Raw genomic sequence first — 55,113 nt, 5'->3', positions numbered from 1 at the left:
TCGTCCACCTCGCGGCACGCCTCCACCAGGGACTCCGGCGCGTACCGTCCGCCGTACTCGCCGAATCGGCCCCGCGCTCGGGGCTCGCCCATCGTCCCGTCCAGCGGGACCGGCTCACGCCAGGGCAGCACGTTTCGCATGCCATGCTCCGATCGTTCTATAACTCTTGAAAGAGTTCTATAACAGTGAGTGTGGCACGGGCGGCGTGGACGCGCCACCACCGGGGCTCGGCACGGCAGCCAGGAGGCAGGGATGTTCACTGTTTGGTGCTTGACCCGGGCCGAGATCGACACCGGCTCGTGGCGGCGCCTGGAGCCGGGGGCGGTGGACCGGAAGGCGTACACGTTCTGCATGCTGGAGCAGCTGCGCCGACGGGAGGTGTTCGCGAAGAACTCCTCCAGGTGGGGCGACGCTGCTGGACGGGGAAGGTCAGGGCAGGGTCAGAATGCGCGGGCCCTGGTCGGTGATGGCGACAGTGTGCTCGATATGGGCGGCCCGGCTGCCGTCGGTGGTGCGCAGGGTCCAGCCGTCGGTGCCGGTGCGGTAGGTGTTGTGCCCGCCGGCCATGAGCATGGGTTCGAGGGCGAGGACCAGGCCGTGGCGGAGGGGGAAACCGCGACCGGGGCGGCCGCGGTTGGGGACATGAGGGTCTTCATGCATGCGGCGGCCGATGCCGTGACCGCCGAAGTCGGCGGGCATGCCGCAGCCCGCCTCGCGGGCGACGGTGTCGATGGCGTGGGAGATGTCGCCGAGGCGGCTGCCGACCTGAGCGGCGGCGATGCCGGCGTCGAGGGCCTGTTGGGTGGCGTCGATCAGGTCGAGGTCCGTGGGGCGCGGAGTTCCGACGGTGAAGGTGATGGCCGCGTCACCGGCCCAGCCGTCGAGCTGGGCGCCACAGTCGATGCTCACCAGGTCGCCGTCCCGCAGCCGGTAGCCGGTGGGGATGCCGTGCGACACGGCGTCGTTGACAGAGGTGCAGATCACGGCGGGGAAGGGCACCGGGGCGAAGGACGGCCGGTACCCGAGGAAGGGGGAACCGGCCCCCGCCTCGGCCAGAACCGCGCGGGCCACCTCGTCGAGTTCCTGTAAGGACACCCCGACGCCGGCTGCTTCTCGCACTGCGGCCAGGGCGCGGGCCACCACGCGGCCGGCTTCCCGCATCGCGTCCATCGCGGCATCGGTCTTGATCTCCACCATGTGCTGTAATTCCCCGCCTCAATCAGACCCAATACTTATACCGGTATTAGTATCACGGTCATGGTGAGAACTCCTTTGACTCCACAGGAACGGGAACGCGGCGAGCGGTTCGGCTCGCTGCTGCGTCAGGCACGCGCCAGCCGGAGCATGGCGGAGGTCGCCGCCGCGGCAGGAGTTTCCGCCGAGACGCTGCGCAAGATCGAAACCGGCAGGGCCCCGACCCCTGCCTTTTTCACCATCGCGGCCCTGGCCTCAGCGCTGAACATGTCTCTGGACGAGTTGGCGGCCGCGTGCGCGCACAACCCGGATTGGCAGGAACCAGCACTCTCGGCCTGAAGAAAGGGTGTCAGCAGGCTGGTGAGCGCCGGGGCACGAAGCGGCGCCGAGCCCCCTCGAGGGTGGCGTCGGCGACTGTCTTAAGCCGGTCAGGCGGCTAATCGCAGAACGTGGTGGCGTCGAAGGCCGGAGCCTGGTCGAGGTCTTCTGCCGGACCGACCTCGACCAGGTAGGGCGGGTCAGTCGTCGATTGCCTGGTAGAGGGTGGTCCAGAAGTCGGTGATGGCTCGCGCCGAATCCGGGGTGGACATCCCGGTCTGGGTGAGCAGGATGCCGACGAGCTGGTTGTCCGGGTCGGCGTAGACGGTGGTGCCGGCTCCCCCGTCCCAGCCGAACTGGCCGATGGGCGCGTAGTCGCCACGGTAGGTGCGCACCGCCATCCCGAAGCCCCAGCCGCCTTGCTGCCCCTGGCCGTGAGAGAGATGGACGACGCTGCGGGCCCAGGTCTGCAGGGCGGTGGTCTGCTCGGGGGTGAGGCGGAGGGTGGTCATCAGCTCGACGGCGGGCCGGGACAGGATCTGCCGGCCTTCGTGGATCCCGCCGTTGAGCAGCATCCGGAAGTAGGCGTGGTAGTCGTCGACGGTCGAGTCGAGTCCGCCGCCGCCTGACTGGAACGCCGGAGGCCGGCTGTGGTGTCCCCCTTCGACCGCATCCTCCACGAGGAACTCACCGGTCTCCGGGTGGGGGGCGTACAGGGGCGGCAGCCGGTCGATCTTGTCGGCGGGCACGTGGAAACCGGTGTCCTTCATGCCCAGCGGATCGAAGATGCGCTCGCGCAGGAACGCCTCGAACGACTGGCCGGTGACCCTGGCCACCAGCACGCCGAGCACGTCGTCGCCGAGGTTGTACAGCCACCGCTCTCCGGGCTGGTACATCAGCGGCAGGGTGCTCAGGCGGCGCATCCACTCATCCGGGTCCGGCGCCGGCAGCAGCCATCCGTCCTCCTGGCCGTACACCCCCCGCTCGAAGAACGCGCTCAGCATCGGAGCGGTCCGCGCCGTCATATCCAGCCCGAGCCCCAACGTGTTGGTGAGCAGGTCCCGCACGAGGATCGGCCGCCGTGCTGGCACGGTGTCGTCCAGCGGGCCGTCGGGGCGCTTGAGCACCTGCCGGTCGGCGAGCTCGGGCAGCCAAGGGTCGACCGGGTCGTCCAGCCGCAGCCGGCATTCATCCAGCAGCACCATCGCCGCCGACACCGCGACCGGCTTGGTCGTCGAGGCCATCCGGAAGATGGTGTCGCGGCGCATCGGCGCGCCACCGTCATGGCGCATCGTCCCTAACGCTTCGACGTGCGTCTCCTCGCCCCGGCCGACCAGGGCGACGAGCCCGGGAATCTTCCCGGACTCGACATGCCGTGCCAGTACCTCGCGCAGCCTGCGCAGCCCTGCTTCGGAGAAGCCGCTGTTGCCTTTTCTCATCATGAATTTCCTTACACACAGTGTTTGATCTTGCGAGACCCGTCCCGGCGTGGCGCTCAGGGGCTTCGCATGGGCGAGGCACGAGGGTCGGGGGTCGGCCCAGTTCGCAGCCCGGAGGGCGCAGTCGCTGAACCGTTCATGGCATCCATCGCCGGCCGCTCTGATACTGGCGTCGCCGTCTTGATGCCGCCGCTGACACGCGGCGAGAAGTAGCCGACCGGGCGTGACCCCGTGGCCGTGCAGACAGTCAATGAAAGTGGTGCCCGCCCCCGGGCACGATGTGCTGTGTCGTTATCAGTCTGTCTTGTCTTATTTTCCGGTGTCTTCGCCGACGGCGCGCGTGATGGCGTCGGTCAGCCGCTTCCGCGCACGGGCGGGGACGTAGCCACCCTCCGTATAGTTATGGACGAACGCCTCGACGAACTCCACCGGGTCCTCCCCGACGATCTCGCGGATCGGCGTTCCGTCCGCCGCGGCCTGTTCGAACAGGTCGGCGAGGTCTTCGAACCTCGACGCATCGCTGTCGGCGTCGGTCGGCACGAAGTGCATCATGTACTGCTCGATCGCTTCGACCGCCGTGCGGTAGTTCGGCGGGAGTTGTTTCACGCGCGCCTGATACTGCCGCCACCGCAGCTTGGGGCCGATCACCTTTGCGAGGAAGCCACTCTTTTCAGCGTCGGACATGGTCATCTGCCTCCTTTGCGGAGCTGTTCGAGCCGTTCTGCGAGGAAGCTCCAGGTCCTCCAGAATTCTTCGAGATATTCCTGTCCCTGAGCGTTCAGGGAGTACACCTTGCGCGGTGGCCCCTTGTCGGACGGGACCTTCTCCACGTCGACGAGCCCGCGCTGCTCGATCCTGACGAGCAGCGCGTAGATGGTGCCCTCGGCGATGTCGGAGAAGCCCTGGTCCCGCAGCCACGCCGTGATCTCGTAGCCGTACGCGGGCCGGCCGGACAGGATCGCGAGGACGATGCCCTCCAGCGTTCCCTTGAGCATCTCCGTCACCTGCTTGCCCATGGAACACCCCCTTCCAGCTACTCAATGTTGCTGACTACCGGTACAAAGTAACACCGACTACCGGTATTTAGCAACACTGAATAGCTGAGGCGCAAGCGTGTGGGTGCGGGCGACCTGATCACTGCTCATGAGCGCGTGCTCGGCCTTGATGCGGCGATCCTTACGATCGCGATCGCCCCGGCGGCGCCGGCCGCACGGGACTGACGCGGGTTATGGGGTCTGGACGAGCGCGGTCGGCGGTACGGGGATCGCGGGGAAGGGGTTGTCGGGCAGGAGCAGGACCCGGCGCGGCCGGTCCGGCTGCCCGGCCGCGTCCAGGTGGAGCAGGGCCGCGCCGATGCCCGCCGCGCCGACCATGTAGCCGGTGTCCGCACTCACCTCGCCGGGCCGCAACCGCCGGTACGCCTGGTACCAGCGGTAGCCGCGTCCCTCGTGGTCGGTGGCGCGGGCGACCAGGTCCGCGGCGAGGGTACGGGCGAACTCCAGGCAGGAGGCCCTCCCGGTGACCGCCCACAGCCCGACGAACAGCTCCACCAGACCGGCCGTGCCGCAACACTGGCAGGCCACGTTCCAGTAGCCGTCCGTCCTGCGTGGCGGGGCGGCGCTGTCGACCACGCCGTGCGCCAGCCGTTCCAGCCAATCCAGGTCGCCGGGATCGCCTGTCACCCGGTACAGCTCGTAGAACATCCTGGCCACCCCGGCCGCGCCCGAGCAGAAGCCGGCGTAGTGCAGCTCGCGCGCCTGCGGCACGTGATGCGGGACCATCGCCGATCGGTCGCCGACCGCGCTGACCTCGCGGACGAAACCGGCCCCGCTGCGCGCGGCACGCAGGAAGCGCTCGTCGCCGGTCACTCCGTACAGGCGGGCGAGGAGGAACACCGTGCCGGCGGTGCCGGCGAGGAATCCGGGCGTGGTCGCGTCCGGCGGCGCGCCGTCGACATCGCCGAGACGGTGGCCGGGAACGGGCAATCGGGCGATGCGCAGGCCCGCCTCCACCGCCGCCGCCTCGTAGGCGGGCATCCCCAACTGGGCGGCGGCTCGCAGCAGGCCCAGGATGATGCCGCCGTCGCCGCGCTGCGTCGGGTCGTGCGTCCAGCCGAAGCCGTCCGCGCCGTTGCGCCCTCTGCCGACGATCAACTCGGCGACGGCCGCCGCCTCGGCGGTGAGCCGGTCGTCGCCGAGCACCCACCCGGCCTCCATCAGCGCGATCATCGTGCCCGTCAGCCCGTGGTAGAGCGACAGATCGTCGTCCCGCCGCCAGGTGGCCGCGAGCCACTCGGCCCCGCCCCGCGCGTCCTCCAGGTACGCCTCGTGCCCGGTGGCGACAGCCAGCTCCAGGAAGAACAGCACGATTCCGGCCGCACCCGAATACAGAGATCGAGGCTGCGATCCGACTGCCGATCTGCCGTGCGGGTCGGGGTTGGCCACCCAGTGGCGGCCGTGCTCGCCCTCGACCCCGGCGGATCTGATCCAGCGCGCCGTCGAGACGGCGGCGGTCAGCGGGGAGGCGGCACGAGCGCTCTTCGGGCGGATCTCGTCCAAGCTCATGGCCGGGACTATGGCACATCCCCTGTCCAATTTCATGCTTTTCCTATTAATTTGATAGGGATTTTGCGGAGAGTGCCGGACGCCAGCCAAGCCGCGGTGCCAGCTCCCGCGCGACGGAGGTGAGCAGGCGGAGGTGCTCGTCGAACTCGGGTACGCCGGGGACGAAGCTCACCAGCAGGTCGGTGATCTGCCGCAACGCCGGATCGGCGGCCAGCTCGGCGGCGAGCGCCTCCGGTGGCCCGAGCAGCGCGCGGTCGGCCTCCAGGTACTCCTCGACGCTGAGCCCCGCGACGTCGCGCTTGGCGGACAGCCAGCCCTGCCAACGACGGGCGCCGGGCGTGACCGAACGGATCGCCTCCGCCCGGTCGGGGTGGGGGTAGACGGCCCGTGAGACCTGTACCCGGGGCTGACGGGCCGCCGCGCGGTAGGCCGCGATCCACTCCGCCTGTTGCTGCTGGGCCTCGCGCACGGTGGTGCCGCGCCAGCCGGTGGCGCGGGAGAGCTGCAGCCCGTCGCCGGCGCGCCCCGCGGCGGCCGCCGCCGGGACCGCCAGTGATGGGTCGCCGGTGGTGGCCTGCCACAGGCGCGAACGTACACCGGCCCCGGGCGGATGGAGCACCTCGCCGAGGCTGTTGAGCGCCACGCCCGCCAGCACCTCGTGGAGGCGCGCCACTGAAGCCTCGAAGAGCTTGTGCCGGTCGGCCAGGTCCTGCCCGAACGCCTCCCATGCTCCCGGGAAGGGCCCCGACCCCACCCCCAGCTCCAGTCGGCCGCCGCTGAGCTCGTCGAGCGTCGCCGCGTCCTCGGCGACCTTGAGGGGATCCTCCAGGGGAAGCACCAGCACGCCGGTGCCCAGCCGGATCCGCGTGGTGTGCTGGGCGATCGCGGCGAGCACGACCAGCGGCGCGGAGACGTGCTCATTGCCTTGGCGGAAGTGCCGTTGGATGACCCATCCCGAGTCGTAGCCCAGCTCCTCCGCTGCCACGAACAGGTCGATCGCCTCCCGGTAGGCCCGAGCCGGGGGCAGGTCGCCGTCGAGGTGCAGCAGGAAGCCCAGGCGGAAGGGGCGGCCGTCCTCGACACCCGCCCCGATCAGGTCAGCCATCTCAGAGCCTCACTCCGGTCCCGTGCACGCCGTGCTCGTCGATCAGCGCCAGCTCCTCCTCCGTCAACGGCGGGAAGTCGAGCGCCTTGACGTTGTGGTCCAGCTGCGCCGTCGAGCTGGCTCCGATGAGTGCCGAGGTCACCTGCGGCTGCCGGAGCACCCACTGCAGGGCCAGCTGCGCCAGCGACTGGCCACGCCCCTCGGCGATCCGGTTGAGCGCGGCGGCCCGCTGCCGGTAGGTGTCGTCGATGACGTCGGGCGACAGGAACGCGCTGTTCTCCGCGCGCGCTCCCGCCGGGATGCCGTCGAGGTACTTGTTCGTGAGCAGGCCCTGTGCCAGCGGTGAGTAGACGATCAGGCCGAACCCGTCCTCGGCGGCCAGCTTGAGCAGGCCGTCGAGCTCGGGCCGGCGATCGAAGATCGAGTACCTCGGCTGGTGGACCAGGAGCGGCACCCCGGCCCGGCGCAGCAGTTCGGCCGCCTCGTGTGCCCGCTCGGGGGCGTAGTTGGAGATGCCCACGTACAGCGCCTTGCCCTGCTCGACGGCGCTGACGAGGGCGCCGACGGTCTCCTCCAGCGGCGTGGTCAGGTCGGCGCGGTGGCTGTAGAAGATGTCGACGTGGTCGGTGCCCAGGTCGCGCAGGCTGTTCTCCAGCGAGGTGAGCAGCGACTTGCGTGATCCGCCCTTGAGGTACGGGCTGGGGCCGATGGGGTTGCCGGCTTTGGTGGAGAGGATGAGCTCGTCCCGGTACGGGGCCAGGTCCCGCTTGAGCACCCGCCCGAAGACCTGCTGCGCGGCGCGGTGCGGCGGGCCGTAGCGGTCGGCGTTGTCGAAGTGGGTGATGCCCAGGTCGAAGGCGTGCAGCACGATGTCGCGCTGGGTCTCGTACGGGTGGTCGGTGCCGAACTTCTGCCACAGGCCGAAGGAGAAGGCCGGCAGGTCGAGACCCGAGTGCCCGGCGCGCCGGTACTCCATCTTCTCGTAGCGGCTCATGAGCGGTTCTCCCGGCGGAGGGCGGCCGGCTGGAGGGACGGGGTGTCCCGGCCGGTGTCGCGTTCGAGGAAGTGGGTGCCCGGGTCGACGATCTCGTCGATGCGATCGAGGACGTCCGCGCTGAGCTTGACGGTGGCCGCTTGGAGGTAGCTCTCCAGGTGGTCGAGCGTGCGCGGGCCGATGATCACGCTGCTGACCGCCGGGTGGTTGAGCGCGAACGCCAGGGCCAGGTCGACCAGTGTCAGGCCGTTGTCCTCGGCCAGCCGGGCCAGCGTGTCGGCGGCGGTCAGTTTGCGCCGGTTGCGATCCGCACCGATGTCGAACCGGCCGGGGATGAGATCGGCGCGCGCCGACTCCGGCTGTTCGCCGTCGATGCGGTACTTGCCGGACAGCCAGCCGGCGGCCAGCGGGCCGTAGCTGAGAACGCCGACGCCGTACTTCCGCGCGATGGGGAAGACCTCCCGTTCGGCGCTGCGGACGAGCAGGGAGTACGGCAGTTGCTCGGTGTGCGGGGCGATGAGCCCGTGCTCGTCGGCCAGCCACTGCGCCTCGACGAGCTGCTGCGCCGGGAAGACCGAGGTGCCGTAGTAGCTGATCTTGCCCTGGTGGATCAGGTCGTTGAGCGTCCGCAGCGTCTCCAGCGGGTCGGTGTGCGGGTCCGGCCGGTGCGCCTGGTAGAGGTCGATGTGGTCGGTGCCCAGCCGGCGCAGGCTGTCCTCCACGGCGCGGGTGACCCAGCGGCGCGAGTTGCCGGCGTGCCGGGGGTCGTCGCCGATCTGCCCATGGAACTTGGTGGCCAGGAAGACGTCGTCGCGGCGGCCCTTGATCGCCTTACCGACGATCTCCTCCGACACGCCCTGGGCGTAGACGTCGGCGGTGTCGAGGGCCGTGATGCCGGCGTCGAGTGCGGCATGGATGATCCTGATGCTCTCACCCTCCTCCTGCCACCGGCCGAAGTTCATGGTGCCGAGGGTGAGCGGGCTGACCAGGACGCCGGTGCGGCCCAGTATGCGGTCGGTCATGGAGTTCCTCTCTAGAACAGGCCGGTCGTCGGCGGGTCCTCGCCGGTCAGGTGGTACGCGCCCGCCACCGCCGCCTTCCACTGCCTGGGGTTGTGGTTGGCGACCGTGCGGGCGTTGCGCCAGTGCCGGTCGAAGCCGAGGTCACGATTGGTGATCGAGCCGCCCGCGACGTCGAAGAGCAGCTCGGCGGCCCGCAGCGCGGACTCGATGGCGATCACGCCGGTCTGCGCCACGGTGACCGCCGCCTCCGCGCCGGAGGCCCGCGCCCGCTGACCCGTCAGGCCGCGCACGCTCTCCAGCGCTTCGGCGGCGAGCAGCACCGCCGATCTGGCGGCCTGGGCCCGGGCGGCGATCTCGCCCACGGTCTCGCGTACGTACGGGTCCTCGACGCTCTTGCCCGCCGTGCTGTGCTTGATCGGCCGGGCCTTCTCACGGGCGAACCAGACCGCGTCGTCGAGCGCCGCGGCGGCGATGCCGGCCTCGACCGCCGCCAGGTAGAGCTGCGCGAACGAGCCCAGCCAGGGGTTGTCCAGCCGGGTGTTGTCGCGAGCCACGACCTCGTGCTCGTGCGCCCGCACGCTCTTCAGCCGCGTGGTGCCGCTCGCGGTCAGCCGCTGGCCGACCGCGTCGAAGTCGTCGAGCCGCTCCACGCCCGCGCGATCCACCGGCACCGTGAAGCCCAGCAGGGTCCCGTCCTCGTCCTTGGCCAGGCCCGAGAACCATGAGGCGTACAGCGCGCCGGTCGAGTAGTACTTCTCGCCGTCGATGACGTACCCGTCGCCGTCACGCCGGATGGTGGTGCTGACGGACCCGCTGGCGCCGCCGGTGCGCTCGTTGGCGGTGCCGGCGAACAGGTCGCCGTCGCGCAGCCGCCGCAGCGTCAACGCCCGATGGGGCAGGTCGCGGCGGCTCGCCACCTGATTGGCGGTGAGGAAGCTGCCGCGCAGCGCCTGGGCCACGTTGGAATCGGCTCGGGCGATGGCGATGACCAGGTCGATCACGTCCCGCTGCGAGCCGCCGGCGCCGCCGTCCTCCTCGGCGATGCCGACCAGCGTGATCCGCTGCCCGGCGAGCGCCCGGACGTCGTCGAAGGCGTACTCGCGGGCGAGCTCGCGCTGATGGGCACCGATACGGAGGCGCTCCAAGATCGGGGAGACGGCGGAGCGGATGCCGTCGACGGTGTAGTGCTCGGTGCCGATCACGCCGGCACCGCCACGAGCTCGGGCAGGCCGAACGCGGCCCGCAGGGTCGGGGGCGACGAGCCGGCCGCGTCCGCCAGCCGTGGCACCAACGCCCGCAGCAGGCTGACCACCGCCGCGGTGCCGCCCGTGGGCACCAGCTCGAATCCGTCCAGCCGGTGCGCCGCGGCCCAGGTACGAAGATCGTCAGCGGCGGCCTCGGCGATGGCGGGGCCGGCGGCCGGGTCGTCCACCACGACCTCGACCCGGCCGAGCAGCACGACGTCCGCCCGGGAACGACCGGCTCGCCGCAGCGCCTCCGTCAGCGCGGCGTCCGCACCGGCGGCCTGCTCCTGCTCCACCACGACGACGTCCGCGGACTCCGCGACCGCCGCCACGTCAAGGGCTCCCAGGTCGGCGACGACGACCGGGCGGCCCTGCACCGACGACGGCCCGTCCAGCGGACCGGCGACCCGGTAGAAGGAGCCCTCGTGGCCGATCGGCTTGATGCGCGCGTCCTCGACGACGACCCCCGCCGCCTGGTCGCCGATCAGCGCCGCGCGCGGGAACGACTCCCACAGCCGGGTCAGCACGTGGGCGTACTCCGTCCAGCGCCGGGCGGGGTCGCTCGCGCCGGGGTCTGGAGCGGTCGCCTGGCTCACCTCGTCTCCCCCGCCCGCCCGCAGGGCGACGCCGCTCCGGCCGCCGGTGGCCCGGTCGAGGGAGAGCACGCGCCGTGCGGCGTTGTACGGAGCGTTGTGGGTCGTGGGCAGCTCGGCGACGTAACCGACGTCGCCATGGAGGCCGGCGAGGTAGGCGCCCACCACGGTCGGGTCGAGCGCCCGGCCGTCGAGGAGCCGGATGGCCGCGACCCCGACCTCTTCGGCCACCGCCGCGATGACGACGGCGTCCGTGAGCGACACCGGAGCCGGGTGGCCGGTCGGCTCCCCGACCGCGAGCGCGAGCTGGATGGCTGTACTCATGAGGAGATCACTTCCGGTTGAGGAACCCGGCCCGGCACCGCGGGCAGACCGAGTCCGAGATGGTCACGAAGGGTCGTTCCGTCGTAGTCGGTGCGGAACAGGCCACGACGCCGCAGCTCGGGAATCACCTGGTCGGCGAAGTCGGCGAAACCGGACGGCAGCACGTCGGGCATCACGTTGAAGCCGTCCGCCGCGCCCGCGCGGAACCACAACTCGATGTCGTCGGCGATCTGCTCCGGCGTCCCCACGACGATCCGGTGCCCCCCGCCGCCGGAGAGCTTCTTCAGCAGTCGGCCGAGCGTCGGCTGCTCCGCGTCGATGATCGCCTTGACGACCCGGTAGAAGGTCTGAGAACCACCGGCCTCGTCGGGATCGACGAGGAGCTCGGCCGGGATCGGCTCGTCGTCGGACAGCCCGTCGAGGGAGATCCCGAGCTGACCGGCGAGCCGGCCCCGGGCGTAGGCGTCGGGCAGGATCTCGTCCAGCAGCTCACGCCGGGCCTTGGCCTCGGCCTCGGTGCTGCCCACGACGGTGGACAGGCCCGGGAGGACCACGATCTCCGCGGGACGCCGCCCGAACCCGGCCGCGCCGGCCCGGATCTCGGCGCGGAACGCGCGGGCATGGTCGAGATCCTGGTCGGCGGAGAAGATCACCTCTCCGACCCGGGAGGCGAGCCTGCGGCCGTCGCTGGAACCGCCGGCCTGGACCACGACCGGCCGGCCCTGCGGGGAGACGAGTTCGGTCCGGCCCGCCCAGCCGGCGACGACCTGCTCGGTGACCTCGGCGGCGCGGCGGTAGCGCAGCGCGTGCTCAGGTTCGCCGCCGCGGCCGAAGTTGCGCGCCGCCACCGGCCCGGCGGTGGTCACGACGTTCCAGCCGAAGCGACCACCACTGACGTAGTCGAGGTCGCCGAGCCTGCGCGCCAGCTCGACCGGGTCGTTGTAGGACGACGACAACGTCCCGATCAGACCGATCCGCTCGGTCTGGGCGGCGATCCGCGCCAGTACCGTCGTGGGCTCCAGGTTGTTGCCAGGGCGGTGCCTGATGGACGGGTCGAGCAACGGGCCGTCCGCCAGGAAGACCGCGTCCAGCTTGGCTTCCTCGGCCTTCTTCGCGATCGAGGTGTAGTGCTCGATCGTGTAGCTGGCGGTCCCGTCGGTGTCCGGGAACCGCCACGAGCCGCCGAAGACGCCCGCGTTGAGGATGTTGACATTGATATGCAGCACGATCTTCTCCTTAACGTGCGACGGCGAGCCGGGTTCCTGGGATCGCCTCCAGCAGTTCCCGGGTGTAGTCGTGCCGCGGCGCGCCGAACACCTGCTCGACCGGGCCGGTCTCGACCACGGCGCCGTCCTTCATCACCGTGACGTCGTCGCCGATCAGGCGTACGACGCCCAGGTCGTGGGTCACGAACACGTAGCTGAGCCCGAGCCCGGCCTGCAGGTCGACCAGCAGCTGCAGGATCTGGGCCTGGACCGACACGTCGAGCGCGCTCACCGCCTCGTCGAGCACCAGGATCTCGGGGTTGAGCGCGAGCGCCCGCGCGATCGCGACCCGCTGTCGCTGACCGCCGGACAGCTGGCCCGGCAGCCGGTGCAGGTAGCTCTCGTCCAGCGCCACCGCCTCCAGCAGCTCGACCACCCGCGCCTTGCCGGTGGCCACGCCGAAGGCACGCAGCGGCTCAGCGATGATCTTGCCGACGGTGAACCGCGGGTCCAGCGAGGTGAACGGGTTCTGGAACACGAACTGCAGGTCCCGCCGGATCTCCCGCAGTTGCCCGCGCCTCAGGCCGGTCAGTTCCCGATCGCCGACGTGCACCGTGCCGCTGTCGGCGGTGGTGAAGCGGACCAGGATGCCGGCCAGCGTCGATTTGCCCGCGCCGGACTCGCCGACGATGGCGTGCGTGGTGCCCTTGCGTACGATCAGGTCGGCGCCGTCGAGCGCGCGCAGCTCACGGCTCTGGCCTCGGCCACGCAGGTGGTAGGTCTTGGTGAGCGCGTGTGCCCGCAGCACCGCCGACGCGGTGGCGGGGTCCGGCCGCGCGCCTGACGTCGGCTCGAGCCGGCCGGTGTGCCGGGCGGGGGCCGCGTCGAGGAGCCGGCGGGTGTAGTCGTCGGCCGGGTTCTCCAGCGCCTGGCGGACCGGGCCTTCCTCCACGATCTCGCCGTTCCGCATGACGAGGATCCGGTCGGAGCGGTCCAGCGCGACGCCGAGGTCATGGGTGACCAGGAGAATGCCGATGCCGAGCTCCTCGCGCAGCCGTACCAGGTGGTCGAGGATGACCTTCTGGACGGTGACGTCGAGCGCGCTCGTGGGCTCGTCGGCCACGATGATCTTCGGTTTGCCCGCCAGCGCGATCGCGATGAGCGCACGCTGTTTCATGCCGCCGCTGAGCTCGTGGGGGTACTGGTGGAAGATCCGCTCGGCGTCCTTGAGCCCGGCTGTGCGCAGGCTCTCCAGCGCGGCTTGCGTGTGCTGGGCCGCGTTGCCGGCCTCGGGCTCGTTGAACCGGACCGCCTCGATCACCTGCTGACCGATCCTCTTGACCGGGTTGAGCGAGGTGTTGGGGTCCTGGGGGATGAAACCCACGTAGCTGCCCCGTACCAACGCCATCCGCCGGTCGTTCCAGCCGGTGACGTCGACGCCGGAGTAGGCGATCGTGCCGCCGCGGATCCGCGCGGCGGCCGGCAGCAGGCCGAGCGCGCCTTGGACGAGGGTGGTCTTGCCCGAGCCGGACTCCCCCACGAGCGAGACGAACTCGCCCGGCTCCACGTGGAGGCCGACGCCACGGACGGCGGGCGTCCACTCGCGGCGTCCCGTCCGATAGTCGATCGCCAGGTCGGTGATCCGCAGCAGCGGATCCTTGGACGGGTCGGTCATCGGCGGTGCTCCTTCCGGTAGGAGGTGCTGATGCGGTGGGTGGCGATGACGACGATCGCGAGCGCCACGCCGGGCAGGATCGAGGCCCAGGGGTGGACCGCGACGTAGTCCCGGCCCTCGGCCACCAGCAGGCCCCACTCCGGCTGCGGCGGCGGCGCGCCGTAGCCGAGGAAGCCGAGCGAGGCGACGGCGAGCACGGCCGTTCCGACCTCGAGTGCCGCCAGCGCGATCACCGAGCTGAGCGAGTTGGGTACGACATGCCGGACCATCACCCCCAGCCGGCCGACCCCGAGGCCGTAGGCCGCCTTGACGTAGTCCTGGGTCACGACCGCCAGCACCTGGGCTCTCATCACCCGCGCGAACGAGGCGATGGAGGAGATGCCGACGGCCAGGGCGATGTTCTGTGTGGAGTAGCCCAGGACCGAGACCACCACCATCGCGAGCAGCAGGCTCGGGATCGCCAGGAACACGTCGACCACCCGCATGACGGCGGTGTCGACGATCCCTCCGGCGAAGCCGGCGAGCAGCCCGACGACCGTGCCGATGCCGAAGGCGATGAGAACCGCCAGCAGGGTCGCGGTCAGGGTCGTGTGCGCTCCGTACACGCTGCGGGCGAACAGATCCCGGCCCAGCCGGTCGGTGCCGAACCAGTGCTCCGCGCTCGGCGGCGCGAAGCTCGCGGTGGTGTCGCCGTCGTAGGGGCTGTAGGAGGTGAACAGGCCGGGCGCGACGGCCCAGCCGATCACGACCAGCACGACGATCCACGCCACCACGAGGATCGGCTGCTCCGCGAGCTCACCGAGGCGCTTGACCAGCGGGCGCGCGAGGGCGGGGGCGGCGAATTGGACGGTCATCACGATCCTCCTCAGGCGACGGCGAGCGTGGCCCGCAGCCGCGGATCCAGCAGCGGGTAGATCAGGTCGACGATCAGGTTGATCAGCGCGAAGCTGGCCGCCACCAGCACGACGATCCCCTGCACCAGCGGGACGTCCAGCGTGTTGATCGCGGCCTGGGTCAGCCGGCCGATGCCTTTGCGGGCGAAGACGGTCTCGGTGATGACCGAGCCGGCGATCAGGTTGCCGAACGTGATGCCGGCGATGGTGAGCGCCGGCAGACTGGCGTTGCGGAAGACGTCGCGGATGATGATGCCGTTGCGCGTGGCGCCCTTCGCATAGCTCGTCGTGACGTAGCCGGAGCGGAACTCGGTGGCGAAGCTGCGGACGAGGAGCTGCGCGATCGGACCCGACACCGGGACGGCCAGCGTGACCAATGGCAGGACGATGCTGCTCGCGCCGCGGTCGCCGAAGGCCGGGAACCAGCCCAGCCTGAAGGAGAAGATCTGCAGCATCAGGATGCCGGACAGGAAGACCGGCACCGAGACCGCGCCCGACGGCAGGGCCTCGACCAGGTTGCGCACCCATGGACGGCGGGTCGAGGTCGTCACGAGCGCGATCACGAAGGCGATGAGCAGTGCCAGCACCAGAGCGCCGGACGCGAGGACGAGAGTGCTCGGCAGCGCGTCCAGGATCGTGTCGGTGACCGGCCGTCCCGACTGCACCGAGTCGCCGAAGTCGCCGGTCAGCGCGTGTCCCAGCCGGTCGAAGTACTGCAGGAGCACCGGCTTGTCGAAGCCGTAATTCGCCGCCACCTGCTCACGGACCTCCGGCGGAATGCTGTTGATCTCGGCGGGGTCGAAGAGCAGATCGGCCGGGTCGGCCGGCAGCACGAACAGCAGGACGAAGGTCAGGGTGAAGGCGGCCCAGACCACGAACGTGGCCCGGCCGACCTTCAGCGCCAGGTAACGCGTCACTTCCCGTTGCTCTTCCACGCGTCCACGAAGTGGTTGCGGGACTGGGCGTCGAAGACGATCCCGTGGACGTAGCTCGCGTGGGCGATCACCTGCGACGGGTTGTAGACCGGGTTGACCAGCGCGTACTTGTCGAGCAGGAGGTCCTGCGCCGCCTTGGCGTACTGCTTGCGCGCGGCGGGGTCGAGCGTCTGGTCGAGCTTGCCCACGGTCTGGGTGACCTCGTCCACGTCGACCCCGGTGGACTCCTTGGCGAGGTAGGTGACGTTGCCGAGCAGCGGGCTGTACTGGAGGTTGAGGACGGCGGGGTCGTTACGCGAGCGGTTGGACGCGGTGACGTTCCAGTCGGTCTTCGCCTTGGCCAGGTTGGCCGTGTAGTCCGGGATGGGGACGACGGTGAGCTGCAGGTCGATGCCGATCTTCTTCAGGTCCTGCTGGATCGACTCGTAGGCCGGCTTGTTCACCACCAGGTTGCTGATGCCGAGCAGCTTGACCACGAGCTTCTTGCCGTCCTTGACCCGGATCCCGTCGGGGCCCTCGCTCCAGCCGGCCTCCTGGAGGAGCTGCTTGGCCTTGTCGGGGTCGTACTTCAGGACCGAGCCGCTGTAGTCGGCGTACCCGGAGACCGACGGTTCGAGGATCGAGGTGGCGATGGAGTAGGAGTCGGTGAGCACCGTCTTCTTGATCGCCTCACGGTCCCAGCCGAGCTGGATCGCCTTGCGCACCGCGATGTCGTTGGTCGGGAACAGCTGGGAGTTGAAGTTGAAGAGGATGGCGGTGCCGGAGACGGCCCGGTGGATGATCGTGAAGCCCTGGTCGGCCAGCGACTTCTCGTCCGTGGTGCCCACGTCCAGCGTGGCGTCGATCGCGCCGGAGGCCAGCGAGCCGGTCCGGACGCTGGCCTCCGGGATCGTGTTGAACACGACCTTGTCCAGGTACGCCTCGCCCTGGTGCTTGAGCGCCGGCGGGGACCAGGTGTAGCCCTTGCGCCGGACCAGGACAGTCTTGACCTGCTGCTCCCACGAGTCGTACACGAAGGGACCGGTGCCGATCACCTTCTTCGGGTCGTTGCGCTCCTTCGCGCTGAGCCGCAGCGTCGACAGCGACAGGAAGCCGGGCTGCGCGTTGGCGGTGAAGGAAGAGGCTTGCAGGAAGCTCGCGAGCGGCTTCTTGAAGCGGACGACGGCGGTGTAGGCGTCCGGGGTCCGCGTCTCGATGTAGCCGGACAGCAGGGCGGCGCCGTTGGGGTTGATGCCCAGCTTCTGGTCGCCGTGCACGTACTGGTCGAAGTTGGCCTTGACCACTGCGGCGTCGAACGGGCTGCCGTCGCTGAACGTGACGTCCTTGCGCAGGTGGAAGGTGAAGTCGGTCAGGTCCTTGTTGTACTCCCACGACTGCGCCAGCCACGGCGTGATCTCACCGGTCTTCGGGTCCTGCCAGGTCAGCTTGTCGGTGATGTTGTTGCCGATGAGCGACTCGGCGTAGTTGGTGCCCCACTGCGGGTCGGGGCTGCGCTGATAGTCGATCAGCGCGAACTGCAGCGTGCCGCCGCGGACGGGCCCGCCGTCACCGGCGGCCGCGCCGACGGAGTCGCCACCGCGGGTGACGGCGAACCCGCCCCCGGCGATGAGAAGGACGGCGACGGCACCGGCGGCCCAGGGCCACGTCTTGCGCCGGGGAGCGGCGCGCTCGATGGAACTGCGAAGGTCTGACATGCGCTTTCCTCGTTGCTCGATGCGAAAGGTGTGAGAGAGCCGATCAGCGCCGACACAGCGCGCCGGCGAAGAAAGCGAAGTCGATCTCGCGCCTGGAGTACCGAAGCAACGTCGTCACAATCTACACTTTACCTACATGAACAGTAGGTTTTAAAGGGTAATCTCGATCGCAGGTCAGAAAGGACCCGTCTGATGAGCCTCCAGTTCCTCTGGTACATCCCGAACCAGGCGCAGCCCGGACACCGCGGCGACGACGCCGTCACGGACCACAACAGCCTGGAGACCCTGACCGGCCACGCCAAGGCTCTTGAGGAGCACGGGTGGGGTGGGGCGCTCATCGGCGCCGGCTGGGGACGGCCCGACACGTTCACGGTCGCCGCCGCGCTGGCCGCGCGGACGACGACGTTCCAGCCGCTGATCGCGGTCCGGCCGGGCTACTGGCACCCGGCCAAGTTCGCCTCCGCCGCCGCCACCCTGGACCATCTGACCGGCGGACGGGTGCTGATCAACATCGTGTCGGGTAAGGACAACCTGGCGGCGTACGGCGACAGCGAAGGCGACCAGGCCCACCGCTACGCCCGTACCAAGGAGTTCATCCAGATCGTGCGCAAGCTGTGGAGCGAGGAGAACGTCACCTACCACGGCGAGCACTTCAGCGTCACCGGCTCCACCGTCGTGCCGCGGCCGGTCCCCCGGGACGGACGCCCGCATCCCCGGCTCTACTTCGGCGGCGCCTCCGAAGCCGCCGAGCAGGTGGCCGCCACCGAGGCCGATGTCCAGCTCTTCTGGGGCGAGCCGCTCAACGGCGTCGGCGAGCGGATCGAGCGGCTCAGGCAGCTCGGCGAGAAGCTCGGACGCGAGCACCCTCCGCTGGAGTTCGGGCTGCGGATCACCACGCTGGTGCGGGACACCACCGAACAGGCCTGGGCCGACGCCGAGGCCAAGGTGGCGGAGATGGCGAGAGGCGACATCTCACGCGACCCGAACCGGCACGCCGCCGTCGGCCAGCAGCGGCTGCTCGACCTGGCCGCGCGGGGCGAGGTGCTCGACGACAACCTCTACACCGCGCCTGGCAGGTTCGGCGGCGGCGGCGCGGGCACCACCTGGCTGGTCGGCTCAGCCGAGGACGTGGCGAGGTCGCTGCGCAAATACCAGGCGCTCGGCGTCACCCACTTCGTGCTCTCCGACACTCCCTACCTGCCGGAGATCAAGCGTCAGGGCGATCACCTTCTCCCGCTGTTGCGAGGGTGAGACCAGAGCGCTCGGCGATCCGCGCCGGGCTGCCGATCAGCGCCGAGGCCGGCTCACCGCGTCACGCCGCTCCAGCGGGGCGGTGCGGTGTGATCGGCTTGGTTTCGTAGGTTCGGAGTACCAGTGAGGTGATGACGGGCCCGAAGCGGGCGACGCTGTCGACGATGGTTTCGAGGCGTTCGGCGCTGGGGGCGTGAACATCGATGAGGAAGCAGTCCTCGCCGGTGAGCCGGTAGACGTTGGTGACCTCGGGCAGTTTTGCGAAGTGGTCAAGGGACGCGGAGATGCGGGCATGGGTGGCACGCAGCCGGATCACGGCATGGATGCTCAGACCGAGCCGGGCGGGGTCGACCACCGCGCGGTATCCGGTGATGACCCCGGATTGTTCCAGACGCTTGATGCGCGCCGACACGGCCGGCTGCGAGAGGTTGATCCGCCGGCCGATCTCGGTGACGCCAAGGCGCCCCTCGGTTTGCAGGATGGCCAGGATCGCCTGGTCGACCGCATCCAATGAAAGCGACGTCTCGCCTGTCATCGACCTTCCGTTCATCAGCAGCATGCGACTCTACTCGATCGTTCGCACATACTGACGCCCAGAGCACAAGCCGGCACCGCTGATGACGACGGAACGAGAAGCTCATGCGCTATGTGATCATCCCTGGCATCAACGGGTCGGATGAGGACCATTGGCAGAGCATCTGGCAGGCCGAGTGGGGAGCCTGCGCTTCACGGATCTCCCCCCTCTCGTGGGACGAACCGGATCTGGACGACTGGTGCCAAGCGATCGACAAAGCCGTTGGGGAGAGCCCACCGACCGATCTGGTGCTTGTCGCCCACAGCCTGGGCTGTCTTGCCGCCACCTGCTGGGTCACCCGGCGTCGGCCGGACATCCGCGGAGTGTTCCTGGTGGCTCCACCGGACAATGCCGGAGCGAACTTCCCGGCCGCTGCCTCCACCTTCACCGCGGTGAAGGTGACACCACTTCACGTGCCAGGCTTGGTCATTTCCAGCGAGGACGACCCCTACTGCTCCCCAGACGTCGCGCTGCGCCTGACCGCTGACTGGCAACTCGACCACGTCAGCGTCGGTTCGGCCGGACACATCAACTCCGCCGGCCGACTCGGCAGCTGGGATTTCGGGCGCGCGTTGCTCACAGCATTCACCGCCGGCACGCGTCGTGCCTGACCGGCCTCCCACCGATTCCGATCCCGCCGCGGACCACTAAGCACACATCGGCCACCCGGCCGCCTGGCTCCTAGGATCACCGCATGACCCACGCCGAAGATCTCCCGAGATACCGTGTCCTCACCGGCCCCGACGACGCTGCTTTCTGCCGAAGAGTCAGCGAAATGCTTGATCTCGGCTACGAGCTGCACGGCCCACCTTCCCTGGCGTTCGACGGTGCGCGCGTGATCGTGGGTCAGGCGCTCGTCCGACCCGCAGCCATGACGATCCCTGATTGAGTACCCCCTGAAGTGCCCGCGCTGACCTGCACCGGGCGCTGCTGGAGGCGGTGCCCGGCGGCTGGATCCGCACGGACGCGGAGGTCACCGCCGTCCGGCAGAACGCCGACAGCGTGACCTTCAGGTGCGGGGCGCCTTGCTGCCCGCCCCGGTACATCCGCGACCGCGGCAGCGCGCAGGTCTACTCGACGGCCTGTTGGTAGCGCCGGGCGAGGGCGCTGCAGGCGTCTTTCAGCTCGTCGGGTTCGATGATGGTGATGTCGGCGTCGAAGGTGGCGAGCAGGCCTGCGATCCCGGCCCAGGACCATGCGCCCAGTGTGATGCGGGCCTGGGTGGGGGTGACGTACTCGATGACGGATCCGCCGGGTGCCCATCGGGCTACGACGTCGGCCGGCAGTTCCATCAAGGCGGTGCCGAGGCACTGCCACTGGGCCGGCGTGTCCCCTCGGTCGTAGCTGGTCATCACGTAGCGGGCCACGTTGGGTTCGGGCAGTTCGCGACGCTGGAAGGGAATCCCGGTAGGTGCGTAGGCGTGGATGCGATCGACGCGGTAGATGCCCCACGCGTCGTCGGCCCGGGCGTAGGCGACGAGGTACCAGCGCCCGGCCCAGATCACCAGGTGGTGGGGTTCGACCTGGAGCGGCGGCGTGAAGCCGGGTTCGTTCGATTGGGGCCGGTGTCCGTCGGTGGAGAGGTAGTCCAGCCGCAGTTCGTGAGCGTTGCGTACGGCGTTGCCGACGGCCTTGAGGGTGATCGAGGGGATGGGTGGTGCGGAGAACTCCCAGAGATTGCGGATGGGGGTCAGATGCATCGCGTCGACTTCGGCACGCAGATGGGCGGGCATGACCTGTTTGATGCTGATCAGGGCACGAGCGGCGGCATCGTCGATGCCGGACACGCTGGCTGGTGCGGTCTGCAGTGCGACAGCAATGGCGATGGCCTGCTCGCGGTCGAGCAGGAGTGGTGGAAGCGTGCTGCCGGCGCCAAGGCGGTAGCCACCGTCGGGGCCCATGATGCTCTGGATGGGATAGCCGAGTTCGCGCAGGCTCTCCACGTCACGACGCAAGGTACGGGTGCTGACACCGAACCGGTCGGCAAGGTCCTGACCGGACCAGGTCGGGCGGGCTCCGAGCAGGGAAAGCAGTTGGAGGAGGCGCGAGGACGTGGTGGCCATGGATCTATGGTCTCGCGGGTAGCGGACATTCCGCGTCCGCTACCACTGTCACGGTATGGCGCATGACCTCACCCTCTACCTCGCATCAAGCACCCCAGCCAGGTTCGTCGGTCGCCAAGGCGTCCGGTGTCGCCCTGCTGGTGGTGCTGTTCGCCTCATTCATGGACCTACTGGACGCCACGATCGTCATGGTGGCCACACCGGCGATCGCGGCCGAGCTCCACGCGAGCCCGGCTCAGCTGCAGTGGATGCTGGCCGGGTACGTCCTCGCACTGGGGTCAGGATTGATCACCGGTGGAAGGATCGGCGACGACTACGGCCGACGCCGGGTGTTCTTGGCCAGTCTGGCTGCCTTCGCCGTCGCGTCTGCCGCGTGCGCCCTGGCGACGGGGCCGACGACGCTGATCGCGACCCGTGTCCTCCAGGGTCTCGCCGGTGGTCTGATGGTCCCGCAGGTGTTCGGGATCATCCGTTCCTCGTTCGATCCGGCGGGGATGGCCAAGGCCTTCGGCGCTTTCGGCGCCGTCCAGGGTCTGGCCGCGGTAGCCGGACCTCTGCTGGGAGGCTTCCTGGTCGACGCTGATCTGTTCGGGCTCGGCTGGCGGACCATCTTCTGGGTGAACGTTCCGATCGCGGCCGTCGCGCTCGTCCTCGGGTCCCGGGTTCTGCCGGAATCCACAAGTCGACACCGAGCCGCGTGGGACATCGTCGGCGCGGTGATGTCCACTCTGGCCGTGTTCATGGTGCTCCTCCCCCTCGTGCAGGGACACGGCTGGGGCTGGCCGTGGTGGGGGTTCGCGCTGATGGCCGCCGGCGTGCTGCTCCTGGCCGGATTCCTTTTCTACGAGCGTTCAGTCGTACGACGCGGTGGGCAACCGGTGCTGGACCCGATGCTGTTGCGGACGCGTAGCTTCAGCGCGGGACTGCTGGCTTCGGTGTTCTTCTTCGGCGCCATCGCAGCTCTGTTCCTGACGCTCTCGATCTATCTGCAGGCTGGCACCGGACGCACCGCCTGGCAAACAGGGCTGGTCATCCTTCCCTACGCGATCGGGTCGATCATCACCTCCGGTGTCGGCGTCGCGTTGGCCGCCAAAGCGGGCCGGGCGCTGCTGATCAGCGGATCATTGGCTATGGCCGTGTCACAGGCACTGCTGTGGTTCCTCGTCCGTGACGGTCAGAACCCTGGCTACTGGATGCTCGCACTGGCCTTGTTCGTCGGCGGTCTCGGCCTAGGTCTGGCTGCGCCGATCCTCGTCAATGTCGTCCTTGCCGGTGTTCCGGGCGAGGACGCCGGCGCCGCCGGTGGTGTGCTCTCTACGGTGAATCAGATCGGCGGTGCCGCCGGCATAGCCGCCCTCGGGAGCATCTTCTTCGCCGCCGTGGACAGCCCCGTCGCGGGGGCATCGCCGTTGGACGTGTTCGGAAACGCCTTTGCCGCAGTCATCCCGGCCGAGATCGCGTTCTACCTGCTGGCCGCCGCCCTGATGCTGCCGCTTCCGCGGACGGCCACTGCCGCGCACAGCGCGTGACAGGTCGCCTCTGAGCATTTCCGTACCTGCCCAGGCGGGTCCGGCTACAACAAAACGGTTGGCTGGCGGGCACAGTCGCACGCGCTGGGAGCCACACCTCCCGTCGTCGGCCGACCTCACTCGGACGCGCTCGGCCTGCGTTCGGCGGGCGGGAGCAGCAGTACCTCCAGCGCCCGGGCGCAGGCCCGCGCGTGCGTGACGAACCAGCCGATCCGCGCGTCGCTCATCACGCGCGGGGTGGACCGCACCGCGAGCGCGTAGCGAACGTGATCGAGCCGGTCGAGCACCGGCACCGCGACCGTCCGGATGCCGTCGTAGGACTCCCCGTCGTTGAGCGCGTAGCCGGCTTCGCGAACCTTGCGCAGCTCGGCGCGGAGCTCGGCGTGGTCCACGATCGTGCGGCCGGTCAGCGCCCGCAGCGGCCCGAGCGCCTCCAGGTCCGCCCTGCCCTCCGGCGCCCAGGCCAGCAGCACCTTGCCCAGCGCCGTGGAGTGCAAGGGGCGGCGCAGGCCGACGCCGCTGTCGGGGTTGAGCGAGCCGCCGCTCAGGATGACCGCGTGCCTGTCGTTGCGTACGGCGAGGTCCACGGTCGCGGAGGTGACGCGGACCAGCTCGGTGAGTTCGGGCGCGATCCTGTGCAGGCCGCGGCGGTGGAAGGAGAGCTGCCCCAGCTCGGTGATCGACGGCCCGAGCCGGTAGCGGCCGGTCCGCGCCTCCTGTTCGAGGAAGCCCGCCCCGGCCAGGGTCCTGGCCAGGCGGTGCGTGGTGGAGGTGGGCAGCTCCATCCTGCGAGACAGGTCCGACAGGCTGAGCGAGGGATCCCCGCCACCGAAGCAGCCGAGCATGCCGATCGCCCTGTGTACGGCCTGAACGCCACCTTCTGCTGCCATGCGGGAATCTCCGAGTTCCGAGTAGGGAGAGCCGAGCCCAGGTGAGAGCCGTTTCGGCGAAAAGATCTTCCCGCATCGCGGGACATTCTTTGCATTTCCTACCAATTTACTAGCAAACTCTTCCGCATGACCACAGTCGCACTCGACACCCTCTGGTTCACCCGCTGTCCCGTGCCGACCGCGACCGGTATCGCGGCCGACCAGGGCTGGCTGGCCGAGGAGTTCGCCGCCGACGGGATCGCGGTCAGGTCCCTGCAGGACGACGCGCCCGGCGTCCCCCGCGAGACGCACTACACCCACGCGCTGACCGGCCTGTTCCGCGAGGGCGGCAACGTGCCCGCGCTGTGGGCGCGCTCCCATGGCGAGGCCACCCGGCTCATCGGGCTCACCTGGATCGAGGAGCGGCAGGCCGTCCTGGTGCGCGGCGGCACGGGTCTGGAGCGCCCCGAACAGCTCAAAGGTCTGCGCCTGGCCGTACCTCGGCACCGCATCGCGATCGACTTCTGGCGAGCCATGGCGCTGCACGGCTTCCACGGCGCGCTGTCACTGGCCGGGCTCGGCCTGGGCGACGCGGAGCTGGTCGACGTCGAGGCCGAGCCGGACGGTGGCCAGTGGGAGTCCGAACTGGCCGCGCTGGCCGCCGGCGACGTGGACGCGGTCTACGTCAAGGGCGCGCTCGCCGTCGAGGCCGCCCTGCGTCATGGCGCGGAGGTGGGCATCGACCTGGACGCCGTACCGGAGCGCCGGGCGAGGATCAACAACGGCACCCCCCGTCCGATCACCGTGCACCAGCGGCTCCTGGACGAGCGTCCCGACGTGGTCGCCCGTTTCCTGGGCGTCCTGCTGCGCGCCGCCGACTGGGCCACGGAACATCCGGCGGAGGTGGCCAGGATCCTCGGCGCCGAGACCGGCGCGGGCGCGGCGGGCGTGACCGCCGCCTACGTCCCCGGCGCCTCACTCCACCTCGACCTCTCCCCCGAACGTCTCGACCTGCTGGCCGAGCAGGAGCGCTTCCTGCGCGGCCACGGCTTCCTCGAATCACCCGTGGACGTCGCGGCCTGGGCCGATCACACCCCTTTGCAAGGAGTCACCCATGCGTAAGCTGCTGCTCGCCGTCCCCCTTGTCCTGCTGACAGCGGCCTGCGGCGGCACCACGACCACCGGCGCGCGGGAGCAGGTCGTCGTCAGGATGGCGGACCCCGGCAACAGCGGCTTCCTGGCCGTCGCGAAGAAGGACGGCAGCCTGGACGCCGCGCTGGCCAAGGTCAACGCGAAGATCAAGTGGGCCGGCGACTTCTCCGTGTTCGCCCCGGCCGCCCAGGCGATCAACGCCGGCTCGCTCGACGTCGCCACCGGCTCGATCACCTCCGGGGTCACCGCCCTGGCCGTCAAACCCAGCTTCAAGATCTTCGCCACCGTGCCGCCCGATCTGGCGGGCGAGGGGATCGTGGTCAAGACGGGCTCGCCGATCAAGTCGGTCGCGGACCTGGCCGGGCACAGCGTGGCCGTCGGCCATGGCGGCACCAGCGAGTACCTGCTGCTCAAGGCGCTGCAGACGTTCAAGGTCCCGGTGGACAAGGTCAAGCGCGTCTACCTGCCGCCGCCGCAGACCGCGCCGGTGTTCGGCTCGGGCAAGGTGGACGCGTGGTCGACGTTCTCCACGTTCCTCATCCCCGCCGTCACTGAGCTGGACGCCCGGATCCTGGCCGGCGGCGAGGCGATCAAGTCCGACAACTACGTGATCTACGTGGCCGCGAACAAGCTCCTCGACCAGCACCCGGAGGTCGTCAAGGCCCTGTTCGCGTTCATCCGCGAGGGCAGCGCCAAGGAGATCGCCGATCCGGCCGCGTACCTGAACGTCTTCACCCAGGCGGGCCCGCAGGCCGTACAGGGCGCGCAGAAGGACCTGGTGGTGGACATCCAGAAGAAGGGCAAGCCCGCTCAGCCGGTCACCGCCCTCGAGATCGCGAAATATCAGGACGTGGCGAAGTTCTTTCTCGACCAGAAGGTGCTCACCGCGCCGCTGGACGTCTCCCAGCACGTCGTGGACGTGACGACACTCGGGAACACGAAGCAATGAGCACGACCGTCGAAGGGCTCGTCGCGCCGAACCCGCCCCGCACCGCCGGGCGGCCGCCCGGGCTGACGTTCGCGCTGCGGATCATCGGCCCCGTGCTCCTGCTCGCGGCCTGGTACGCGGCCACAACGTCGGGCGCGCTCACCAAGGACGTGCTCGCCGGCCCCCAGGACGTCGTCGCGACCTTCGGCGAGCTGTGGGCGGACGGCCAGTTGCAGGAGGCGCTGCGCGTGTCGGTCACCAGGGCGGGCCTCGGCCTGGTGCTGGGCGCGTCCACCGGGCTGCTGCTCGGTGTCGTCTCCGGGTTCACCCGGCTGGGCGAGGAGCTGGTGGACTCCTCGATGCAGGCGCTGCGCGCCATCCCGTTCCTGGCGTTGACCTCGCTGTTCATCGTCTGGTTCGGTATCGAGGAGGCGTCCAAGATCTTGCTGATCGGGGTGGCCTGCACGTTCCCCATGTACGTCAATGTCTCCAGCGGCGTGCGCAACGTGGACCGCAAGGTCGTCGAGGCGGCCCGCTCGTTCGGGCTCGGCCGCCTGGCGCTCGCCCGCGAGGTGGTGCTGCCCGGCGCGCTGCCGTCGATCTTCGCCGGGCTGCGCCTGTCCACCACGCTGAGCGTGATCGCGCTCATCGCCGCCGAGGAGATCAACGTGACGGCCGGGCTCGGCTACCTCATGGCCAGGGCCACCGACTATCTGCGCACCGACATCCTGGCGCTGTGCGTGCTGCTGTACGCCGTGATCGGGCTGCTGGCCGACCTGGCGCTGCGGCTGGCCGAACGGGTCACGATGCCCTGGCGCAAGGCGGTGACGCTGCGATGAGCCTGGCCGTACGCACGACGGGACTGCGCAAGGTCTTCGGCGACCGCGCCGTGCTGGACGGGGTGGACCTGGAGGTGCGGCGCGGGGAGTTCCTGGCGCTGCTCGGCGCGAGCGGCACCGGCAAGACCACGCTGCTGCGCATTCTCGCCGGTCTGGATGCCGCGACCGGCGGAAGTGTGCTGGTGCCGCCGGTGCGCACGGTGGTCTTCCAGGAGCCGCGGCTCGTCCCCTCCAAGCGCGCCCTCGCCAACGTGATCATCGGGCAGGGCCGCGCCGCCCGGGCCAAAGGGCTGGCGGCGCTGGCCGAGGTGGGGCTGAGCGGACACGCCGGCGCCTGGCCCGCGACGCTGTCAGGGGGTGAGGCCCAGCGGGTGGCGCTGGCCAGGGCCCTGGTACGCGAGCCGGAGCTGCTCCTGCTCGATGAGCCGTTCGCCGCACTCGACGCGCTGACCCGGCTGCACATGCAGGACCTGATCGCCGAGCTGTGCGCCCGGCACCGCCCTGCCGTGGTGCTGGTCACCCATGACGTCGAGGAGGCGATCCTGCTCGCCGACCGGATCGCGGTGCTGCGCGAAGGCCGGTTCGTCACCGACCTGACCGTGCCCCTGGATCGGCCGCGCGACCGCACCGACCAGGAGTTCGTCGAGCTGCGCCGCAGGCTCCTGGCCGACCTGGGCGTGGAGACGCACGCCGGAGCGGCGCCGTGACGACGCGAATCCGCTTCCATGTGATCCTGCCCACGAGGAGCCCCGTCCGCGCGGAGTTGCCCGCCTTCCTCAGCGACGTGCGCCCCGCACTCGCCGACCCGGCCGGGCGGACCGCCGTGGCCGCCGACCTGGCCGGGCTCGCCGGCGCGCTGGTGCCCTTCGACCCCGGCGGGCAGGAGTCGCTGACCGTCGCGGCGAACGTCCTGCGCCGCACCCGCCACCTGCGCGTCGTCGCCGAGTTCCACCCCGGCGTCGCCACGCCCGTCTACGCGGCCAAGCTCTCGGCCTCCCTGCAGCGCTTCGCCGCCGGCCGGCTCGGCTGGCAGGTGGCGGTGGACCTGGACCCGGCCGTGGCCAGGGCGCAGGGCGACTTCCTGACCGGCGACGACCGTTACGCCCGCGCGGCGGAGTTCCTGACCGTCGCCAAGGGCGTCTGGCAGGGCACCTTCGACTTCCGTGGCGACTTCTACGAGGTGGCGGCGGGTGGCTTCGCGCCGCCGCTGTCGGCGCCACCCTTCCCGGAGGTGTACCTGTCGGGGACCTCGCCGCAGGCTCTGGCCCTGTCACGGCGCCACGCGGACGTGCACGTCTTCTCCGCCGGCGACGATCTGGGCACGCTGATCCCCGAGTTGCCGGGTCTGCGGTACGGCCTGCGCCTGGCCTCCCTCGACGCCGTCGGCGAGTACGCCGCGCGGGGTGTCACCGAGTTCTTCGTTCAGACCGAGGACGTCTACCGCCTCGGCGAGTACGTGAAGGAGCGGGCTCTTGCCGGTTGACATCTACTGGCGCATCCACATGGAGGGCGACCAGCCTTCGTTGCGCCGCCGGGTCCGCAGCCGCGGCGGCTTCACCCCCGACGGCACCGCGCCCGGCACGCGAGACGGCCTGGACGACGGCTACAGCCACGCCGACTACATGGCCGAGGTGGCCAGGGCCGCCGAGGAGTCGGGCTTCGTCGGCGGGCTGCTGCCGAACTTCCCGCACACCGACGACCCATGGGCGGCCGCCGCGACGCTGGCCCGCGAGACCACGTCCTACCGGTTCATGGTCGCCTTCCAGCCGGGCTTCCTGCATCCGGTCCAGGCCGCCCGGATGACGGCCACGCTCCAGCGGACGACCGGCGGCCGGATCGTCTACAACGTCATATCCGGCGGCGGTGGTCCCGCGCAGCTGTGGTGGGGCGACAAGGTGGACCACGACGACCGCTACGCCCGTACCTCCGAGTTCCTGGACGTGCTCAAGGGCGTCTGGGCGGGTGGCCACACTCACCATGGCCGCTTCTACCAGGTCGAGGACGCGGGACTGCCCGAGGAACTGGCGGGGCAGCCGTTCCCGGAGATCTTCTTCTCCGGTTCCTCCCCCGCCGCCATCGACGCCGCCGGCCGGCACGCCGACTACTACCTGTCGTGGCTGGAGCCGTTCGAGGCGCTGGCGGAGAAGTTCGACGCCGTGCGCGCGCACAGCGACACCCCGCCCCGGTTCGCCGTACGCGTGGACCTGCTCGCCCGCGAGAGCGAGGAGGAGGCGTGGGAGGAGATCAGGCAGGGCTGGCAGGCCCGCGCCGCCGAGGAGGGCCCCGCCGGGCGGGGCGACTCGGTCGGTGTGCGGCGCAGCCGCTCCTTCCTCGGCGAGGCGGGTGACGACTACCGCGGCCTGGAGGTCGCACCGAACGTGTGGGGCGGATTCAGCGCGCTCCGCGACGGCCCCGCCTTCGGTCTGGTCGGCGACTACCACCAGGTGGCCGAACGCCTCGACCAGCTCCTCGACCTCGGCGTGGACGCCTTCATCCTGGCCGGGATCCCCCACCTCGAAGAGGCCCGCCGTGTGGGCCGCCACGTGTTGCCGCTCCTGAAAGGACGCACCTCATGACCACCCGAGTCGGATTCTTCCCGCAGAACAACACCCTGTGGGTGGCCCGCCACCGCGACCTGCTGCCCGATGTGGAGTGGGTGGACCTGAACACCCTGGGCCGGGGCGAGCGGGTCGATCCCACCAGAGCCCTCCCGTCCGCGCACGGCGACCACCTGTTCGACGGCGGGTACGACTTCATCGGCACCGGCTCCACTCCCCCGGTCACCGCCCAGGCCAGGGGGCACGACATCGTGTACGTGGCGATCTCCGGGCCGCGCGTCGAGAACGGCCGCCTGGTGGTCCGGGAGGACTCGCCGATCGGCTCGGTGGAGGAGCTGAAGGGCAAGAGGGTCGCGCTCGGCCACGGCTCGTGGCAGACCACCCTGCTGTTGCTGGCACTGGAGCGGGCCGGGCTCGGCTGGGGTGACATCGTCCCCGTCGACGCCTACGGCAACGCCGCCGAACTGCTGGTCAACGGCGAGGTGGACGCCTGGGTGGGCTCCTATCCCCACCTGACGCCGGTCGAATCGCGCACCAGGACCCTCGTGGAGACGGACGGGCTGTTCAGCCACCGCTCACTGTGGTTCACCCGCCGCGACTTCGCGCGGGAGCGGCCCGAGGAGCTGGCCAGGATCGTCGCCGCGCTGCAGCGGGCCGACCGGTGGACCGGGGAACACCCGCGCGAGGCGGCGGCCCTGTTCGACGGCGACCTCGACGCGTGGGAGCACGCGCTGCGCACCCGGCCGTGGGGCCTGCATCCGGTGAGCGAGGAGTTCGTCGCCGAGCAGCAGCACGCCGCCGACCTGTTCCACGCCAACGGGCTGATCCAGCGCAAGATCACCGTGGCGGACGCCGTACTCCCCGAGATCGGCGAAATCGTCCTGCGGACCGGCCGACCGGACGTCGCAATATCCTGATTTTTCCGGATCGTAGCCGAAGGAGTCATGCATATGCCGCTGCCCTCGCAACCATTGCGCAAGCTGGGTTTCCTGACGATCGGGCTGTTCGACGAGGCTGATCCCGGCCGCGGCCACGAGTCGACGCTCGGCGTCATCGAGCTGGGTGAGCGGCTGGGTTTCGACAGCGCGTGGGTGCGGCACCGCCATCTGCAGTACGGCATCTCCTCCCCGGTCGCCGTGCTGGCGGCGGCCTCACAGCGGACCAGCCGCATCGAGCTGGGCACCGCGGTCATCCCCGTGGGCTGGGAGAATCCGCTGCGTCTTGCCGAGGACCTGGCGACGGTGGACGTCCTGTCCGGAGGCCGGCTCAACCCGGGCGTCAGCGTCGGCCCGCCGATGCGCTACGACCAGGTCAAGGACGCGCTCTACCCCGACACCGGCGATCTTGAGGACTTCGGCTACGAACGCGTGCGGCGGCTGCTGAGCTTCGTCCGCGGCGAACCGGCCACCGACTTCAGCGGGGTCGAGGGCTTCGAGGTCTTCTCCCACCGGGTCCAGCCTCACTCCCCCGGCCTCGGCAGCCGGATGTGGTACGGCGGCGGCAGCCTGCGCTCGGCCCAATGGGCGGGCGAGAACGCCATGAACTTCCTGACCAGCAGCGTCGTGAAGGCGGAGAAGTCCGAGGATTTCGCCGAGATCCAGCTCTCCCACATACGGGAGTTCCGCGCGCACCACCCCGACGGCGACCGTGCCCGGGTCTCCCAGGGACTCGTGGTCATCCCCACTGACAGCGCCTCCTCCGAGCAGCGCGCCAGGTACAAGGAGTACGCCGAAAAGCGCACGCCCAGGACCGCCGCACCCCAGGGACCGGCGCGGATGATGTTCGCGGCCGATCTCGTCGGCGACTCCGCCGAGATCGCCGAACGGCTCTACGCCCACGCCGCCTTCCAGGAGATCGACGAGGTCGCGTTCGCGCTGCCGTTCACGTTCGAGCATGAGGACTACGTGCAGATCCTCACCGACATCGCCACCCGCCTCGGCCCTGAGCTGGGCTGGCGGCCCCGTCCCTAGCCAGCGGGTGGCGGTGTCGCACGGTCCGGGAGTTCGCCCCGGGTCACCTTCCTTCTCGCTGCTGCGGCCGTCCGGATCCCGAGGAGCGAGACGACCATCGCGGCGGCGGCTACGCCCGCGCAGGCGAGCGCCGCGTGCAAGTACGCCGGGCCGTACCCGCCGGCCTCGGAAGCGTTCAGGTAGACGCCCGACACCGCCGAGACGCAGATCGCGGCCGAGATGCGCTGCGCCATCTGGAGGATGCCGCCCGCCACTCCGGCCGCCTCCGTCGGCGCGTGCTGGAGCACCGACGCCTGGAGCGGCGAGATGACCAGCCCGGAGGCGGCGCCGGCGCACATGGCGCACACCCCCAGCAGCAGGGGCTGGCCGGCCCGAGGGGCGAGCAGAGCGACGAGGCCGCCGGCCAGCATGGCACAGGCCGACAGCGCGAGGCCGAAGGCCAGGGAGTATCCGGCCACCATCCACTGCACCTGCGTGACGTCCGCGTGCAGCGAGTCGCGCAGCGCCGGGATGGCGATGTTCAGCACGGATTGGTCGAGCAAGGTGGTGAATCCGCCGGCGGCGCAGACGATCATCACCCGGCGTCCGGCGGGGTCGAAGCTTCTGGTCGACTCCGGCGGGCAGGTGGCCGCGTTGGTGTCGGTCATGCGGCGGCGTGCAGCCAGGATCCGGCGACCTGGGCCAGCACGGTGCGGGCCAGCGCGTCGGCCTGTCGCAGCAGTTGCCCCGGCCCGCCGGGGCGGTCGAAACCGGGAGCGCCACCGACGGTCCAGGAGCCGAGGGCGAACCGGCGGTCGTGCGCGGCTCCGGTCCGGGTCACCAGCCGGCGGTCCGGGAGACGCACGTCCAGCAGGCCCGCCGTCTCCCGGCACTCGCCCGTGGCGTACAGCCCGGCGATCAGGGGGTCGGAGCCGCGGCGCACGCTGGGCACGGGCCGCCGGGCCTCGAGAAGCGTTCGCGCCGCGGTGGAGCCGGGCACGGTGGGGCTGGTCGCGCGCCACGTTCCGGACTTCTCATCCTGGTGGATGCGCAGGTCGGCGCCCAGGAAGGTGACGATGCCCGCCCGGGCGAGCGCGCGCAGTTCGGCCTGGCGGGCGAGTGACGGGCCACCGGCGAGCAGGCCGACCAGCCCCTGAACCCAGGGGTCGTCCGCCAGGGTGGTGCGCGCGGAGAGCAGCCAGTGGATCATCGCCAGGTCGGCGCTGAAGGCCGGGTCGGCGCTGCGCTCCAGGTCGGCCGCGAGGTAGCCGTGCATCCACCGCTGCAGACCGGCGAGGTCGCCGAAGCGCATGCCGTGCAGCGGGCGTTCCAGCCGGTCGAGGCGCAGGCGGTCGGCGAAGCGCGGCACGGACTTGGTGACCAGGGCGCGCATCTCCTTGCCGCCCCACTCGGCCGCCTCGAAGGCGCTCTCGAACGCGGTCCACGTCGTCCGGGTGCGGCTTGGCTGCCGGGTGAACAGCTCGTGATAGTACGCGTACGCCAGCCTCTTGGCCGCGTCCTGCCCACCGCTGGCCGGGAGCCGTTCCAGGCCGGGAGGCGGGCCCGCGAGGCGGTAGCCGGGCCGGGCGTGGTGCGGCACGCCGCGTCGCGAGCCCACGTGCAGCAGCGGCTCGTGGCCGCTCGGCAGGTAGACCGGCTCACCCCGGTCTCCCTCGATGAACCGTCCGCCGCGCCCGACGGTGAGCAGCGCCACCAGGTCGGCGAACGCCCGCCCCGTGCCGCGCGCCAGCACCCGCTGACCGGCCGGGACGACGTCCGGATCGAGGTCGGCGGCATGACCGGCGGGCAGGTAGGCCAGCCCGTGCCGGGCGGCGAAGGCGATCTCCGCCGTCTCCGCCGTCGCGGGCGGCACCTCGGGCTGCCCGTGTGCCAGCACCACCGCGTCGGCCTCCAGCGACCCGCCGGTGGACAGCGCCACCCGTTGCCGTCCCGCCGACTCGGTGAGGCCGACCGCCATGGCCTCGTGCACGCGCACCCGGACATCGCCGGGCGCGAGGCGTACCGTGCGCTCGAACGCGGCCGCCAGATACCCGCCCACCTGGGACCGCGAGGCGGAGTGCCCGGACCCGCCGCCGAGCCGGTCCGCCAGCGACGGACCCGCGCCATCGGGGAAGACGGTGAGCTCCTCGGTCGCCGAGTCGGCTTTCAGCGCGTCGGGCTGCCCGTTCCGCCATTGGCGGCCCGCACCCGGCGGATACGGGTCCACGATGTGCAGGTCCAGCACACCGCCCCGGCCGATCCGCGCGGCGTTGGCGCAGATCCGCTCCATCAGGCACGTTCCGGCCGGACCCGCGCCGACCACCACGACCGCGCTCATGCGCGTCCTCCCCGCATATGTCGGTTCCCGCTGCCACTCAGGTCGTCGGACGCCGGGAAGAACGCACACCGGAGTCCGCGCCCGGATCGATCAAGACGGCCTGCCCTGCCGGAGATGCCGCCAGGATGCGTCCGGGTGAGGCGGTCAGCGACACTGCGCGCTGGCGACGCGGGCGAAGTCCACGTGCCGGCGGGTCGTCAGGAGGAGGCTGTGGATCATGAACATGAAGCTACCACATAATCTCTATTGCCTACTTGATATACATGAAATTAGCCTGCCACGACTGCGCAGGAGCTCCGGCGGCCGGGAGTCGTAGGCGCGCTCACCACGGGGCCGTGGCGAGCCGGTCGCGGACGAAGGCGAGGGTGCGGGCCTGGTCGCCCTCGTCGCCGACCGGGCTCGCCAGGAAGTCCGTCGCGCCGGCCTCAGCGAACCGGCCGATCTCCTTGTCGACCGTACCCTCGTCCCCGGCGATGACCGTCTCGTGCAGCCCCGACAGTCCTTGCAGCTCCAGCAGGGAACGGTAGCTGGCGAAGCTCGCCGCGAAGCCGAACCGCTCGGCGACCTGGTCCCGTACCCGTTGCGGATCGTCCGTGACCGCCACGAGGGCGGAGGCGACGATGCGCGGTGCCGGGCGGCCGGCCGCCCGGGCGGCCTCGGTGATGCGCGGCGCGATGTGACCGGCGATGGCGGCCGCGCCGGTCCAAGTGGTGACCGTGCCGTCGGCCAGCTCACCACGGTCATGCTCGACGGGCTCAAGGCGCCCGCCCCGTAGCAGGGCCTGATCGACAACGGTTGCCGGGGTCGCTTGACCAGGGGTGCCTAACGGCGTAGCAGGGTCAGGCCAAGGGTGACCTGGGCCGGTTCCAGCGTGGTCTTGCCGTCCTCGATGTCCCACAACGCGTTCTGCAGGATGCGGCCGAGTGTCCACCCGGTCGCCCGCTGCCGGTCCAGGCCGAGCGCCTCGGTAAGGAGGTCGAAGCGGCGAAGGACCGTGCGGGTCACGTCGCCGGTCGCCACCACCGCCTCCTCCCATCGGCTGTCCAGCGCCGGCCACAAGTCGAACCCGGGGTCACCGGCCAGCGGTTCGGGGTCGATGGCCAGCCATGGTTCCCGCTGCCCGGCGAGGATGTTGTCGTAGTGCAGGTCCCAGTGCAGCAGGCGGTCGCCCGGTTCGCCGATCAGTTCGGCCACGGCGGACGCGCAGGTGCGTACCAGCCGTTGCTCGGCCGGGTCGCGCAACGCCGGTACGGCGCGTGGAACCTGGTCGAGCATGGCCGCGGCGATGTCGGCCAGGTGCCGCAGACCGGGTGGGGCGGGCACCGCGACCAGGCGCGCCATCAGCTCGGCGAGGATCCGCATGGCGGCATTGTCGTCAACCACCGATGACAGCGGCCGGGCCGCGTCCAGCCGTTCCAACAACATGGTGCCGGTGTCCTGGTCGTGGTCGAGCAGGTGCACCACGCCGTCGCCGTTCCATGCCCGCAGACCGAGCGCGGCGCCGGCGTTGTCTTCGCTTGCCTGCTGGAGTTTCAGCACCGCGGGCGTATCGTCCGCGCGGATCACCGGCAGCACGAGCGAGGCCATGCCGTGTGCCGCGGGGCCGTCCGGCCGCAGCCTCCAGCGGTCCAGGAAGTCCGCGGCCAGGCGGGGCAACTCGGCGATCCAGGCACGGCCGGACGCGTTGTTCTCGCCGTACGACGCGGCAAACGCGTCAGGGATGTCGACGGGTATTGACATGCTCAAGTCGGTATCTCCTTCGTGGGTCCTTGGTTGTGCGGGATACGAAGGAGGTCACGGGGGTGCCCGGCTTCCGGGCAGGCGTCAAAACATGCCTTCACCTTAACCGAACACGATCATGTTCGGCTCTTCGCGGTCAAACGACGGCTGCTGAGCTTCGCCGGGTCCGGACCACCGTTCCGCTGACCGGCTGTGGATTGCGGATCAGGTTGAGTATCGGGCATACCCGCTCCACCTCGGCATGCAGTCTGGCCAGTTCCTCATCCGCGGCGGGCGAGTCGATCAGCACCTCGTAGCGGAAGTTGTGCGGGTGGACCGGGACGCCGCTGTCGCCCGGCTGCTGGGCTCGAGGATCGTACTCGGCGTGCACGTCCACTTCGAGCGCGTCGATCGGCACCGCCAGTTCGGCCGCCTTGATGAGGAAGATGTGGGTGACGCAACTGCCGAGCACACCGGCCTGGAGTTCGGGGGAGGTGGGGCCGAGGTCGTAGCCGGCGAAGTCGGGGCCGCTGTCGCTGATGATCTGGAAGTCCCGGATCCTGACGCGCCGGATTCCGCTGCGGCCCTCGGCGGTGACGTGGGCGTGCAGCGGGACCGGCCCGGCGGCGGGCGCCTCCCGGCGGGCCAGCAGGGCCGTGCGCTTGTGCGACAGGTACTCGCGTAGGGTGCTCATGGTCTTCTCTTCCTGGTCAGCGCAGGGTCACGGGGCCGAGTGGGGTGTCGATCACGGCGCGCAGCACCGCTTCGGGTCCTTGCGAGACGTCGAGCCGGACGCCAAGAGCGGCCAGGTCGCGCCGCAGCGCGTCCGGGGCCGGGTGCACGGCGGAGAAAGAGGTCAGGCTCACCAGGGGCAGGTCCGAGTCCGCGGAGTGGGGGGTGGCGCCCCAGTCGATGAGGAACGGCACCGGCCTGACCGCCGCCGGGTCCTCACGCCGGGTGAGCCGCCACTCCAGCAGCTCGCCTGCCGGGGTGCGCCTGGACAGGGGGTGTACGTCACCGGGGTCGTAGCCCTGCTCGCGGGCCTGCCGCACCGCCTTGTCGAGGTCGTCCGGGTGTACGGCCCAGGCGGCGAGCCGCGGCTCGGTGAGGGTTTCCAGGCCGAAGGCCCGCGGCCGTACGGACGCCTCAGGGTCGGGCCCGATGATCTCCAGGTAGGAGGTGGGGCCGAAGCGGACGAGGTGATTGGCGGTGCCTCCAGGATGGCTGCCTCCGGCCACCGGGCGGACTCCGGTTCGCTCGGCGAACTCGGCGACTCCCGCGGCGAGGTCGGGCACCGCGTAAACGAGGTGGTCGAGCTGTGGTTCTGTCACTGGTCCGCCTTCAGGGTGGGTTCTCAAAGCCAGCATAACCTACCTAAATAGTAGAGAATTTCCTGTGGCCTGCCTGCGCGTCATAGCCCCCGCCCGTGCGGCGCGTCCCACGTCGCCGGCAGGCCCTCGGTCGTCTCCCGGAAGGCGGGGCGCTGGTACAGGTCGCGGGCGTACGGCCAAAGGTGTTCGAAGTCGGACAGCTCCCGCTCGCTGATGAGATGGCCGCGGTTGTCACCGGAGTCGAACCTGGCCAGCGTCACCCACAGCCGCACGTCCGCCTCGGTGATCGTGTCGCCGGTCAGGAACCGCCGCTCGGCCAGGCGTTCGTCCAGCCGCTCCAGCGCGGAGACCACCCGGTGGCGCTCCTGCTCGCGCTCGTCCTCGGTAGCGGCGCGGGCCACGCGGGAGACGCCGGTGTTGACGTCGAAGTAGATCCACCCGTTCAGCTTGTTGATCTCCGGGCGCAGCTCGTCGGGGTAGAGGTCGACGGAGGTGCCGGCCCACCGTTCGAACTGGGTGGCCAGGTCGAGCGTGATGTCGGGGAAGTTGTTGCTGACGATCGCGCCGGTCCGCCGGTCCCAGAGGACGGGGACCGAGATGTGGCCGCCATACCCCTTCTCGGTCGCCTCGTACGCCTGCTCCAGCAGGGTGAAGCCGTTGACCGGGTCGGCGCCGCGGCGCTCCCTGAACGCCCATCCGCGGCCGTCGCGCTCGTCGTCCACGTAGGACAGCGAGACCACGTCCTCCAGGCCCTTGAGCCGGCGAACGATCGCGGCGCGCTGAGCGTACGGGCAGACCCAGGCGACGTAGAGGTGGTAGCGGCCGGGTTCGGCGCGGAAGCCGCTGGAACCGTCGGCGGTGATCCGGCCCTGGAACGGGTAGATCGGACGGTTCCAGTCCGGCGACAGGTGCAGCCGGCCCGGGCCGTAGAGGCCGTACGCGGCGTGGTCGACAGGGGTCGCGTAGACCGCTGTCTGCGTGGAGATGGACACGGGTCCTCCGGGGTTCAGGAGTCGGGGTGGGCCAGGAAGCGGCCGAAGCGGCCCTGGTGATAGAGCAGCGGGCGGCCGGGCCGCTGCACATCCGCCTCGGCGACCAGGCCGACCACCAGGATGTGATCGCCGACCACGGCCCGCTCGTAGGGCAGGCAGACAAGGTGCGCCGAGACGTCCTGCAGCAACGGAGCGCCCAGCGGTCCGGGGCGCCAGCGGGTGGGCGCGGCGAACCGGTCGATGCTCTTGCGGGCGAAGCGGGCCGCCAGCTCGGCCTGGTCGCTGGTCAGGATGTTGACCGCGAAGTGGTCGGCGCCGCCCAACTGGGGCCAGGTGGTCGAGGAACGGTCCACGTAGAAGGAGACCAAGGGCGGCTCGAGGCTGACCGAGGAGAAGGACGTGGCGGTGAGGCCCACGGGAATGCCGTCGCTCTGCGCGGTGATGACCACGACCCCGCTGGCGTGTACGGCGAGCGCCCGCCTGAACTGGTCGGCCGCGATGGCCCGATCGGGCAGTGTGTCGGTCATGTGGGCGCCCCGTTCCGGTGCGGGCGGCCGGCGGGGTGGCGGAATGTGGGTGATGGCATGATCACGAGACGGTTCCTCACGGAGAAGGCATGCTCACGCGGCGCCCCGGCCGCTGCCGGGGTGCGGCGGAAAAGCAGAGTCGGCGACGAGGGCGTGGGCGGCGCCGGCCACGCCGGGAGCACGAGGGTGGGATTCGGCGGCTACGGGTCCGTGATCAACGACACTGTGCGCTGGCGACGTGGCAGAAATCCACGTGAGAGCGCCTGGTCAGCAGAAAGCCCTGGCTCATACCAACGACGCTAGGCCGCGAGCCCCGATAAGTCAATATTTCCTACTTGTTTAGGGGGTAATTCGCATCGCATCTACCGACCAACCGGCCCGGGAGGTCAGGAGGTAGTGAGATGGGCGCGGATGGCGGCGGCGCCGGATTCGGTGAGCCAGTCGGTGAGGGTACGCAGTCCGGGGTGGATGACGCGCAGTGTCTCAATGTCGGCGTGCCAGCGGTGACCGGCTTGCCAGTGCTTCTTGGTCTCGGCAAGTTGCGGGCTGAGCGCGGCGGCCTCGCCGTCGGTGAACTGCTCGTACCGGATCGGAATGCCGGTGGCCTCGGTGATCGCGGCGGCGGCCTCGACCGGGGTCGGTTCGTCGCCGGCCAGTTCCAGGGTCCGGCCGGCGAACCGGGCCGGGTCTGCGAACGCGAGCGCGGTGAACTCGGCGATGTCCTCCAGCGCGATGATCTGCATGGGCTCGTGCGGAGGGAAGAAGTGCCGGTGTACGCCGTAGGAAATGCCGTCGATGCCGATCACCCCGACGCCGAGATAGTTGGTCATGAACCGAACCGGGCGCAGCAGGGTGGGCAGCGCGATGTGGTCGCGCAGGTACTCCTCGATCAGTGCTTTGCCCTCCGAGCCCCGCGATGGCGCGGATGTCGAGGCGACGGTGCTGAATACGACCTGCTCGATCCCCGCCGCGGCCGCGGCGTCGATCAGTACCCGGCCGCGGGCCACTTCGAGATCTGTTTCAGGTCCGGCCGGTCCGAAGGCCACGGGCGGTATGCCGAACATGGCGGCGGCGCCGTCGAGCGCGGGCGGCAGACTCGCCGGATCGTCGAAGTCGCCCCGCACGAGTTGGGCGCCCGCGGCCGTCAGCGCCACGGCGGCGGGTGCGGCCAGGTCGCGCACCAGGGCTCGCACCGACCAGCCACCGGCGAGCAACCGCCGCGCGGTGGCGCCGCCCTGCTTGCCTGTGGCGCCGGTGACGAGGATCGGAGAGTCGGGGTTGGCCGGGATCGCGGTGGTCATGGTGCCCTTTCCGGAGATAGTGGAGGATGGTGATGCGATCCGGAATACTTCCCCCGTTTAATGCCGGAGACAAGGATTACGTGACATGACAGCAGCACTGGGTGCGGCGCCTGCCGGGCGCGCCGACGCCCGCCGCAACCGAGAGATCGTGCTACGCACAGCGATACACGTATTCGCCGAGGAAGGGCTGGAGGTGTCACTCGGCCGGATCGCGCAGCGCGCGGGGGTCGGCGCAGGGACCGTCTACCGGCACTTTCCGAGCAAGGAGATCCTGGTCGAGGCGGTGCTCGCCGAGCACATCGAGGGTTTGGTGGCCGCCGCCGATCGGTGGGCCGCCCACGCCCCACCTGGTGACGCGTTGTTCGGGTTCCTGCTCGAAGTGATCGAGAAGTCGGCGGGCCGCCAGCACTTCTGCGACGTGCTCACCGCTGACCGGGGCTGGCCGCGCGCCGTGCTGGCCGCCGCGGCTCAGCGGTTCCACGATGCGCTGGAACGCTTGCTGTGCGACGCGAAACAGGCTGGTGCCATACGCGCCGACGTACGGGCCGATGATCTGTCCGCGTTGGCCATCGGCGGTGTCGCACTGCGTTCGGCACACCGGGACCAGGTACGCGGGACAGGGCTGGTGCGGCTACTGCTGGACGGATTGCGCACCCCGGCCGTCACGAAAGCTGAAACGTTCCGTGACTCGCCCCACCTTCCGCGTCACGAAACCACCGCCCTGAGGCACTGCGCGGAATGCGGCGCGCGGCTGCGCGTCCGTGCCACCGGGCGGCCACCCCGCTACTGCGGTCCGACCTGCCGCCAGCGCGCCCACCGGCGCCGTCTCGCCGTCTGACGCAAAAGACCCTATTTGCCGAGGATGCGGCGGTGTAGTAGGCGGTCCAGGCGATGGAGTCCAGGCGGCTCTGCTCGTCGGAGGGCAGGGCCGCGTCGAGGACGGCGGTGAAAACGCCTCGCGGTGTCAGCTCGCCCGCGGTAGCGGCGGCCCGCTGCTTGACCCAGCGGTCCATGGCTTGGTTGAGGTCGGCGACCGCGTCGGCACGTCGGCCGCCTCCAGGCCGAACACCTCATCAGCCGTGGCCATCAACGCCTCGGCTACGCCCTCCCCGGCCACCCCGCCTTCCGGCAAATGGCCGACGAACGCTTGCAAGGCGACACTGACGCGTGCGCGAAGGCCGGGCTCGAACCTCCCGTTCCGCTGACCGTACACCTGGAGATCGCCGGCGCGGCGCAGTTCTGCTACGACCTGCACGACGTGGCACGACACCGCGCCGAAACGATCGTCACCAGCCTGGCCGGCGCGGGCCAGACCACCCACCACGCCGGCATCTCGGCCGACGCCTCGACCCATGCACACGTCACCCAGCGCTCATCCACCTGAGCACCGAGACGGGATGCGCCGGAGGGGAGTGTCCAGTAAAGAGAGACAGAGCCGAAACCGTACAGTCCCGGGCCCGGTCCAGTGCTGCCGCGGCACCCCGCCCAAGCACGCCTCCACGGCTCTCGACGCCCGCGAGCAGAAACGCTTTCCTGCGCGCCGTGGAGACGAGCCGGCACACCCGCGACCGCGCCATCGGCCGGCGCGAGCGGGAGGGATTACTCGCCCTCGTCCTCAAGCCCATCACCATCACACAGGTACAACTCACCAACGGCGGCCATCGGCTGGTAGCCATGCGGCAGCAGGGCGTCCGGGTCGTCCCAGGGCTGTTCTGTCGGGGCGACGTCGGCGCATCCATCACCGCCGACCAGGTGTATCCAACGTCGCAGACCTAGGCGGGAGGTCCTCCCGAGAGGGTTTCGCCATCACCAGGGGGAAGGCTCGGAGCTTGGGACCGCCGTCCCACGATCGTGACCTCGTCACGCAAGGTCCGGTGGACCGCGCCCAGCGTCAGATCAGTCACATGGGGACTTATCGCATACAGAACGCCTGGAATTGAGGATCGCGGGTGCGGGTGACTTCCACGGGCAGCGGTATCCCCGCGCTGCCCGTGGCCGGTTTCCTGATCTCTGCGGTGTCAGTCCTCGTAGGCGCAGATCGCGTAGACCACGAGGTTCCAGTACCTGCTGTCGGGCACCACCTCCGCCGCCTTGGCCTGGACCTTCTCGCCGGTCGGGACCAGATAGTCGAGGGTGATGTCGGTGACCGGGATGGATCCGATCTCGTCCTGGACGGCGAACCCAGTCCCCAAGACCACCTGCCTGTCACCGCCGCCGCAGGCCACGTCGAGCTCCTTGCTGGGCAGGGTGGAGGCCGGGCTGTTCACGGTGGAGTCGCTGTAGATCCACAGCCCTGGTGGCGCATCTTCCGCGCATATCGCGAACATCTGGAGCGTCCAATACGGTGCTGCCGACGAGGAGATCCACGTCGCGTGGCCGTGAACCGCGTTGAGCTGCGGCTTGATGTAGTCGACGACGGCCTTGCCGCCCGCTCCGTCCAGCCGGTAGCCGTTGCCGAGCATGAACTCACCGGGGTCGCAGGTGACGGTCAGGGGGAGCAGCCCGTTCCGCGGGGCGGTCCGGCTGACGATCCTGGTCGCCTCGTCCGGGTCGCCGCAGACGGCCCACACGCGAATCATCCAGGAGGACGAGGTGCCCGCTCCGGTCTCTATCCCGAACGCGCTGACCGTGTACGTCGTCGGTACCACCTCGTCGATGACGACGTCGCCGCTCGGGCCCATGATCTCGGCTCCCGTGCCGAGTACGCGTGTGCCCGAAGGGCAGGTGACATCGGCGCCTTTGTTGTCGGAGGTGTTGCCGCTCGTGTCGAATACGACCTCGTAGTCGGGGATGTTGGCGGATGAGGCACTGGCCGGCACCGTCACGATGACGGCGGACAGTGCGAGAACCAGCGAGATGACGGTGACCCAGGTGCGTCTTGTCGCGATAGGCAAGAGAGTCTTCTCTGAGTAGTGGGCGCGTGGGGACCTCCCCGATCTTCGGGGAGCACGGTTCCCTGTCCTTGAAGAGTCGCTCCGCCGCCTCGCATGGTCTGCGGACAATTGCCGGTCGGCCCGGTGCCCTTCGGCATTGTGCGTCTATGGTCCACTGTGCAGCCTGATGCTGGGCGGCCCGCTTCCTGGCCACGATCGCCGGGGCCGCCCCGGCACGGAGGCACCCGGGCGGCAAGGGCTGCGGGCCCGCGCACACACGGGGATATGTGATCGGCCCGCGCAGCAGAGGGGAATCCCGTTCGGCCCAGAAACCCTCCGCCGATCAGCCGTTCGTCATGTGAGGGCAGACTTTGCACTGCTGGTAGCCGCCAGGCACGTCCTCCCCGACGGCGGCCCAGAACGGCCGGGATTCGCGGAAGTGGCCGCCGAGCGTGTGCCAGGACAGGCCCGGGTGTTCGGCGCGCAGTTGGGCGAGGGCAGCGCCGGCCAGCGCGCATCTCTGGTACTCCGGCATGGTGTAGGGGTGCTCGACCCAGCCGAGCCGGCACCGGCGGCAGAGGTGGTAGTCGACCGCGAAGGCGTGCTCACTGCGCTGCGTGGCGGTGCGTGTCCGCCCGCCGCTTCGCTCGGCCGAGACCGTGTCCTGCCACGGCGGGTCCGCGAGAGGAGTGGCCGGCCAACCGTGGCGCCGGCCGAACCGGCCCCGCCTGATCCGCCGCAGGAGCGCGCGCCACGGCTCCGCGTCAGGATCCCCGGCCCACCAGGTTGGCCTGCGGATGATCGGGCCGGCATCCGGCTGCGCGACCGTCATGGTCAGTGGCGAGCCCGTGGACGTGAGCGATCGACGTGCCTACCTGGTGGTACGCGGGACGACAGGTCCGGTTGGAGGGCGGACAGCCTGAACCATCCTCACGACCGTTCAGGGACACCCCCGAGAGAGGAACGCGATGACCGCCGGGCGACGGCTTCGCATCGGATCACGCGGGGCCATTTCAGTGTGTAACCAAGATGCACCCGTGGCGCCGGAGCAGAGCGCGCTGTCGTTGTTGAGGTCCTTCAGCGTTGATGTCCCGAGCTTGTCGATGACCCGCCGATCTCCTGCACGACCGCGGGGAGTTCTTCGAGTGGTGTCGTCGCACGGTCGAGTTGGCCGCCGAGGTCTGTGCGACGGCGAGGACGAGCGGGCGGAACCCGGCCTCGCGGGCGCGGGTGACAAGGTCGGTGCTGCGGCCGGGGCTGTGCGCCATGGGCCGGCGCGGCCCGCAAAACGAGCAGGCCCGCCAGTCGGACTTGCGCCTGGCGGGCTTGCTGGTACCGCGCGCCGGGCGTGGTAGTCGAGGACCGCATGTACCTCTGAGCGGGATAAACGGTCGCATGGCTCCGAACGGTGCTCCGCCATCGCGGCTTGGGGGGACGCCAGTGCGAGGAGCGGCTACGTCGTCGGGAGGCCGACCGCGTTGGACGCGTCGGCCTCGAAGTATTCCGTCGTGGCGAAGGGGCCGACGTGATCCTCGAAGAAGCTCCTGACGCCGTCGATCGAGTCATGGACGATGACGTTCACCGCCTTGGTCCCGTCGGTGCTCGCCACCGCCAGCGTCCACTTGGCACCCTTGGGAAGCTGGCCGTACGCCTTCTTCAGGGAATCCCAGAAACCGTCGTTGTCAGAAATCGTGGAAACAGTCATGACGTGCACGGTGGCACCCTCCTCATTGACTCTCGGATTCACTCGGCAATTGATGTGAAGATACTGTGCGGCACCATTCTTGAAGTCGTAGATCGCGACGGTCTGAGGGTCCTCGAGCGGATCGTCCGAAGGCATCAGGAAGTGGGTCTCGCTGATCGGGAACAGCTCGTAGTCGAGCTGTTCTGGTTTGTTGAGGAGTTGCGCCTCCATGGGGTTCAGGGTGAATTTGAGGTGGAGTTTTCCGCGGTCCGCCGCCACTTCGTAGCGGGTGCCGGGGCGCTCGTAGGAGCCTTCGTACCTGGACAGATCAAGGGCCAGGGTCGGGTCGGGCTCCGGCAGGCCGGGGATCGTGACCGCGCCGAGGTCGGCCAGGATTTCGTTGAACACCTTCCGGTAGAAGCTGTCGCGCGGCCCGGCGTTCGCCAGCATCGAGACGGCGATGTTCGATTCCGGCAGGATCCGCAGGCGGGCGCTCTGGCTGACCGCACTGCCGTCGTGGGCGTAGACGGTTTGGCCGTGCCAATCGCACACGATGAGGCCGAGTGCCCATTCCGGCCCGAACATGTACGGGTCAGGTATGGGGACCCGCGACTCCGTCATCTCGCGGATGATGCCGGGTGAGACGATTCGGGTCCCGTTCGGCGCCTTTCCTTCGTTGAGGAAGACGTACGCCATCGTGAGCAGTTCCCGGGCTGTCGTGTTGACGTTGCCCGCGGGGCCGAAGGAGCGCGGCAGGTGACCCAGCGGTGAGAGGACGGGTCCCTCTTCGAGGGAGCGGATCAGGTATCCGGTCGCGGCCCGGTTCTGGTCCACGTGCTCACACCGGCTGCTCGTCGAGGTCAGTCCCAAGGGGTCGAACAGGCGATTCTTCATGATGTCGTCCCACCGCCCGCCGTCGATCACCTCCATGATGCGGGCGAGGATCGCGTAGCCCAGGGCCGCGCTGTAGCCGTGAGTGTGGCCCAAGGGGTGGACCTGGCATGCGCCGGCGATGTTCGCCACCATGCGCTGGTACACGTCGTCGTCCTCGCCCGGATCTCCGTAGTTCTCCTCGATGCCGTTGGTGTGGTTGAGGAGATGGCGGGGTGTGACCTTGGCGCTGACGTCGGGGTCGGCGACCCGGAAATCAGGGAGGTAGGTCCGCACCGGCTCGTCCAGGGCGACTTTCCCCTCGTCGACGAGCCGCATGAAGGCGAGGGAGGTCCATGTCTTGGATACGGAGCCGCACTGGTAGATGGTGTCGGTCGTCGCGGGCTCCCGTGTGGAGATGTTCTTGACGCCGACCGCGAAGTCGGTGATCTCCCCGTCGCGGAGGACGCCGATCGCGGCACTCGGAATCCGGTACTCCGCGAGTAACTCGGAGACGCGGGCTCGTATCCGGGTCACATCCAACGCTCTTGTCATAAGGGGTTCCTCGTCCTGTCCGATTCTTTCCAAGCGGGAAAAGGCTACGTTGCATTTCAAGTAGCGTCAACGAGAACACCTCAATAATGCTGGCCTTTCAGCCGATCGTTGCAACAGCATTGTTGATAAATGCAATCCATGCCAACCAGTCGTTGCAATGTAATGTTGGTGAACGCACCCGTGAACCCGAACCGACAGGAGGGCGGCCGATGCCCGGAGGCAGGCTGACCCACGAGGATCGCCGGCAGATCGCGATCGAGCTGGCCGAAGGGCTGGGATACGCGGAGATCGCCAGGCGGCTGGGCAGGCCCACGTCCACGATCAGCCGCGAAGTGGCGCGCAACAGCGCGCCCGGCGGCTACCTGGCCGACCGCGCCCAGCAGGCCGCCGGGCAGCGCGCCCGCCGCCACAGACCGGTTCAAGCCACGGAGCCACCGGTCGACGGGCGGCCGGCCGAGGCGGTGCGCGGTTTCGTGGAGGAGTTCGCGACGCTGCTGGTCGGGATCGGCCTTCCCCGGATGCCGGCTCGCGTGTTCGTCTGCCTGCTCACCTCCGGCTCCGGGAGCCTGACGTCCGCCGAGCTCGTACGCCGGCTACAGGTCAGCCCGGCGTCGGTGTCCAAGGCCATCGGCTACCTCGAGGAGATCGAGCTGGTCAGACGCACGCAGGATGCCGGCCGCCGCGAGCGGTACGTCGTCGACGACGACGTCTGGCTCCGGGCGTTCAAAGCCGACACCGGGGCACACGCCGAGGTCGCGGCCGCCGCGCGGCACGGGATCGAAGTCTTCGGTGCCGACACGCCCGCCGGCACCCGGCTGGGCCAGATGGCTCAGTTCTTCACCCGGATCAACGAGCAGATGAACAACAGCGGCCTCACCGACGCCGTCGTGCACGACGCGCTGACAGTGCTGGCCGCGCTGGTGTACGCCGCTCGGCCACTCACCGTGGACGAACTCGCCACGGCACTGGACTGGCCCATCCAGCGGGCGGCCGACGCCCTGGACGCGATCAGCCGTCGTCCGATCCTCTCCGACCCGCTCACCGTGGAGCAGGTCGGGCGCGGCGCGTACGCCATCACCCCGAGGCCCGACCGCCTGAGCTCCGCGCAACGCGACGCACTGATCGTCGGTCCGCGCTCGACCCGAGGGCCTCGAACATGACGGAGCCGGATAGACGTCGCAACCGCGATCCCGCCAGCCACACCCGCGCGCCTGCGGACGCGCCCGCATTCCACCCGGCGCTACAGCCTGGCCTCCGGCAAAGACCGGTGAACCGCTCCGAACAAGGGCTGCGCTCGCCGATCGCGGTGACGGCCTTGCCGCCGTCAGGCGCGGCTCGGTGCCGGCTCCGGCTCCGGCTCGGGGAGAAGAGCGGCCGGGCGGCGCGGGATCAGCAGCGGGGTCGCCAGCAGGAGCACGCCGGCCAGGCCGATGGCCGTACGCGGGCCGAGCAGTCCGCCCAGCACACCCCAGACTGCCGTCAGGAGCGCGGTCGAGGCCTTGGTCGTCACCGCCCAGGCGGACAGCATGCGGGCGACCCGGTCAGTCGCGGTGCGCTCGAGGCGGTAAGTGGCGCTGACGGGGTTGAAGACCCCGCAGCAGAAGATGAGCCCAAGCTCGACACCTATCACCAGCAGCAGCCCTCCGGTGCCCGGCCCCAGGAAGACCAGGCCGATGGGCCAGAGCGCGCGCAGCGCCCCGGCCACGACCAGGATCCGGTGCTGCCCGAACCAAGTGACGAGCGGTCGGGCCAGCCGCGAACCGAGCAGCCCACCGATCGAGGGCACGGCGAAGGCGAGACCGTACTGCCACGGCGTGAACCCGAGTTGGCCGAGCATCAGGACGGCCAGCAGCGGCTGAGTGGCCATCACCAGGCCGTTGAACAAGGCGGTGTTGAACAACAGCCGACGCAGCGTCGCGTCGGCGAGGATGTACCGCCAACCGTCGAGCAGGTCCCCGGCCCGCATGCGCGCGGCCTCCCGGCGCTGGGGCCGCGGCTCGCGCCCGCCCATCGCGCCGATGCCCAAGGCCGAGAGCAGGTAGCTGACCGCGTCGGCCACCACCGTCGCCACCGGACCGAGGAGCCCGATCGCCGCGCCGCCCAGCGGCGGTCCGATGATCGTGGTCGTCCAGGCCGTGGACTCGAATCGGGCGTTGGCGACGAGCAGGTCCTCGGCCTGCAGCAGCGTCTTCAGGTACGCGCCGGAGGCGGCGCGGAAGGTGATGTCGGCCGCCGCGACGACGACCGAGACCAGCAGGAGCTGAAGGAAGGTGAGCACGCCAAGCGCGAACGCGGCGGGGATCGTCAGCAGCGCCGCGAACCGCACCAGGTCCATCGCGATCAGCACCGGCCGCTTGCGGCGGAACTCCACCCACGGGCCGAGCGGCACCGCCACGGCCGCGCCCACCACAGCCCCCACGGAGGAGAGCACGGCGACCTCGGCCGGTCCGGCGTGCAACACCTGAATGGCGATCAGCGGGAACGCGCCGAAGGCGAGCCACGTACCGAGCGCGCTGGTCCCGTACGCTCCCCAAAGCCACCCGAACCGACGCCCCAGTCGATGTCCGCGCAGATATCCCAGCCGCTGCCCATTTTTCATGCTTGACGCTCCTCACTCGCACAACCGATCCGCGATCGGAAGCATCAAAGCGCGCGCCATACCTGGGGATCAAACAACTGCAGCGCCGTTGGGCACAACCAACGGTTGTGCCCATAGAGTATCGGCATGGACCTCGACACCGTCCGGACCTTCGTCGCCGCCGCCGACGCGGGGCAGTTTCAGGAGGCCGCCGCCGAGCTGGCGGTCACCCAGCAGGCCGTCTCCAAGCGCATCGCCGCGCTGGAGCGCAACCTCGGCGTGCGGCTGTTCACCCGCACCCCGCGCGGCGCCGAGCTCACCATCGATGGGCAGGCGTTCCTGCCTCACGCGCGCGAACTGCTGCGCGTCGCCGAGCGCGCGGTCGCGTCCGTGCGCACCGGCCGCCGTCCGCTGCGCGTCGACATGATCGCCTCGCGCAGCGCGGCGTCGGGCCTGATGCGCGGCTTCCATCGCGCGCACCCTGAGATCGAGCTCGACGTGGTGATGCTGTTCGATATCGAGACGGCCCTCGCCGCCATTCGGTCCGGTACGATCGACGCGTCCTTCCGCGCCGTCACCGTGCCCGGCCGGCCCCTTCCCGAGGACATCGCATCCGTGCGGGTGCTCGACGAGCCGCTCCAGCTCCTCACCGGGCCCGCCCACGCGCTGGCCGGCGCCCGGTCGGTGACCGTCGCTCAGCTCGCCGGGCACCGGATCTGGATGCCCGGCATCGTCCCCGGAACCGAGTGGGCCGCCTACTACGACGATCTCGTCGCCGAGTTCGGCCTCACCATCGAGGCGACCGGCCCCAACTTCGGCTCCGACGCGCTCCTCGACACCATCGCCGACACCCCGGCCTTGGCCACCTTCATGGGCGAGCAGACCCGCCTGGTCTGGCCCGCCGACCACGGCCTGCGCCGCATCCCGGTGACCGACCCGACGCCCGTCTACCCGCACTCGCTCCTGTGGCACCGCGACAACCCCCACCCAGCGCTGGCCACCCTCCGCGCCCACCTCGCCGCCGCGGCGGCCGGCCACGACGCCGCCGGGACCTGGGTGCCGGGCTGGGTGATTCCACACTGAACGCCGCCGCGTCCGCGTGCGGGAGCTTCGGCGACTGTTACACAGGTGGTCACCTGTGAACTACCGTCTAGCCCCGTTCGAGCGTGAGCAGCGGCTCAGCAAACACAGGTGCCGGCGCGCCGGGATCTGTGGCGACAGTCTGCTCCAGGCGGCGGAAGCCGGCCTCCTGCTCGTCGGGACTGAGGTGAGCGAAGAACGAAAGGGTGCGCAGGCGCAGCCGTTCGAGCATGTCAGCGCGGGTACCGCAGGACGGCTCGGTAACCGTGCCGAAGCCGGCAACGCGCCAGCCGGCCGACGTGAACATCGCGATGACCTCGTGCAGCGGCTGAAACTGGGAGAGGTCCACCTCAAGGCCGCGGGGGAAGTGCTCCAGCCACCACGGCCTGGGGTGGTGATCGCTGAAATTCCCGCGCAGTAGCAGCCGCCCGCCGGGCCTGAGTACCCTGGCCAGTTCCTGGGCCGCCCGCGGCTTGTCCCGGACGTGGTGCCAGGACAAGAACATGAGAGCGTAGTCGGCGCTGCCGGACGGCACTGGCATGTCCTCGGCGGAGCCTGCCAGATACCGCACATCGGAATGCGGGGGCTGCGCCTGCGCCATCTCGCGCATGCGGACCGACGGCTCGACGCCGGTGACCGGCCCGAACGCTCGCGCCAGCGCGGGGGTGAACCTGCCGGTCCCTGAGCCGACGTCCAGCCCCGCCAGCGGACGCCGCTCGGGCAGCACCGCTCCGAAGGCACTGATCCACACCTGCAACTGCTGCTCGGTAAGCGCACGGCCACGCGCGTAGTTCTGGTGCTGCTCCGTGTCGTAGTCGATCCGCCTCATCGCACCTCCCGCGTCCAGTCGGGCTACGGCAAACCGTCGGCCCGATATATCGAGTCGATACATCGGCACGATATGCGGTGTCATGTCCCACCGCAAGGCGGGCATTGCGGTCGAGCGTGCCTGCACCGCGGCGACCAGCGGCGTGGGGACCGTCATCTTCTCCGTGGTGGGCCTGGTACTGACTCGCTCGGCTCCTCTTCACATGCGTGTTCGGCCAGGGGTCAGCAGTCGATGGCGGCCATGTTGGTTGCGTCGTGGCGTTCGCCGGCGGCGGGGGTGAGGTTGTTGAGCCGGTCGAGTTGGTCGGTGGTGAGGTCGACGGTGTCGGCGGCGGTGTTCTCTTCGACGCGGGCGACCCGGCGGGTGCCGGGGATCGGGGCGATGTCGTCGCCGCGGGTGAGCAGCCAGGCCAGGGCTATCTGTGCCGGAGTCGCGTCGGCTTCGGCGGCGATGGCCTGGACCTCGTCGACGACGCGCAGGTTGCGCTGGAAGTTCTCGCCGGTGAAGCGGGGGTTGGTCTTGCGCCAGTCGTCGTCGGGGATGTCGTCGAGGGTGCGGATCTGGCCGGTGAGGAAGCCGTGGCCGAGCGGAGAGTAGGGTACGAACCCGACCCCCAGTTCCCGTAGCAGCGGCAGCAGCTCGTTCTCGGGGTCCCGTGTCCATAGCGAGTACTCGGTCTGCAGCGCGGCGAGCGGGTGGACGGCGTGGGCGCGGCGGATGGTGGCAGGACCGGCCTCGGACAGGCCGATGTGCAGAACCTTGCCCTCGGCGACCAGGGCGGCCAGTGCGCCGACGGTCTCCTCGATCGGGGTGTCCGGGTCCACTCGGTGCTGGTAGTACAGGTCGATGTGGTCGGTGCCCAGCCGCTGCAGGGAGCCCTCGACGGCGGCGCGGACGTTGGCGGCGCTGCTGTCGGTCACGCCGGGTCCGCCGCCGGAGTGGGAGACGAGGCCGAACTTGGTGGCGACCACGACCTGGTCGCGGCGACCCTTGATCGCTTGGCCGACTACTTCCTCGCTGTGGAAGGGGCCGTAGATCTCGGCGGTGTCGATGTGGGTGACGCCCAGGTCGAGGGCGCGGTGGATGGTGCGGATCGACTCGGCGTCGTCCAGGCCGCCGCCGCTGGTGTAGATACCGGCCATCGTCATGGCTCCCAGCCCGATCCGGGAGACGTCCAGCCCGCCCAGGGACACATGTTTCATCAGCTGACTCCTTGTGGGTCTCTCACCTTGCGGCCGGAAGCCCGTCGCGCGAGGTCGGCCATCGGTGCTTGAAGACCATGCAACCCGGTGCCCGGTCCGGGGAGAAGTCACTGCTGGAAGGTGTGCCAGCAGCCCACCCCTCGGTTGTCGATCCTCACCTAACCTGGGAAAAGTGGACAACCGCGAAGAGGTCAAGACCTTCCTCACCTCCCGCCGCGCCAAGATCAGCCCTGGGCAGGCCGGGCTGATCGACTCCGGCCGACGCCGGGTGCCGGGACTGCGCCGCAGCGAGGTCGCCGACCTGGCCGGGCTCAGCGTGGAGTACTACGCCCAGCTGGAGCGCGGCAACCTGGCCGGGGTCTCCGACAGCGTCTTGGACGCCCTGGCCCGCGCACTTCGGCTGGACGACGCCGAGCGGGCGCACCTGGCCGACCTCGCCCGCGCCGCCGGCCCTGCGCTCCACGCCCGTCGCAAGCCCCGCGCGCGGCAGGTCCGCCCCAGCGTGGCGCGCCTCCTTGAGCTGATGACCGAGGTCCCGGCCATGGTCAACAACGGGCGCCTGGACGTTCTGGCCGCCAACCACCTCGGTATGGCCTTGTTCGCGCCCGTGTTCGCCGACCCGGCCCGCCCCGCCGGCCAGATCGCCAACCACGCGCGCTTCACCTTCCTCAGCCCCAGCGCTCACACCTTCTGGCCCGACTGGGAACGCGCTGCCGACGACAGCGTCGCCACACTGCGCACCGAAGCCGGCCGCGACCCCTACGACAAGGCCCTCACCGACCTCGTGGGCGAACTGTCCACCCGCAGCGACGCCTTTCGCACCCGCTGGGCCGCCCACGACGTCCGCCTGCACCGCACCGGCACCAAACACCTCCACCACCCCGTCGTCGGCGACCTTCACCTGTCCTACGAAGTTCTAGACCTGGCCGCCGATGCCGGCCTGTCCCTCATCGCCTTCACCGCCCCACCCGGCACCCCCGACGACGACGCCCTCAAACTCCTCGCGAGCTGGGCCGCCACCCACACACCCGCCGACGCCCTGACCCCGCCCGATCGCCCTTAGCGACGGTGGGGGCGACGTACACCGATTGATCAACGGCGCAAGATCAGCAACACTCTCCAATCTTGTTCTTTGTCGTCCGGATTGTTGTAGGGGTGCGGCCGCGTTTGACGGTCTTGCCGACGTCGTAGCAGGTGGCGGGCCGGTGGTTGGGGATGCCGGGTGGACGTCCTGGGCCGGGCCGAGAGGGTTCCGAGACGGGCTCAAACCGTGCAGGACGTCCTCGCGCACAGCATCCCACCTGTTGCGGAAGCGCCCGGGACCACCACCGCCGGAAAACCGTTTGAATCTTCCTTCCGCGTTCCCGTAGGTTGCCTGCGGCCCCGTCGCAGTGAGGACAGAGGACGAACCGCGTGACCCCGCCTGCTCTTTAGACCTGACACCTTCTTCCGCTCACCTCCAAGCCGACCCTCTCGTCGGCTCTGCCGGGCTGCCCGTGTGCGCCCGGTCATTCAGCGATTGAGGCCGCGCGCAATCGGCCTCGTGTCAGGTCTAGAGAGATCATGTCTTCACAACCTCATACTGTGCTGCCCTGGGTCGTTCGTCGGACCAGGCTGCCTCTGCTGTCGCTGCGATGCGTGGACTGTCGGTCGGAGTCGGCCACCACCGGCGAGGGCAGGTTCCGCGTCAACGCCAACCGCAAGCTGCTGGACGTGTGGCTGCTGGTCCGCTGCGTGTCCTGCGATTGGACGAGCAAGCTCACCGTGTACGAGCGAGCGCCGGTCAGATCCTTCGATCCGGCCGAGCTCGACGGCTACCACGCCAACGATCCGGAGCTGGTGGCGTCCAGGCTGCTGGACCCGCTGTTCGCCCGGCGCAACCGCTTCACCCTGGACTGGAAGGGGGCCTGGCGGCTGGACGCCCCGCCGGTATGGCTCGACGAGGCGTGGCCGGTCCAGGTGGAGGTCGTCTTCGAGGATCCGGTGCCGGTGCGCCCGGACTGGCTCATCGCGCAGGGGCTCGGCCTCAGCAGGAACGAGGTGCTGCGCCGGATCAAGTGCGACATTCCGCTGCGTCGTCCGAGGAGCGCCGGGTTCACCTTCACCGTGATGACCGGGGGCTAGCGGGGATGTAGCCACGGTGTGCGCGGAGCGGGCCGGCGGAGGCGGACAGCGGGCTCGGGGGTGATCATGTAGGCCATGCCCTCCCAGCAGGCCAGGGTGCGGCACGTCCAGGGGATCTTCCTGGACGTGCCGCACCCACCGAGCAGCGGCGAGCTTCATGTGCCCGACCATCGCCTGCGCCGGCACCACCCTGGCGAACCCTGGGGTGGGATGTCAGACCGTGGCCGGTTTCGGGGTGGGGGTGAGGTCGGCGAAGAGGCGTTCCTCGGCGACGTCGAGGGCGCTGCGTACGGCTCCGATCGCGGAAGAGTGGTCGCCCATGACCGAGCAGACGACCGTCGGCGGGAAGGCCGTCTCTCGTTCGATGCGGACGCGCACCGGCTCGCGGATGGCCTCGCCGGCGGCCGAGATGCCGCCCCCAATGATCACCAGTTCGGGGTCGATCGTCACCATGACCGGCGCCAGACCCTGCACGAGCAGGTCGGCGAACCCGTCGATGCCCGTCTGGGCGGCCGCGTCGCCCGCCTTGGCCGCGTCGAAGATGGCCTGTATCGCGTCGTCCTGGTCCGCGCTCCGTCTGGCCAGCGCCCTGGGCGCCAGTTCCAGCAGCCGTTCGTAGGCGTGCGCCCACGGCAGCCCGCGCCAGAGGCCGATCTCGGCCGCGGCGCCGTGCCCGCCGGCGTGCGGTCTGCCGGCGACCAGCAGGCCGGTGCCCATGCGGTGGCCGACGTGGACGTACACCACGTCGGAGGCGTCGCGGGCCACGCCCTTCCAGTGCTCGGCCAGCGCGGCCATCCGCATGTCGTTGAAGACCTGGCTCGGGATGCCGAACCGGTCGTGGACGTGCTTGCCCAGGTCGACGCCGTCCCATTCGGGGATGGCCGGGGCGTGGGCGACCTTGCCGTCGGGGCCGACGACGCCGGGTGTGGCGATCGCCGCGCACGAGATGTCGGCGGCGGACAGGCCGGCCGCGTTCAGGGCCGCGGTGATCGCCTGGTTCATGATCGCCAGGCGTCTGGCTCTGGACGAGGCCGGGCGGAGGGTCTCGCGACGTTCGGCGACGATCTCCCCGGACAGGTCGCTGACGAGCACCAGCACCTTGTGGCCGCCGATGTCGACGCCGAGCACGTGGCCGGCGCTCGGGCGGAACTCGAAGCGCTGCGCCGGCCGCCCCACCCGGTCCTTCTTGTCGATGGCCTGGTCCGAGCTCTGGATCCAGCCTGCGGCAAGCAGGTCGGAGATCGCCTGGCTCGTGGTCGGACGGGAGATCTTGGCCGCGGCCGCGATCGCGGTGATCGTATGGCTGCCGCCGTCGTACAGCACGCGGAGCACGGACCGCAGATTGAGCCTGCGGACCATGGAGGTGTCACCGCTGAGCTGCGTCGTCGACCGAACCATGAACGAGGTCATCCTCTTCGCTTTCTGCTTCGTTGCCTACAGCTTGACCGCCGAGCGCCGGTCTGACGATGGCCCGGTAGCAGCCCGCCGCGAGGAACCGGCAGGCGAGCAGTGTAGGTGCGACCGGCAGCGCCGAGGTGACACCGATCATCCCGGACGGCGGGAGTGGTGATCACGCCGAGCTTCACGGCGCGGTGCCCGGGAGCGCCGAGATCTCGATGAGCATCGCGGTCTCTGGGCGCAGCGCGGGCAGCCGCACGCCGACCGTGCCGAGCGTCGCGCCGCTGAACCGGGGCGCCGGTGAGCCCAGCCAGCCGGGCCGGTGGCCGAGGTCGTCCCTGTTCGGGCCGACGAGCTGGACCGCGTAGTGGCGGGCCGGGTCCAGCCCGGGGAAGGTCATCCGCCCCGCGGGCTCCTCGTCGGAGCGGCGCAGCGCGGCCACCGAGTAGAGCGCCAGCTCCGGCGTCACCACGCCGGTCAGCCAGCGGCCCGTGCTCAGGTGCTCGTCGCGGACCAGTGTGCCGGAGTGCAGCAGCGCCCGATAACGCTTGTAGACCGCGATCCACTCGGCGAGCTCGGCGGTCTCGGCGTCATCGAGCCTGGTCAGGTCGAGTTCCAGGCCGAAGTGCGCGAACAGCGAGGTGATCGCCCGGAAGGCGAGATCGTGCCGGCGGCCGGTGGTGTGGGAGACGGCGGAGGCCACGTGGCCGCCGATGAGTTCGAGCGGGATGAGCTGGCTGGTCCAGCGCTGGATGGTCTGCCGTTCGAGCGGGTCGATGCAGTCGGAGGCCCACACCCGGT

At 70.1% G+C, this 55,113-nt stretch carries 57 protein-coding genes (2 of these 57 running past the window's edge); 20 read left to right on the top strand and 37 right to left on the bottom strand.

Annotation, left to right across the window (positions count from 1 at the left end; translation table 11 throughout):
* Together trpB and map are read right to left on the bottom strand one after the other, a co-directional pair.
* A protein-coding gene (gene trpB, locus AB0F17_RS26730) for a tryptophan synthase subunit beta (RefSeq protein ID WP_358027764.1) crosses the window boundary here: on the bottom strand, window positions 1–140 show its start. It extends 1,066 nt beyond the left edge of the window; the window shows 140 of its 1,206 coding nt (coding positions 1–140); it begins with the start codon at window positions 138–140; the stop codon falls past the left edge of the window.
* A gap of 289 nt (window positions 141–429) precedes the next feature.
* A complete protein-coding gene (gene map / locus AB0F17_RS26725) occupies window positions 430–1,197 on the bottom strand; it encodes a type I methionyl aminopeptidase (protein WP_358027762.1) in 768 nt (255 codons plus the stop codon).
* Between the two features lie 60 nt (window positions 1,198–1,257).
* Here map and AB0F17_RS26720 point away from each other — a divergent pair, with 60 nt between their 5' ends.
* The gene (locus AB0F17_RS26720) at window positions 1,258–1,533 is read left to right on the top strand and encodes a helix-turn-helix transcriptional regulator (RefSeq protein WP_358027760.1); all 276 of its coding nucleotides are present in this window, start codon (window positions 1,258–1,260) and stop codon (window positions 1,531–1,533) included.
* A 179-nt stretch (window positions 1,534–1,712) separates the two neighbouring features.
* On the opposite strand, the gene AB0F17_RS26715 is transcribed toward AB0F17_RS26720, so the two are convergent.
* The 14 genes from AB0F17_RS26715 to AB0F17_RS26650 all read right to left on the bottom strand — a co-directional run bounded on the left by AB0F17_RS26715 (window position 1,713) and on the right by AB0F17_RS26650 (window position 17,199).
* Window positions 1,713–2,951, bottom strand: coding sequence for a serine hydrolase domain-containing protein (locus AB0F17_RS26715; RefSeq protein WP_358027757.1), 1,239 nt, complete (start codon window positions 2,949–2,951; stop codon window positions 1,713–1,715).
* A 309-nt stretch (window positions 2,952–3,260) separates the two neighbouring features.
* Window positions 3,261–3,641 carry a DUF1048 domain-containing protein gene (locus tag AB0F17_RS26710; protein ID WP_358027754.1) on the bottom strand — a complete coding sequence of 127 codons (381 nt, stop codon included), beginning with the start codon at window positions 3,639–3,641 and terminating at the stop codon, window positions 3,261–3,263.
* Window positions 3,638–3,967, bottom strand: a complete 330-nt coding sequence (locus AB0F17_RS26705) for a PadR family transcriptional regulator (RefSeq protein ID WP_358027751.1) — start codon at window positions 3,965–3,967, stop codon at window positions 3,638–3,640. Before AB0F17_RS26705 ends, AB0F17_RS26710 begins: the two co-directional genes overlap by 4 nt.
* Window positions 3,968–4,177: 210 nt before the next feature.
* Window positions 4,178–5,515, bottom strand: coding sequence for a lanthionine synthetase LanC family protein (locus AB0F17_RS26700; RefSeq protein WP_358027748.1), 1,338 nt, complete (start codon window positions 5,513–5,515; stop codon window positions 4,178–4,180).
* A 46-nt stretch (window positions 5,516–5,561) separates the two neighbouring features.
* Entirely contained in the window at window positions 5,562–6,620 is a 1,059-nt protein-coding gene (locus AB0F17_RS26695) for an LLM class flavin-dependent oxidoreductase (protein ID WP_358027747.1), read from the bottom strand.
* Between the two features lies 1 nt (window position 6,621).
* Complete coding sequence (locus tag AB0F17_RS26690; RefSeq protein ID WP_358027744.1) at window positions 6,622–7,614, bottom strand: aldo/keto reductase; 993 nt, start codon at window positions 7,612–7,614, stop codon at window positions 6,622–6,624.
* Window positions 7,611–8,636, bottom strand: a complete 1,026-nt coding sequence (locus AB0F17_RS26685) for an aldo/keto reductase (protein ID WP_358027742.1) — start codon at window positions 8,634–8,636, stop codon at window positions 7,611–7,613. Before AB0F17_RS26685 ends, AB0F17_RS26690 begins: the two co-directional genes overlap by 4 nt.
* Before the next feature lie 11 nt (window positions 8,637–8,647).
* Complete coding sequence (locus AB0F17_RS26680) at window positions 8,648–9,838, bottom strand: acyl-CoA dehydrogenase family protein (protein WP_358027739.1); 1,191 nt, start codon at window positions 9,836–9,838, stop codon at window positions 8,648–8,650.
* Entirely contained in the window at window positions 9,835–10,797 is a 963-nt protein-coding gene (locus tag AB0F17_RS26675; protein ID WP_358027737.1) for a hypothetical protein, read from the bottom strand. The genes AB0F17_RS26680 and AB0F17_RS26675 overlap by 4 nt, the downstream gene beginning before the upstream one ends.
* The gene (locus AB0F17_RS26670; RefSeq protein WP_358027735.1) at window positions 10,794–12,023 is read right to left on the bottom strand and encodes an LLM class flavin-dependent oxidoreductase; all 1,230 of its coding nucleotides are present in this window, start codon (window positions 12,021–12,023) and stop codon (window positions 10,794–10,796) included. The genes AB0F17_RS26675 and AB0F17_RS26670 overlap by 4 nt, the downstream gene beginning before the upstream one ends.
* A gap of 10 nt (window positions 12,024–12,033) precedes the next feature.
* The gene (locus AB0F17_RS26665; protein ID WP_358027732.1) at window positions 12,034–13,677 is read right to left on the bottom strand and encodes an ABC transporter ATP-binding protein; all 1,644 of its coding nucleotides are present in this window, start codon (window positions 13,675–13,677) and stop codon (window positions 12,034–12,036) included.
* Window positions 13,674–14,531: an ABC transporter permease gene (locus AB0F17_RS26660; RefSeq protein WP_358027729.1), complete on the bottom strand. Its 858-nt coding sequence runs from the start codon at window positions 14,529–14,531 to the stop codon at window positions 13,674–13,676. Before AB0F17_RS26660 ends, AB0F17_RS26665 begins: the two co-directional genes overlap by 4 nt.
* Before the next feature lie 11 nt (window positions 14,532–14,542).
* On the bottom strand, window positions 14,543–15,487 hold the full coding sequence (locus AB0F17_RS26655; protein ID WP_358027726.1) for an ABC transporter permease: 945 nt from the start codon (window positions 15,485–15,487) through the stop codon (window positions 14,543–14,545).
* Window positions 15,484–17,199: an ABC transporter substrate-binding protein gene (locus AB0F17_RS26650; protein WP_358027724.1), complete on the bottom strand. Its 1,716-nt coding sequence runs from the start codon at window positions 17,197–17,199 to the stop codon at window positions 15,484–15,486. The genes AB0F17_RS26655 and AB0F17_RS26650 overlap by 4 nt, the downstream gene beginning before the upstream one ends.
* Before the next feature lie 192 nt (window positions 17,200–17,391).
* Between AB0F17_RS26650 and AB0F17_RS26645 the strand changes: the two genes are divergently transcribed.
* Window positions 17,392–18,450 (top strand): LLM class flavin-dependent oxidoreductase, encoded by a 1,059-nt coding sequence (locus AB0F17_RS26645; protein WP_358027721.1) that lies wholly within the window; start codon window positions 17,392–17,394, stop codon window positions 18,448–18,450.
* Window positions 18,451–18,511: 61 nt separating this feature from the next.
* Here AB0F17_RS26645 and AB0F17_RS26640 read toward each other — a convergent pair whose 3' ends face one another.
* Window positions 18,512–19,009, bottom strand: a complete 498-nt coding sequence (locus tag AB0F17_RS26640; RefSeq protein ID WP_358027718.1) for an Lrp/AsnC family transcriptional regulator — start codon at window positions 19,007–19,009, stop codon at window positions 18,512–18,514.
* Between the two features lie 80 nt (window positions 19,010–19,089).
* On the opposite strand from AB0F17_RS26640, the gene AB0F17_RS26635 reads away from it, so the two are divergent.
* Both AB0F17_RS26635 and AB0F17_RS26630 read left to right on the top strand, forming a co-directional pair.
* Window positions 19,090–19,635, top strand: a complete 546-nt coding sequence (locus AB0F17_RS26635; RefSeq protein WP_358027715.1) for an alpha/beta fold hydrolase — start codon at window positions 19,090–19,092, stop codon at window positions 19,633–19,635.
* An 83-nt stretch (window positions 19,636–19,718) separates the two neighbouring features.
* Window positions 19,719–19,913: a DUF1737 domain-containing protein gene (locus tag AB0F17_RS26630; protein ID WP_358027712.1), complete on the top strand. Its 195-nt coding sequence runs from the start codon at window positions 19,719–19,721 to the stop codon at window positions 19,911–19,913.
* 181 nt (window positions 19,914–20,094) lie between these two features.
* Here AB0F17_RS26630 and AB0F17_RS26625 read toward each other — a convergent pair whose 3' ends face one another.
* Complete coding sequence (locus tag AB0F17_RS26625; protein ID WP_358027709.1) at window positions 20,095–21,087, bottom strand: WYL domain-containing protein; 993 nt, start codon at window positions 21,085–21,087, stop codon at window positions 20,095–20,097.
* A gap of 140 nt (window positions 21,088–21,227) precedes the next feature.
* Here AB0F17_RS26625 and AB0F17_RS26620 point away from each other — a divergent pair, with 140 nt between their 5' ends.
* A complete protein-coding gene (locus AB0F17_RS26620) occupies window positions 21,228–22,616 on the top strand; it encodes an MFS transporter (RefSeq protein ID WP_358027707.1) in 1,389 nt (462 codons plus the stop codon).
* Window positions 22,617–22,732: 116 nt separating this feature from the next.
* Here the strand turns inward: AB0F17_RS26620 and AB0F17_RS26615 are convergent, their stop codons facing one another.
* Window positions 22,733–23,506, bottom strand: a complete 774-nt coding sequence (locus AB0F17_RS26615) for an IclR family transcriptional regulator (RefSeq protein WP_358027704.1) — start codon at window positions 23,504–23,506, stop codon at window positions 22,733–22,735.
* A gap of 126 nt (window positions 23,507–23,632) precedes the next feature.
* Between AB0F17_RS26615 and AB0F17_RS26610 the strand changes: the two genes are divergently transcribed.
* Genes AB0F17_RS26610 through AB0F17_RS26575 form a run of 8 tightly spaced genes read left to right on the top strand, consistent with a single transcriptional unit; the run spans window position 23,633 to window position 30,932 of the window.
* On the top strand, window positions 23,633–24,607 hold the full coding sequence (locus tag AB0F17_RS26610) for an ABC transporter substrate-binding protein (RefSeq protein ID WP_358027701.1): 975 nt from the start codon (window positions 23,633–23,635) through the stop codon (window positions 24,605–24,607).
* Window positions 24,600–25,586 (top strand): ABC transporter substrate-binding protein, encoded by a 987-nt coding sequence (locus AB0F17_RS26605; RefSeq protein WP_358027698.1) that lies wholly within the window; start codon window positions 24,600–24,602, stop codon window positions 25,584–25,586. Before AB0F17_RS26610 ends, AB0F17_RS26605 begins: the two co-directional genes overlap by 8 nt.
* The gene (locus AB0F17_RS26600; RefSeq protein WP_358027695.1) at window positions 25,583–26,404 is read left to right on the top strand and encodes an ABC transporter permease subunit; all 822 of its coding nucleotides are present in this window, start codon (window positions 25,583–25,585) and stop codon (window positions 26,402–26,404) included. Before AB0F17_RS26605 ends, AB0F17_RS26600 begins: the two co-directional genes overlap by 4 nt.
* Entirely contained in the window at window positions 26,401–27,111 is a 711-nt protein-coding gene (locus AB0F17_RS26595) for an ABC transporter ATP-binding protein (RefSeq protein ID WP_358027693.1), read from the top strand. Before AB0F17_RS26600 ends, AB0F17_RS26595 begins: the two co-directional genes overlap by 4 nt.
* Window positions 27,108–27,887, top strand: coding sequence for an LLM class flavin-dependent oxidoreductase (locus AB0F17_RS26590; protein WP_358027690.1), 780 nt, complete (start codon window positions 27,108–27,110; stop codon window positions 27,885–27,887). The genes AB0F17_RS26595 and AB0F17_RS26590 overlap by 4 nt, the downstream gene beginning before the upstream one ends.
* Window positions 27,877–28,980, top strand: a complete 1,104-nt coding sequence (locus AB0F17_RS26585; RefSeq protein WP_358027688.1) for an LLM class flavin-dependent oxidoreductase — start codon at window positions 27,877–27,879, stop codon at window positions 28,978–28,980. The genes AB0F17_RS26590 and AB0F17_RS26585 overlap by 11 nt, the downstream gene beginning before the upstream one ends.
* Window positions 28,977–29,879, top strand: coding sequence for an ABC transporter substrate-binding protein (locus AB0F17_RS26580; protein ID WP_358027685.1), 903 nt, complete (start codon window positions 28,977–28,979; stop codon window positions 29,877–29,879). Before AB0F17_RS26585 ends, AB0F17_RS26580 begins: the two co-directional genes overlap by 4 nt.
* Before the next feature lie 33 nt (window positions 29,880–29,912).
* The gene (locus tag AB0F17_RS26575; RefSeq protein WP_358027682.1) at window positions 29,913–30,932 is read left to right on the top strand and encodes an LLM class flavin-dependent oxidoreductase; all 1,020 of its coding nucleotides are present in this window, start codon (window positions 29,913–29,915) and stop codon (window positions 30,930–30,932) included.
* On the opposite strand, the gene AB0F17_RS26570 is transcribed toward AB0F17_RS26575, so the two are convergent.
* The 10 genes from AB0F17_RS26570 to AB0F17_RS26525 form a co-directional block, all read right to left on the bottom strand.
* Window positions 30,929–31,579, bottom strand: coding sequence for a hypothetical protein (locus AB0F17_RS26570; protein ID WP_358027679.1), 651 nt, complete (start codon window positions 31,577–31,579; stop codon window positions 30,929–30,931). The genes AB0F17_RS26575 and AB0F17_RS26570 overlap by 4 nt on opposite strands.
* Window positions 31,576–33,249, bottom strand: coding sequence for an FAD/NAD(P)-binding protein (locus tag AB0F17_RS26565; RefSeq protein ID WP_358027677.1), 1,674 nt, complete (start codon window positions 33,247–33,249; stop codon window positions 31,576–31,578). The genes AB0F17_RS26570 and AB0F17_RS26565 overlap by 4 nt, the downstream gene beginning before the upstream one ends.
* Window positions 33,250–33,393: 144 nt before the next feature.
* Entirely contained in the window at window positions 33,394–33,468 is a 75-nt protein-coding gene (locus AB0F17_RS26560) for a putative leader peptide (protein ID WP_358027883.1), read from the bottom strand.
* Between the two features lie 103 nt (window positions 33,469–33,571).
* Window positions 33,572–34,147: an LLM class flavin-dependent oxidoreductase gene (locus AB0F17_RS26555; RefSeq protein WP_358027674.1), complete on the bottom strand. Its 576-nt coding sequence runs from the start codon at window positions 34,145–34,147 to the stop codon at window positions 33,572–33,574.
* Window positions 34,072–34,989 (bottom strand): aminoglycoside phosphotransferase family protein, encoded by a 918-nt coding sequence (locus AB0F17_RS26550; protein WP_358027671.1) that lies wholly within the window; start codon window positions 34,987–34,989, stop codon window positions 34,072–34,074. The genes AB0F17_RS26555 and AB0F17_RS26550 overlap by 76 nt, the downstream gene beginning before the upstream one ends.
* A 136-nt stretch (window positions 34,990–35,125) precedes the next feature.
* On the bottom strand, window positions 35,126–35,662 hold the full coding sequence (locus tag AB0F17_RS26545) for an OsmC family protein (protein ID WP_358027668.1): 537 nt from the start codon (window positions 35,660–35,662) through the stop codon (window positions 35,126–35,128).
* 16 nt (window positions 35,663–35,678) lie between these two features.
* Complete coding sequence (locus AB0F17_RS26540) at window positions 35,679–36,299, bottom strand: VOC family protein (RefSeq protein WP_358027665.1); 621 nt, start codon at window positions 36,297–36,299, stop codon at window positions 35,679–35,681.
* A gap of 80 nt (window positions 36,300–36,379) precedes the next feature.
* Complete coding sequence (locus tag AB0F17_RS26535) at window positions 36,380–37,291, bottom strand: glutathione S-transferase C-terminal domain-containing protein (protein ID WP_358027663.1); 912 nt, start codon at window positions 37,289–37,291, stop codon at window positions 36,380–36,382.
* 14 nt (window positions 37,292–37,305) lie between these two features.
* The gene (locus AB0F17_RS26530) at window positions 37,306–37,818 is read right to left on the bottom strand and encodes a flavin reductase family protein (RefSeq protein ID WP_358027660.1); all 513 of its coding nucleotides are present in this window, start codon (window positions 37,816–37,818) and stop codon (window positions 37,306–37,308) included.
* Between the two features lie 386 nt (window positions 37,819–38,204).
* The gene (locus AB0F17_RS26525; protein WP_358027658.1) at window positions 38,205–39,119 is read right to left on the bottom strand and encodes an NmrA family NAD(P)-binding protein; all 915 of its coding nucleotides are present in this window, start codon (window positions 39,117–39,119) and stop codon (window positions 38,205–38,207) included.
* Window positions 39,120–39,204: 85 nt separating this feature from the next.
* Here AB0F17_RS26525 and AB0F17_RS26520 point away from each other — a divergent pair, with 85 nt between their 5' ends.
* From AB0F17_RS26520 to AB0F17_RS26510, 3 genes are all read left to right on the top strand, one after another.
* Complete coding sequence (locus AB0F17_RS26520; protein WP_358027655.1) at window positions 39,205–39,957, top strand: helix-turn-helix domain-containing protein; 753 nt, start codon at window positions 39,205–39,207, stop codon at window positions 39,955–39,957.
* A 294-nt stretch (window positions 39,958–40,251) separates the two neighbouring features.
* Window positions 40,252–40,503 (top strand): hypothetical protein, encoded by a 252-nt coding sequence (locus AB0F17_RS26515; protein WP_358027653.1) that lies wholly within the window; start codon window positions 40,252–40,254, stop codon window positions 40,501–40,503.
* Window positions 40,504–40,661: 158 nt separating this feature from the next.
* Window positions 40,662–40,895 (top strand): hypothetical protein, encoded by a 234-nt coding sequence (locus tag AB0F17_RS26510; RefSeq protein ID WP_358027650.1) that lies wholly within the window; start codon window positions 40,662–40,664, stop codon window positions 40,893–40,895.
* Window positions 40,896–41,137: 242 nt separating this feature from the next.
* Here AB0F17_RS26510 and AB0F17_RS26505 read toward each other — a convergent pair whose 3' ends face one another.
* The 3 genes from AB0F17_RS26505 to AB0F17_RS26495 all read right to left on the bottom strand — a co-directional run bounded on the left by AB0F17_RS26505 (window position 41,138) and on the right by AB0F17_RS26495 (window position 45,101).
* Window positions 41,138–42,013, bottom strand: coding sequence for a hypothetical protein (locus AB0F17_RS26505; protein WP_358027647.1), 876 nt, complete (start codon window positions 42,011–42,013; stop codon window positions 41,138–41,140).
* Window positions 42,014–42,335: 322 nt separating this feature from the next.
* Window positions 42,336–42,824: a hypothetical protein gene (locus AB0F17_RS26500; RefSeq protein WP_358027645.1), complete on the bottom strand. Its 489-nt coding sequence runs from the start codon at window positions 42,822–42,824 to the stop codon at window positions 42,336–42,338.
* Between the two features lie 621 nt (window positions 42,825–43,445).
* Window positions 43,446–45,101: a serine hydrolase gene (locus AB0F17_RS26495; protein WP_358027642.1), complete on the bottom strand. Its 1,656-nt coding sequence runs from the start codon at window positions 45,099–45,101 to the stop codon at window positions 43,446–43,448.
* A gap of 209 nt (window positions 45,102–45,310) precedes the next feature.
* Between AB0F17_RS26495 and AB0F17_RS26490 the strand changes: the two genes are divergently transcribed.
* Window positions 45,311–46,261: a helix-turn-helix domain-containing protein gene (locus tag AB0F17_RS26490; RefSeq protein ID WP_358027640.1), complete on the top strand. Its 951-nt coding sequence runs from the start codon at window positions 45,311–45,313 to the stop codon at window positions 46,259–46,261.
* Window positions 46,262–46,425: 164 nt separating this feature from the next.
* Here the strand turns inward: AB0F17_RS26490 and AB0F17_RS26485 are convergent, their stop codons facing one another.
* Entirely contained in the window at window positions 46,426–47,700 is a 1,275-nt protein-coding gene (locus AB0F17_RS26485; RefSeq protein WP_358027637.1) for an MFS transporter, read from the bottom strand.
* Between the two features lie 126 nt (window positions 47,701–47,826).
* Between AB0F17_RS26485 and AB0F17_RS26480 the strand changes: the two genes are divergently transcribed.
* Window positions 47,827–48,762, top strand: coding sequence for a LysR family transcriptional regulator (locus tag AB0F17_RS26480; RefSeq protein ID WP_358027635.1), 936 nt, complete (start codon window positions 47,827–47,829; stop codon window positions 48,760–48,762).
* Between the two features lie 67 nt (window positions 48,763–48,829).
* On the opposite strand, the gene AB0F17_RS26475 is transcribed toward AB0F17_RS26480, so the two are convergent.
* Both AB0F17_RS26475 and AB0F17_RS26470 read right to left on the bottom strand, forming a co-directional pair.
* Window positions 48,830–49,744: a class I SAM-dependent methyltransferase gene (locus AB0F17_RS26475; RefSeq protein ID WP_358027632.1), complete on the bottom strand. Its 915-nt coding sequence runs from the start codon at window positions 49,742–49,744 to the stop codon at window positions 48,830–48,832.
* 65 nt (window positions 49,745–49,809) lie between these two features.
* Window positions 49,810–50,790, bottom strand: coding sequence for an aldo/keto reductase (locus AB0F17_RS26470; protein ID WP_358027629.1), 981 nt, complete (start codon window positions 50,788–50,790; stop codon window positions 49,810–49,812).
* Between the two features lie 172 nt (window positions 50,791–50,962).
* Between AB0F17_RS26470 and AB0F17_RS26465 the strand changes: the two genes are divergently transcribed.
* Window positions 50,963–51,853 carry a helix-turn-helix transcriptional regulator gene (locus AB0F17_RS26465; RefSeq protein WP_358027626.1) on the top strand — a complete coding sequence of 297 codons (891 nt, stop codon included), beginning with the start codon at window positions 50,963–50,965 and terminating at the stop codon, window positions 51,851–51,853.
* Window positions 51,854–52,428: 575 nt separating this feature from the next.
* Window positions 52,429–52,914 (top strand): DUF1062 domain-containing protein, encoded by a 486-nt coding sequence (locus AB0F17_RS26460; RefSeq protein WP_358027623.1) that lies wholly within the window; start codon window positions 52,429–52,431, stop codon window positions 52,912–52,914.
* A gap of 213 nt (window positions 52,915–53,127) precedes the next feature.
* Here the strand turns inward: AB0F17_RS26460 and AB0F17_RS26455 are convergent, their stop codons facing one another.
* Complete coding sequence (locus AB0F17_RS26455) at window positions 53,128–54,312, bottom strand: ROK family protein (protein WP_358027621.1); 1,185 nt, start codon at window positions 54,310–54,312, stop codon at window positions 53,128–53,130.
* A gap of 184 nt (window positions 54,313–54,496) precedes the next feature.
* Window positions 54,497–55,113 carry the end of an alpha-galactosidase gene (locus AB0F17_RS26450; protein ID WP_358027619.1) on the bottom strand. It continues 1,507 nt past the right edge of the window, so only the last 617 of its 2,124 coding nucleotides appear in the window; the start codon falls outside the window, past its right edge; it ends in the stop codon at window positions 54,497–54,499.

The sequence above is a fragment of the Nonomuraea sp. NPDC026600 genome (genome assembly GCF_040638335.1).
Taxonomy (GTDB): Bacteria; Actinomycetota; Actinomycetes; order Streptosporangiales; family Streptosporangiaceae; genus Nonomuraea.
This window is presented reverse-complemented; position numbering and strand designations above follow the sequence as displayed.

Bases quoted from the DNA above. Each gene is read 5' to 3' on its own strand.
- map (WP_358027762.1), bottom strand. From the start codon at position 1,197: ATGGTGGAGATCAAGACCGATGCCGCGATGGACGCGATGCGGGAAGCC.
- AB0F17_RS26720 (WP_358027760.1), top strand. From the start codon at position 1,258: ATGGTGAGAACTCCTTTGACTCCACAGGAACGGGAACGCGGCGAGCGG.
- AB0F17_RS26715 (WP_358027757.1), bottom strand. From the start codon at position 2,951: ATGAGAAAAGGCAACAGCGGCTTCTCCGAAGCAGGGCTGCGCAGGCTG.
- AB0F17_RS26710 (WP_358027754.1), bottom strand. From the start codon at position 3,641: ATGACCATGTCCGACGCTGAAAAGAGTGGCTTCCTCGCAAAGGTGATC.
- AB0F17_RS26705 (WP_358027751.1), bottom strand. From the start codon at position 3,967: ATGGGCAAGCAGGTGACGGAGATGCTCAAGGGAACGCTGGAGGGCATC.
- AB0F17_RS26700 (WP_358027748.1), bottom strand. From the start codon at position 5,515: ATGAGCTTGGACGAGATCCGCCCGAAGAGCGCTCGTGCCGCCTCCCCG.
- AB0F17_RS26695 (WP_358027747.1), bottom strand. From the start codon at position 6,620: ATGGCTGACCTGATCGGGGCGGGTGTCGAGGACGGCCGCCCCTTCCGC.
- AB0F17_RS26690 (WP_358027744.1), bottom strand. From the start codon at position 7,614: ATGAGCCGCTACGAGAAGATGGAGTACCGGCGCGCCGGGCACTCGGGT.
- AB0F17_RS26685 (WP_358027742.1), bottom strand. From the start codon at position 8,636: ATGACCGACCGCATACTGGGCCGCACCGGCGTCCTGGTCAGCCCGCTC.
- AB0F17_RS26675 (WP_358027737.1), bottom strand. From the start codon at position 10,797: ATGAGTACAGCCATCCAGCTCGCGCTCGCGGTCGGGGAGCCGACCGGC.
- AB0F17_RS26665 (WP_358027732.1), bottom strand. From the start codon at position 13,677: ATGACCGACCCGTCCAAGGATCCGCTGCTGCGGATCACCGACCTGGCG.
- AB0F17_RS26660 (WP_358027729.1), bottom strand. From the start codon at position 14,531: ATGACCGTCCAATTCGCCGCCCCCGCCCTCGCGCGCCCGCTGGTCAAG.
- AB0F17_RS26650 (WP_358027724.1), bottom strand. From the start codon at position 17,199: ATGTCAGACCTTCGCAGTTCCATCGAGCGCGCCGCTCCCCGGCGCAAG.
- AB0F17_RS26645 (WP_358027721.1), top strand. From the start codon at position 17,392: ATGAGCCTCCAGTTCCTCTGGTACATCCCGAACCAGGCGCAGCCCGGA.
- AB0F17_RS26640 (WP_358027718.1), bottom strand. From the start codon at position 19,009: ATGCTGCTGATGAACGGAAGGTCGATGACAGGCGAGACGTCGCTTTCA.
- AB0F17_RS26635 (WP_358027715.1), top strand. From the start codon at position 19,090: ATGCGCTATGTGATCATCCCTGGCATCAACGGGTCGGATGAGGACCAT.
- AB0F17_RS26630 (WP_358027712.1), top strand. From the start codon at position 19,719: ATGACCCACGCCGAAGATCTCCCGAGATACCGTGTCCTCACCGGCCCC.
- AB0F17_RS26625 (WP_358027709.1), bottom strand. From the start codon at position 21,087: ATGGCCACCACGTCCTCGCGCCTCCTCCAACTGCTTTCCCTGCTCGGA.
- AB0F17_RS26615 (WP_358027704.1), bottom strand. From the start codon at position 23,506: ATGGCAGCAGAAGGTGGCGTTCAGGCCGTACACAGGGCGATCGGCATG.
- AB0F17_RS26610 (WP_358027701.1), top strand. From the start codon at position 23,633: ATGACCACAGTCGCACTCGACACCCTCTGGTTCACCCGCTGTCCCGTG.
- AB0F17_RS26605 (WP_358027698.1), top strand. From the start codon at position 24,600: ATGCGTAAGCTGCTGCTCGCCGTCCCCCTTGTCCTGCTGACAGCGGCC.
- AB0F17_RS26600 (WP_358027695.1), top strand. From the start codon at position 25,583: ATGAGCACGACCGTCGAAGGGCTCGTCGCGCCGAACCCGCCCCGCACC.
- AB0F17_RS26595 (WP_358027693.1), top strand. From the start codon at position 26,401: ATGAGCCTGGCCGTACGCACGACGGGACTGCGCAAGGTCTTCGGCGAC.
- AB0F17_RS26580 (WP_358027685.1), top strand. From the start codon at position 28,977: ATGACCACCCGAGTCGGATTCTTCCCGCAGAACAACACCCTGTGGGTG.
- AB0F17_RS26575 (WP_358027682.1), top strand. From the start codon at position 29,913: ATGCCGCTGCCCTCGCAACCATTGCGCAAGCTGGGTTTCCTGACGATC.
- AB0F17_RS26570 (WP_358027679.1), bottom strand. From the start codon at position 31,579: ATGACCGACACCAACGCGGCCACCTGCCCGCCGGAGTCGACCAGAAGC.
- AB0F17_RS26565 (WP_358027677.1), bottom strand. From the start codon at position 33,249: ATGAGCGCGGTCGTGGTGGTCGGCGCGGGTCCGGCCGGAACGTGCCTG.
- AB0F17_RS26550 (WP_358027671.1), bottom strand. From the start codon at position 34,989: ATGTCAATACCCGTCGACATCCCTGACGCGTTTGCCGCGTCGTACGGC.
- AB0F17_RS26545 (WP_358027668.1), bottom strand. From the start codon at position 35,662: ATGAGCACCCTACGCGAGTACCTGTCGCACAAGCGCACGGCCCTGCTG.
- AB0F17_RS26530 (WP_358027660.1), bottom strand. From the start codon at position 37,818: ATGACCGACACACTGCCCGATCGGGCCATCGCGGCCGACCAGTTCAGG.
- AB0F17_RS26525 (WP_358027658.1), bottom strand. From the start codon at position 39,119: ATGACCACCGCGATCCCGGCCAACCCCGACTCTCCGATCCTCGTCACC.
- AB0F17_RS26520 (WP_358027655.1), top strand. From the start codon at position 39,205: ATGACAGCAGCACTGGGTGCGGCGCCTGCCGGGCGCGCCGACGCCCGC.
- AB0F17_RS26515 (WP_358027653.1), top strand. From the start codon at position 40,252: ATGGCCGACGAACGCTTGCAAGGCGACACTGACGCGTGCGCGAAGGCC.
- AB0F17_RS26500 (WP_358027645.1), bottom strand. From the start codon at position 42,824: ATGACGGTCGCGCAGCCGGATGCCGGCCCGATCATCCGCAGGCCAACC.
- AB0F17_RS26495 (WP_358027642.1), bottom strand. From the start codon at position 45,101: ATGACAAGAGCGTTGGATGTGACCCGGATACGAGCCCGCGTCTCCGAG.
- AB0F17_RS26490 (WP_358027640.1), top strand. From the start codon at position 45,311: ATGCCCGGAGGCAGGCTGACCCACGAGGATCGCCGGCAGATCGCGATC.
- AB0F17_RS26485 (WP_358027637.1), bottom strand. From the start codon at position 47,700: ATGAAAAATGGGCAGCGGCTGGGATATCTGCGCGGACATCGACTGGGG.
- AB0F17_RS26480 (WP_358027635.1), top strand. From the start codon at position 47,827: ATGGACCTCGACACCGTCCGGACCTTCGTCGCCGCCGCCGACGCGGGG.
- AB0F17_RS26475 (WP_358027632.1), bottom strand. From the start codon at position 49,744: ATGACGGTCCCCACGCCGCTGGTCGCCGCGGTGCAGGCACGCTCGACC.
- AB0F17_RS26470 (WP_358027629.1), bottom strand. From the start codon at position 50,790: ATGAAACATGTGTCCCTGGGCGGGCTGGACGTCTCCCGGATCGGGCTG.
- AB0F17_RS26455 (WP_358027621.1), bottom strand. From the start codon at position 54,312: ATGGTTCGGTCGACGACGCAGCTCAGCGGTGACACCTCCATGGTCCGC.